Here is a 55,962-nt window from a genome sequence, read left to right as displayed (position 1 = left end):
CTAAGTGCGAAGCCCCCCTCAAGATGAGATTTCCCATGATTTTATATCAGTAAGAGCCCTGAGAGAAGATCAGGTAGATAGGTTAGGAGTGGAAGCGTGGTGACATGTGAAGCGGACTAATACTAATAGCTCGAGGACTTATCCTAGAGAGTCGATATTGACAGCGTTAGAAATTTTTGTTAGACTATAGGTATTCAATTTTGGGTGGACAAAACCCAGAGAGAAGTTAAGTGACGATAGCCTAGGAGATACACCTGTACCCATGCCGAACACAGTAGTTAAGCCCTAGAACGCCGGAAGTAGTTGGGGGTTTCCCCCTGTGAGATAAGGAAGTTGCTTAGCTTTAATCCGCCATAGCTCAGTTGGTAGAGCGCATGACTGTTAATCATGATGTCACAGGTTCGAGCCCTGTTGGCGGAGTGTTGTGACCTTGTTTATCAAGGTTTTTTTATTTTTCAATGAGACAGTTAAGAACATGACATTAATGTCATGTTCTTTTGGTAGGAATTTGCGTAGAATGTATGTATCCCCAAATAATATTACTAAGGAGGTACTACATTGGAAACTGTAGGGAAAGAATTTATAGATATTTATAGGACGGTTAGGCCGATTATATTGAAGCTTCGTCAAGAGTATTTTATCAAGATGTGGGATTTGGATGATTGGGAACAGGAGGGGAGGATAGTTTTGTTTGAGCTGTTGCGTAAGGACTCGGAGCTAGTTTATGATACTAATCGTCTATGTGTATACTTTAAGACGAAGTTTTCTAATCGGGTCAAAGATGCTTTGAGGAAGCAAGAGAGTATTAAGCGAGGATTTGATCGTATGGCCTATGAGGAAGTTGGTGAGGTCGCACATTCTGTTTCGGATAAGGGGCTGAATTTGGCAGATTTGGTGGCATATGGAGAGGCTATGGAAAGTTTAGATAAGGAGTTGAGTGCGCAGGAGCGGGAGTGGGTGACCTATTTGATTAGTGGGGAATGCTTTAGGGGGAAGCGAGCTTTTCAGCGTAAGCTACGTGCTAAGATGGAGTCCATGGGGTGGAGCCCTCAGGATAGGTGGAATAGGACTTAGTGTGTGGTTCAAGAGAATAGTGAAGTTTATTGGTTGGGGCTTGAGGCGATGATAAAGCAATTACTAAGATGGTTTAGAGATATAATAGTTGAATGATTAAGTTTTGGATAATTGTATAAAATCAAGGCAATGAGAAAACACTTCTGTTTAACTACAATATAAACAGAAGTGTTTTTATCATTGAAAAATAGAAACCTAATCTTTTCAAAATCTTTAAAAGAAATGTGATTAAAAGTAATAAAAACTAAATAGCCGGTCCTCTGTTTAGTGCAGACAACGGGCTACTTAGTTTTTATCTTGTTTTATCAGAAGCTAATCTTTTTAATAAGATTATGCTTGGTTAAGAAATGATTTTAGACAATCCCTTGCGCGGACATTGCTTCTGCGACTTTTAGGAAGCCAGCGATATTCGCACCAAGAACGAGGTTGCCTTCTTGGCCGAACTCTTTTGCAGCCGCGGCAGCATTTTCATAGATACCTTTCATGATATCATAGAGTTTGCCATCCACTTCTTCAAATGTCCAGGCAGTGCGTCCACTGTTTTGGGCCATTTCAAGTGCTGAGACGGCAACACCTCCGGCATTAGCAGCTTTAGCAGGACCAAATGAAACACCAGCTTCTAAGAAGACATCAATGGCTTCAAGAGTTGATGGCATGTTTGCGCCTTCTGAAACTGCGATAACACCATTAGCAACAAGTGTTTTTGCCTGCTCTTCGTTGATTTCATTTTGGGTAGCACATGGGAAAGCAAGGTCTGCTTTAATGTCCCAAATTGAACCTTCTCCAACAGGAACAAATTTGGCATTTGGACGAGCGTTAGCATATTCAACGATACGTGCACGTTTGACTTCTTTGAGGTCTTTTAGGAGTTCGACATCGATGCCATCTGGATCGTAAACATAACCAGATGAGTCAGAACATGCAACAGCTTTAGCGCCTAGCTGGTGAAGTTTTTGGATGGCATAGATAGCAACATTTCCTGAGCCAGATACAAGAGCAACTTTTCCAGCAAAGTCTTCGCCACGTGCTTTGAGCATTTGTTCAGCAAAGTAGACAGCACCATAACCAGTTGCTTCGGTACGTGCAAGAGAGCCACCATAGACTAGTCCTTTGCCGGTCAAGACACCAGTATACTCGTTGCGAAGGCGTTTGTATTGTCCATAGAGGTAGCCGATTTCTCGTCCACCCACACCGATATCTCCTGCCGGAACATCAGTATCTGCACCAATATGCTTGCTAAGCTCTGTCATAAAGCTTTGGCAGAAGCGCATGATTTCATTGTCTGATTTACCTTTAGGATCAAAGTTTGACCCACCTTTACCTCCACCGATAGGTTGACCAGTTAGGGAGTTTTTGAAAATTTGCTCAAATCCAAGGAATTTGATGATAGACTGGTTAACTGATGGGTGAAAACGAAGACCACCTTTGTAAGGTCCGATGGCAGAAGAGAACTGCACGCGGAAACCGCGGTTTACTTGAACCTGTCCTTTATCGTCAACCCATGGCACACGGAATGAAATGATGCGTTCTGGTTCAACCAAACGCTCAAGGATATTTTCTTCGATGTATTTTGGGTATTTATCAAAAACTGGAATTAGTGACGTGAAGACCTCTTCTACAGCTTGTAAGAACTCCGCTTCATGTCCGTTCTGAGCCTTTACTTTTTCAAAAACGCTCTCAACATATGCTTTACCTGTTGTCATGTATTGTCCTCCATGGGTTTAAAAATTGTGTACTCTCAATATTATAAATATTCAGAAAATTTTGTCAAGTGTTTTACTTATATTTTTATTAAGAAAACACCTCCATGACTATGGAGATGTTTAACAGGATTATTTTTTAAGAAGATCACGAATCTCTGTAAGAAGTTCTTCTTGAGTTGGACCAGCAGGAGCTGCTTCTTCAACAAGCTCTTCAGCTTTTTTAAGGTTTTGTGCTTTCTCAGCAGCTTTTACAATGAAGAAGAGAACGGTACCAATAATCAAGAATTGAATAATCGAGCTCAAGAAGCTACCATATTTAACACCGTTCCAAGATAACTCAGCAATATTTTCTGCACCAGCAGCTTTCAAAGCAGGTGTCAAGAACAATGGTGTGATAACATCAGCCACCAATGAATCGATGATAGCTTTGAAGGCAGCACCGATGATAACAGCAACAGCAAGGTCAACAACGTTGCCGCGGAACAAAAAGTTTTTTAAATCTTTAATCATTAGATTTTAGATTCCTTTCTAAATTTTTAATACTTCATAAGTATATATAAAAATGATGAGAATGGCAACGATAATGCTTGGCTTTTTTCATTTACAGTAGTTTGATTTATGGTATAATGAGTATAATGCTAAAATGGGGATTTTTGTGGAGGTGAGGGCTTGGCTATTAGCAAAGAACAAATTGCAGACATTAAAAGTTCTGTTAATATTGTCGATGTGATTGGCGAAGTGGTTTCGCTCACAAAAGCAGGGCGTCATTTTTTGGGGCTTTGCCCTTTTCATAAAGAAAAAACTCCTTCTTTTAATGTTATTGAAGACAAGCAGTTTTTTCACTGTTTTGGCTGTGGAAAATCGGGCGATGTTTTTAAATTTTTAGAAGAGTATCGTCAGATTACCTTTATGGAAAGTGTGCAAATTTTGGCTGAACGCTCAAATATTGCCTTGCCCATCAGTCAACCATTACAGAGTAATCAGCAAAATAATCCCTATCAGGAACTTTATGCCCTTAATTCAGATGCAGCAAAGTTCTATCATGCTGTGTTAACGACGACTCAACAAGGACAGGCGGCAAAGGCATATCTTTATAGTCGTGGGTTGACGGATGAGTTGATTGACTATTTCAATATCGGACTTGCACCTGATGAAGCTGACTTTCTTTATCAAGCAATGTCTAAGAAATATAGTGAAAACACACTGGTTCAGGTGGGACTTTTTAATTTATCAGAGTCAAATCAGGTTTTTGATGCCTTTCGTAATCGGATTATGTTTCCACTGACAGATGATAAGGGACGGATTTTGGGATTTTCTGGCCGTATTTGGACGGAATCGGATCAAAAAAGTCAGCAAGCTAAATACAAAAATACGCGTTCGACGCTCATATTTAATAAATCTTACGAATTATATCATTTGGATAGGGCAAAAGCAGTTGCTAAAAAAACACAAGAGCTTTATCTGATGGAAGGCTTTATGGACGTCATAGCTGCTTATCGGTCTGGAGTGACCAATGCAGTGGCATCTATGGGAACAGCTTTGACACCTGAACATGTCAGTCATCTCAAGCAATACACTAAAAAGCTTGTCTTGACATACGATGGCGACAAGGCTGGTCAAAATGCTATTGCCAAGTCTTTAGAACTTCTGAAAGGGATACCTGTTGATATTGTGCGTATGCCAAATCAAATGGACCCAGATGAGTTTTTACAGTCGCACTCAGAAGAAGAACTGTTCCAGCTGTTAACGCAATCTCGATTGTCAGCGACCGAGTTTTGGATATATTATCTGAAGCCTGAAAATACCGATAATCTACAGTCTCAGATTACCTATGTGGAAAAAATAGCACAATTGATTGCTCAAGTTCCATCCATCACGGCTCAAAACACTTATATCAATCTCGTTGCGGATTTTTTGCCTGATTTTGATTATAGACAGGTCGAACAGGCAGTGGATAATTACCGTGTCGCAAATCGTCAGAAACGTAGCGGTCAAAATCAGCAACCAATAGCCGTTTTACCAGTAAGTAAAGCCTTGTCAGCTCTTGCTAAGGCTGAGAGTCAGCTTTTTCATCGCCTGATGCACCATCCCTATTTGCTTAATGAGTTTCGAAATCGCGATTTTTCATTTAAGACACCAGAACTGCAAACTCTCTTTGAGATTTTAAAGAATTCAGGTGAGATTAGTAGTGCAGATTTGGCTCAGTTATCAGATATGGAAAATTTAGCCTATTATCAGGTTTTGGAAGAACAACTACCTCCCACCGTTGCAGATGGCGAAATCGCACAGATTGAAGCTCGCATTAACCGTATTTTACAAGAACAGCAACTAGTGCAGAAGGCAAAAGTTATCCGAGAGTCTAGCAGTCATGGTGATATGGATCATGCCCTCGAAGAGTTAGAAGCTCTCATTGCTCAAAAAAGAAAGTTGGAATAAGAAGATATGTCAACAAAAAACACAAATACTACTTTTAACGTCCAAGTCGCAGATTTCATCCGTCACCATAAGAAAGATGGAACCGCTATTGATGACCATGTGACAGAGAAACTCGTGATTCCATTTGCTTTAGATGCAGATCAGATTGACGATCTCTTGGAGCGCTTGACAGACGGCGGGATTTCAATCACGGATAAAGAGGGAAATCCATCAACCAAATATGTGGTGGAAGAGATTAAGCCAGAAGAACTGAGTGATGAGGAATTGCTCGGGTCGAATTCGGCTAAAGTTAATGACCCAGTTCGGATGTACCTCAAAGAGATTGGGGTCGTGCCTCTGCTCACTAATGACGAAGAAAAAGAGTTAGCCGTTGCAGCAGCAACAGGAGACCTTATGGCGAAACAACGTTTGGCTGAGGCAAACCTCCGTTTAGTGGTTTCTATTGCAAAGCGCTATGTAGGACGTGGCATGCAATTCCTTGACCTGATTCAAGAAGGTAATATGGGATTGATGAAAGCTGTCGATAAATTTGATTATGAAAAGGGATTTAAGTTTTCAACCTATGCGACGTGGTGGATTCGTCAAGCTATTACACGAGCTATCGCAGACCAGGCTCGGACCATCCGTATTCCGGTTCACATGGTTGAGACCATCAATAAATTAGTTCGTGAACAGCGTAACCTGCTACAAGAACTTGGTCAAGATCCTACACCAGAACAAATTGCTGAGCGTATGGACATGACACCTGATAAGGTTCGTGAAATTCTTAAAATTGCTCAAGAACCTGTTTCTCTTGAGACCCCAATCGGTGAAGAAGATGATAGCCACCTCGGTGATTTCATTGAAGATGAAGTTATTGAGAATCCTGTTGATTACACAACACGTATTGTACTTCGTGAACAACTAGATGAGGTTCTTGATACATTGACTGATCGTGAGGAGAATGTCTTACGGCTTCGTTTTGGTCTTGATGATGGGAAAATGCGAACCTTGGAAGATGTGGGCAAGGTATTCAACGTCACGCGTGAACGTATTCGTCAAATTGAAGCTAAGGCCTTGCGTAAATTACGCCACCCAAGCCGTAGCAAACAATTAAAAGATTTCATGGATGAATAATCTCCCTGAAAGACTTAAGTTTAGAGAAGAGGAAAGACAATGTCAAAAACAGCTTATACAGATGCTGAAATTTTAGCGATTAAAGATCGCATTCTTCAAGCTTTGGAAGAGGTCATTGATCCAGAATTAGGAATTGATATTGTTAATCTTGGATTGATTTACGAGATTCGTTTCGAGCAGGATGGTTCGACAGAGATTGATCTGACGTTGACAACCATAGGGTGCCCTTTGGCAGATTTAATCACCGACCAGATTCACGATGCTGTTAAGTTAATCAGTGAAGTCACAAAACTTGAGGTGAAATTGGTGTGGTATCCTGCATGGACCACTGAGCGCATGAGCCGTTATGCTCGTATTGCATTAGGTGTGCGATAAATTTAGCGATGATGTCGTCATCATACAGAAAGGAAAAAGAAATGATTTTAATAACAGGCGCTAATGGACAATTAGGGACAGAACTTCGCTATTTGCTTGATGAAAGACAAGAAGACTATGTCGCTGTTGATGTGGCAGAAATGGACATTACAGATAGTGCAAAGGTAGAGGCTATTTTTTCAGAAGTAAAACCGACTTTAGTTTATCATTGTGCAGCATATACAGCTGTTGATGCAGCTGAGGACGAAGGTCAAGAGCTTAATTATGCAATCAATGTTATAGGTTCAGAAAATGTAGCCAAGGCATGTGCTAAGTACGATGCGACTCTTGTTTACATTTCAACGGATTATGTTTTTGATGGGGAAAAACCAGTTGGTCAAGAATGGGAAGTGGACGATCAACCGGATCCGAAAACGGAATACGGTCGTACAAAACGTTTGGGTGAACTTGCTGTAGAGACTTATGCTCCTAAATTCTATACCATTCGTACGGCGTGGGTCTTTGGTCATTATGGCAAAAATTTTGTCTTTACTATGCAAAATTTAGCCAAACAGCATCCTCGTTTGACAGTCGTTAATGATCAACACGGTCGTCCGACTTGGACGCGTACCCTTGCTGAGTTTATGACTTATTTAGCGGAGAACCAGAAAGATTTTGGCTACTATCATTTGTCTAATGACGCTAAAGAAGATACGACTTGGTATGACTTTGCTAAGGAAATCTTGAAAGATACCGATGTTGAAGTAGTGCCAGTTGATTCGAGTCAATTTCCAGCTAAGGCTAAACGCCCTCTTAACTCAACGATGAGCCTTGCAAAAGCTAAGGCGACAGGTTTTGTGATCCCAACTTGGCAAGAGGCGCTTAAAGCGTTTTATCAACAAGAAGTGAAGAAATAAGCTATTGGAACGAGTCGTAGAGGCTCGTTTTTTTCTGTAAAGTCTAGTGAAAATATGGTATAATGTTTTGATTATAGTTTTGAAAGACGGAGATTATGACGGACGTTTTTATTATTGGTAGTCGGGGCTTACCAGCAAAATACGGTGGTTTTGAAACCTTCGTCGAAGAACTGGTTAAGCATCAAAAGGATTCACAGATCACCTATCATGTGGCATGTTTGAGTAATGAAGAACATGGCAGCTCTTTTGAATTTATGGGAGCAAAGTGTTTTACGATAAAACCACCTAAACTAGGACCCGCTAGAGTGATTGCCTACGACATGATGGCAATCAATTATGCCCTTGATCTTATCAAAACATCAGAAATCAAAAATCCTGTCTTTTATATTTTAGGGAATACGATAGGTTCTTTCATTGCCCCTTTTGCTAAAAAAATCAGAGCTGTTGGGGGAAAACTGTATGTTAACCCGGATGGTTTAGAGTGGAAACGATCTAAGTGGTCCAAGCCTGTTCAGATTTACCTCAAATATTCCGAAAAAGTCATGAGTAAACAGGCAGATTTGCTGATTTCTGATAATATGGGAATTGATTCTTACCTTAAAAGTTCCTATCCTTGGGTGAAGACGCGCCATATCGCTTATGGAACAGAGCTATCTCCGTCAGACCTTGATGCAGATCATCCTCTCGTTCGTGCTTTCTTTGACAAATGGCAGAGCAAGGAAAAGGATTATTTTCTAATCGTTGGTCGCTTTGTACCTGAAAATAATTACGAGCATATCATTCGTGAATTTATGGCGGCAGATACCAAACGTGATTTACTAATTATCTGTAATCATGAGGGAAATCCTTACTTTGATAAGCTTAAAGCCTTGACACATTTTGACAAAGATAAACGCATTAAGTTTGTTGGTACCGTCTATGATAGAGAACTGTTGGCATATCTTCGAGAGCAAGCTTTTGCTTATTTACATGGTCATGAGGTTGGTGGGACTAACCCAGGTCTCCTTGAAGCACTTGCTCATACAAATCTCAATATGATTTTGGATGTTACCTTTAATCGGGAGGTTGCGAAAGATACAGCTTATTACTGGTCAAAGGAAGAAGGGCTTCTTAAATCCTTACTTGAGCGAACGTGGTTGTCTGAAGAAATAGCATCTTTAGGCCAAGCAGCTAAAAATCACATGAGGGCAAATTACACCTGGGAGACGATTGTAGGACAATACGAGGAGTTGTTTTTAGATGAAAGTTAATATCTTGATGGCTACCTACAATGGGGAAGCCTATTTGGCAGAGCAGATTGAGAGCATCCAAAAACAATCTTTTACAGAGTGGGAGCTTTTGATTCGTGATGATTGTTCGAAAGATAGAACCATCGAAATCATCACAGATTTTGCCCAAAAAGATAGTCGGATTAAACTTATCAATCCAGGACAAGCAGAGAACTATGGGGTTATCAAATCTTTCTATACTTTGGTCAAACATAGCACAGCAGATTATTATTTTTTTAGCGACCAAGATGATATTTGGTTACCAGACAAGCTAGCTCTGACATTGGAAGAAGCCAAAAAACATGACCAGTCGCAACCTCTCATGGTTTATACGGATTTAAAGGTTGTGGATCAAAACCTTAACCTCATCACAGATAGTATGATTCGTAGCCAATCGCATCATGCCAATACTGAACTACGGCAGGAATTAACAGAAAATACCGTGACCGGTGGAACAAGCCTGATAAATCATGCCCTAGCTCAGCGGTGGACGGTCACAGAAGGGCTTCTGATGCATGATTGGTATTTAGCACTAATGGCATCAGCCTTGGGAAAACTAGTCTATATTGACCAGGCGACAGAACTCTACCGTCAGCACGATAATAATGTTCTAGGAGCTAGAACTTGGTCTAAGCTGATTAAAATGTTAATCCCCCCGACAAGTCTTGTAACAAAGTATTGGAGATTAATTTTAACGAGTCAGAATCAGGCGAAGTTTCTATTGAGGGAGACTTTGAAACCGGAGGATAGAGATTTGTTAGAATCGTTTGTTACAATTTTACAAGTTCCAATACTTGAACGAATCTCAAGGCTAAGAAAATATCGATTAGCCAAAAATCGCTGGTTTCACACTTTAGTATTTACCAGTTTGATTATTACAAAATTTGGCTATAGGAGTAAGTAAATGAAGTTATTAAGTAAGGAAAACCAGATTCTTCTGCGTGAGATGGTAAAAACGGATTTCAAACTGAGGTATCAGGGAAGTTTGATTGGGCACTTATGGTCAATTTTAAAGCCATTGTTGCTATTTACTATTATGTATCTAGTATTTGTGAAGTTTTTACGTTTTGATGATGGCACTCCGCATTATGCCGTAGGTTTATTGCTAGGGATGGTGACGTGGAACTTTTTCGCCGAAGCAACTAATATGGGGATGGCAGCTGTTGTTTCTCGTGGTGATTTATTGAGAAAGCTGAATTTTCCAAAAGAAATTGTGATTTATTCTTCTGTTTTAGGAGCATCAATTAACTATGCTATCAATCTATTAGTTGTTTTTCTTTTTGCTTTGGTTAACGGTATTGCATTTTCATGGAAATTTTTAATTATAATCCCGCTTTTTGCTGAAATTGTATTACTTTCAATGGGTATCGCATTTATTTTATCAACATTATTTGTAAGATACAGGGATATTGGACCTGTTTGGGAAGTTTTTTTACAAGCTGGGATGTATGCGACACCAATTATTTATTCTTTGAACTTTATTATTAAGAGTGGGCAGATTGGCATTGCAAAAATTATGATTTTGAGTCCATTAGCACAGATTATTCAAGATTTAAGGCATTTTATTGTCTATTCAGGGAATACGACCGTCCGTGACCTTATTTCCAATCCATTAATCGCAATAATTCCTTACTTCTTGCCTATTGTCATATTTTATATAGGCTATGTTTTCTTTAACAAGCATTCTAAAAGATTTGCGGAGATATTATAATGGCAGATAAAAAAACAGTTGTTAATGTTGAACATATTAGCAAATATTTCAAACTCCCTACAGAGAGTACGCAAAGTTTAAGAACTACATTAGTTAATCGTTTCAAAGGGATAAAAGGCTATAAGGAGCAACATGTTTTAAAAGATATTTCTTTTGAAGTTAAGGAAGGAGATTTTTTTGGAATACTTGGTCGTAACGGTTCAGGAAAATCAACTCTTCTCAAAATCATTTCACAGATTTATGTTCCAGAAAAAGGCTCAGTTACCGTCAATGGAAAACTGGTTTCCTTTATTGAACTTGGTGTGGGCTTTAACCCAGAATTGACAGGACGAGAAAATGTCTATCTTAATGGTGCCATGCTTGGGTTTACTACTCAAGAAATTGATGCTATGTATGATGATATTGTTGACTTTGCTGAGCTCCATGAGTTTATGAATCAAAAACTCAAAAATTACTCAAGCGGTATGCAGGTTCGCCTGGCCTTTTCGGTTGCTATAAAAGCCCAAGGAGATATTCTAGTCTTAGATGAGGTCTTAGCTGTCGGAGATGAGGCTTTTCAACGTAAGTGTAATGACTATTTTATCGAGCGTAAAAATTCTGGAAAAACCACTATTCTTGTGACTCATGACATGAATGCTGTAAAAAAATACTGTAATCGCGCGGTCTTGATTGAAAATGGCTTGGTAAAAGCCTATGGTGAGGCAGATGAGGTGGCTAATCTATATAGTTTTGATAATGCTAACCAAGTTAAAAGTTCAGATGGTTATATTATTGAACAAACACCGGTTAAAAACCTTAAGGTTGACTTACTGTCTCCTAATCAGATTGAGCCTGGGGACGAGATTCATTTTGAGATTTCTTATGATGTTGTGACAGATGTTGAAGCCTATGTGCTATTTTCGTTAACAGATATTGATCGAAATATTTGGGTGTATAGTGATAATAGTATTTTCCTTCCCCCTTCAGGAATTGGTAAGAAAAAATTGGCTTATCGTTTATCTCTAGAAAATTGCAACACGATGAAATTAAAATTAGAAGTGTCAGTTAGAGATAAACATGACAGAGTATTGGCATACAGTGATGTTAAGAATACCCATATGGTATTCCAACAACAGCGTTGCTATTCTGATAGGTCAGAAGAATTGTCTGCATTAGGACTCGTCAAACGATCAGGAACATGGAAAAGTAGAGAATGAATCGGCTATTAATTTACGTGCATTATAATTCAAAGGATAGTGTCTCTTCCTATGTGTTTTATCAGTTGAAGCAGATGAGGCCGTTTTTCTCAAGAGTCATTTTTTTAACAAATAGTTTTGTTGATCAGGAGACACAGGATAAGCTAACAAACGCTCAGCTGATTACTGATTTTATTCAGAGAAAAAATCAAGGATATGATTTTTTGGCTTGGAAGGAAGGGTTGTATTTTGTTTCAGAAGAGGAGTTGTTGGCGTTTGATTCTCTCGTTCTGATGAATGATACCTGCTTTGGTCCACTTTGGGATATGACAGCCTATTTTGAAAAATATGACTTGGCCCCATCTGTTGATTTTTGGGGGATAACGAATCATAGGAGAACAATATCTTTCCCTGAACATATTCAGAGCTATTTTCTATGTTTTAAGAAGAAGGTGTTTTTATCAGAGACATTCAGGGCTTTTTGGGAGAAGGTGGAAGCTCTTACGGATGTTTTAGAGGTAATTCTTAGCTATGAAACACAGCTGACTAAAGAGTTAGTTCAAGCAGGCTTTGATTATCAAGTGATTTTTAATAGTAAATGGAGATTCACAAAATACTGGCGATCCCCAGATTTTACCTATTATGAACCGCAAAAAATGTTAAATGCGAATGTGCCGTTTATTAAGGTTAAAGCCTTTAAGTCTGGGTTAGTCGACAAGAATATTTTATTAGATATGATTGAGAGGGATTCTGATTATCCGATTCAATTGATTAAAGATAATTTGGAATAAGATAGTGATAAGTAATGGATAATAAAGATTTACAAAAAGAATATGAAACTCTAACTCGCAAGTATCAGCTATTAGAGGAAGATTATCAGTGGCTTTTGGAGCAGCATAAGGCTGTAGAAAATTCTTTATCTTTTAAACTTGGAAATAGCATTGTGCATACGTTGAAATCTCCAATTTTTCTATTGAGAAATCCTGCGATTCTAAAAAGACGATTCAAATCGTTATTAAAAAGAATAAGCAGAATTTCCATTAATCCAAAGTATATATACCTAAAGGCTAAGCGGACTCTACAAAGACCTAGGCTTTCTGGAAAGAACATTAATAGGACGTTAATCTATGTGATTTACGGCTCTGATGAACAGATAGCACCCTATAAAATCCGTTTTTTAGAGTCCTTATTACCACTAATGTCTCACGTTATTACGGTTGTCAATGGTACACTCTCTCAAAAAGACATGGCAAATTTATCGATGCTAGGCGAAGTTATTCTAAGAGAGAATAAAGGGTACGATGTGGCGGCTTTTAGGGAAGGGATTCTTTCAATTAAGAAAGAAGATATTGAGCAGATTGATGAGTTAGTCTTAGTTAATGACACCAACATAGGTCCATTTGCTGACTGGTCAACCGTATTTTCAAAAATGGAGAAAAAACGACTTGACTTTTGGGGAATCTCATTTGGAGAATACCAAGAGGATCTAACAAAATATAATCCTTACGGTTACATTCCAAAACATTTGCAGTCCTACTTTATGGTAATCAATAAAGGACTCTTGAAGGAGCCATTATTTAGAGAGTATTGGGAAAATCTAACAGATACCAACTCTAGAGACAAAGCTATTGGAAAACATGAAACATATTTTACGAAGTATTTTCAAGATTTAGGCTATAGAGCAGGAGCCTTATTAACAGATACCAAAGATAGTGCGATGTATCTATATCCCCTTAAATTACTTAAACAAGGAAGTCCTCTTATCAAATATTCAGCATTAGCAAATTATGATGAAGAGCAACTACTTTGGCATGGCTTGGATAGAAAAAGTGAAATCCCTAAACTAATAAAATATATTGAAAGTAATACAGACTATCCAGTTGAGATTATCCATGCCATTATAGAGCAGTTTAAGGATATGGGCAAAGAGCAGTATATTTTGATTATTGATGGTGTCGAGGATCAAATTCCACAATGTACAAGATATCGTGTAACCAATAAGGCAGAACAGCTCAGAAGTTTTGGATTTGATGTCAGAATTATCAATCACTCGGATTTTCAGATTTCAGAAGCTAAATATGCTAGCCATGTTATCATATATAGGGCTCCTTATTCTGATCAGTTAAAACTTTTGAGAGATCTTTGTATAAAAAGTGGCAAGAAATTGCTCTTTGATATTGATGACTTGGTATTTGACACAGTCTACACTGATCAACTAACTTATACTAAAACACTTTCAGTAAGTCAAAAGTCTGCCTATGATGCAAGCGTTAATAACTATGGAAAAATGTTAGCGCTATGTGATGTGGGTATTGCATCCACTACCATGTTGAAGCAAGAAATGAAGCATTATCTTCCTAAAGTTTTGTTGAATCGCAATTTGGTATCGAAGGAATTGTTCGAAGTTAGTCGCTTACATGTTAAGGATTACACTGAAGCCTCTACAATCGTGAAAATAGGCTATTTTTCAGGCTCTATTGCTCATAATGAAAATTTTGAGTTGATAAAGCCTGCAATCGTAGATATCATGAAAAAATATCCTAATGTTGAGCTTCATATTGTGGGGCATCTAGATCTTCCATCAGAGTTATTGGTTTTCTCCAATCGCATTATCAATCATCCATATGTAGATTGGAAAAAGTTACCTGAATTGATTGCTAGTGTAGATATTAACTTGGCCCCGCTGGTTTCGTCCATATTTAATAATGCCAAGTCTAATATTAAATTCTTAGAAGCTTCTTTAGTGAAAGTGCCCACAATTGCGAGTCGAGTAGGCGATTTTGCTGAATATATCATTGATGGGGAAACAGGGGTACTAGTTTCTGATTCTGAATGGTTTGTGAAGTTGGAGATGCTTGTAGCAAGTAGTGACATGCGACAAAACTTAGCTAGTCAAGCATATGAAAATGTACTTGCCAACCACATGATAGATGGTAATGAAGATGAGTTAGTGAGGTATTTGTTAAATGATAAAATTTAGAAATATGAGAATTGAGACGGTATATTTATTACTGAGCTTCATTTTCATAGGCGCTTCAATCATCTTGATGCCAATAAATGCTGTTCCAGATGAGATGAACCATGCGCGAATGTCATGGGGATTATTATTTCATGAGGATTACGGAATGGATTGGTTTAATGCTGCTCCTAATACAACTTTTCACGATTTATCCTTATTTCAGACTAAAGTGGACTTGTCTAGGGAAGTCTTTTCACCACATATAAAACTAAGCATGCTAGGGCATTTACCGCAATTATTGGGAATGCTATTAGGAATGTTAGTATCGAACACGGTTGGAGTCATGGTTATCGGGGGACGCATCGTCAATGCTTTAGTGTATATTTTTGGCATGCATGCGATTATTAAACGCGTTAAGTCCGGTAAAGAGGTTATATTTTTCATTTCCCTGTTACCCATTATGGTTCAACAGGCGGGTTCGCTCTCCTATGATGTCATGAACTTTTTGACCATTATGGTGTTCTTTCACCATTTTATCAATTTGATACATGGACGTTATTTTGGTTGGAGGGAACTTTTTAAGACAGCGATGATTCTGTTATTTATCATCGCAGGGGGTAAGAAGAATAATTTACTGTTATTGGGATTGCTTCCTTTTATTGATTTTGATTTCATACTGACTGATGGACTCACCAAGTGGGCTAAAGCTTCTCGGACTTTCTTTAAAAAGCATCGTATGACGATTATTTTGACGAGTATTGCATTGGGGATTTTAGCTATGTTAGCAATAATTTTCGTGCTAAACGTCGATGTTGTAAAATATGCTCGCGTTTTAATCAATACCTTATTCCGAAATGGTAAAAATGGACATCTCAATACGATTTTAACTATCGGAATGTTTGGTTATATTGGAAATTTTGAAGAACAATTACCACTTTGGTTGATTTACATCGATATCGTCTTTTTAACATTGTTATTCATTGAAGACTCTAAGATGTTCTTTAGTAGAAAAATTGGTTTTATATCGGGCTTGGTATTCCCAGTACAAGTGTTAATTGTTGTCATGGGGATGTATCTTGCGTGGACGCCAATCGTCTTAGGAGATGGAGCCGATATTTCGGTTGGAGCGCAGGGACGTTATTTTACACCTTTTCTTATATTCTTTTATCCATTGATGCAATCTTTCAGGGATAAGCTAGGAACAGTTTATAATTCTGAGGTTTTAAGAAGGAGTATGTACTTGCTATTGACTATAAATTTTGTAATCAGTGGAATATTGACATATATTGCTTATATAGGGTAGTTTGTTTATGAAAAAAATACTATTTGTTTCCCCTACTGGGACCTTAGATAATGGTGCAGAAATATCAATTTTTTATTTCATGGAGTTTCTGATAGCAAAAGGATATCAGGTCTATAATGTTGTTCCACAGTACCATCATCCGGATCAGCACGTTTATTTAGAAAAACAAGTGGCAGCTGGTATTGACGTGAGATTTTTGCCATCAATTAAGTGGTGGTGGGAAGAAGCTCCAGGAGGTTTTGGCCTTTCCTCTGAGAATATTAGACAAGGTCATTTGGCTAATATCCGTGAAATACGGAAATTGATTAAAGAGGAAAAAATTGATATTCTCATTACTAATACTGTCAATATGCCTCAAGGTTTGATCGCTGCTTCATTTGAAAATATCCCTCATATTCAATTAATTCATGAATTTCCGAATAACGAATTCGCTTACTATGAAGATAAACTAGATTTTATTTTAACCCAATCTGATAGAGTGTTTAGTGTTGTCGGTTCACTCCATAACACATTATCAGAAAAGTGCCCAAATGTTGATATTGGTACATTCATCCCCTATACGCAATTGAAATCCAGTCAGTTGACAAAAGGAAATAGGATGAGATTAGTATCTGTTGGGAGATTGAACGAGAGAAAAAATCAATTAGAATTGCTAAGAGCCTTTAGACAGATACAGGATGATTCTTTAGAGTTGGTTTTTATTGGTGGTTGGGACGAATCTTACAAACGGAAATGCGATCGCTATATTTCTGAAAATCAAATTAAAAATGTTACTTTTACAGGACATGTAGACGATCCGTGGGAACAAGTTACAGATAGAGATATTTGTGTATTTTCTTCAGCAATGGAAACCTTCGGATTGGTTTATGTAGAGGCAATCCTAAATGGCGTTCCAACAATACTATCAGATAATCCCGGGCATTTGTCAGCTTACCATTTATTCGAAGAGGGGCAACTTTATAAGTGTGGAAATATTCCTGAGTTGATAAGAGCCATTGAGAATACTAGGGAAAATTTTGAAACCCATCAAACAAAAAGTATCGCCAAGAAAGACTTGGCTGCTACAATATATTCCCTAGAAAATGCCTATAAAGATGTGATAGAGGGTATCGAAAAAGGTGAGTTTACGCCTAAAAATACCCGTCACTTTGCAAATTTTATACCTAACGAAAAGGAAGCTTCTAGTTTGAATAAACAACACTACATTCTAACCACTATTTGGCATAAAATAAAAAATAAACTCAAAAAGGTATTTTAGCTAGTGTATTTTTTGTAACAAAAAGGTGATATTGGGTTACTAACCGCACATATTAAAGAGATGGATATCTCATCAAAAAAAGGAGAAATATAATAGTGGATACCAAAGTTTCAGTAATTGTTCCAGTATACAATTCGGAAGAGACTCTTGAGAAGTGTTTGAAGTCTTTGCTCAATCAGACTTTTAAAGAATTTGAAGTTATTGCCATCAACGATGGATCAAAAGATTTATCTTGGAACATTTTAAAAATATGGGCCGAGAAAGATGCTAGACTTCGAGTTGTTAATCAAGACAATCAAGGTGTTGCTAAAACCAGAAACTTGGGAATAACCTTAGCACGGTCAGAATATCTTATGTTTGTGGATAATGATGACTACGTTGATGAAAACTATATTGAGACATTTTACAATGAAGCTATATCTGACTATCACGATATTGTTATTGGTGGTTATCAGCGAGTGAACACTAAGGGAAAAATTCTTCATCGAGAGGTTTTGAGAGAAACAGAGTGGTCGAAATATATAGTTGTTGCCCCTTGGGCTAGAATTTATCGGAAAAAATTTCTCTTAGAAAATGATATTAATTTTTTTGATTATGGAATAGGCGAGGATGTGGTTTTCAATTTAATTGCTTACTCGAAGACTCAAAAAATAAAAACGATACCTTATGTTGGGTATTATTGGTATTATAATGAAGACAGTGTCTCTAATACCAATCAAAGAGGCCTATCAAAAGATTTAGATATCAAAATTGTATTGCAAGAAATTATGACGCACTGTGGTCAAATGGATCATGCTAGACTGAACTACTACCTCTATAGATACTTAGCATGGTATATGTTATTTTCTGGTCGTTATGCTAGCCCTAGGGTGTTTATGGCCGAATTTTTAAGAAGTAAGCATTTTTTAGATGAAACGAATACTTACAAGCCTGCTCTATTTTCTCCTCTTATCTTAGGAGAAAGTCTTAGAAATCGTATCATTGTTGCTCTTTTTTATTCTATATACCGCTTGCGATTATTACCTCTTTTTTCAAAAATATATTGTCGAGGATAGATTTGAAGATGGCATTGAAAAAAATAACCCTGTCGCGTGTTCAGAGTGGACAGTACGTTTGGAATCTTCTTGGGACATTAGCTTCTGCGATGGTTTCAATGTTCTTTTTGATTGTTTCTACGCGCTTAGGGACCGCACAACAGGGAGATGAGTTTAGTTTTGCTTATACTGTAGCTCAGCAGCTATACGTTATTGGTCTATTTGGTGTGCGTGCTTATCAATCGACAGATATGACGGAGAATACCTCATTTCAGTCTTATGTTATGGTGAGAATTATTACCATAACAATAATGTATATTTTGCTTGCCTGTTATTTATTACAAGGACACTACTCTATAGACAAGTTACTAGTTATTGTTTTTATGACACTTTATAGGTCATGCGATGCTTTTTCAGACGTTTTCCAAGGTTTTTTTCAGCAACACTGGAGATCAGATTTGGCTGGAAAAATATTATTTTTTAGAAATGTTCTCTCAGGGATTGTATTTTTTATGGTAATGAAATTTAGTCAATCCCTACTAATTGCAAGTTTAGCTTTATTTGTCAATAATTTTTTTCTTATTTTTACTTTAGACTTGACAATATTGAGGAGACATTTTGGAAGGTATAATTTTAAGCAGAATGTTCATTATGATGAAGTTCTTCGAATTATACAAGGATGTTTCGTTTTATGTGCTAATGTTTTCTTGCTTAATTATATTTTTTCAGAGCCCAAATTAGTTATTGATAGATTGTTGGAAAATGGTGGTGGCATAGAGGGAATGCAGAGGGATTTTAATGCCTTATTTATGCCTACGTTTGTTCTAAATCTTTTGATTCTTTTTCTTCGTCCACTTCTAACCCAACTCTCTCTTTATTGGAAAAACAAAGAGTCTGTTAAGTTTAGAAGACAAGTGAAACAAGTTTCTTTTGTTTTGTTTTGTTTAAGTTTAATTATTTTGTTGGCAGGATATTTTTTAGGAATCCCCATTTTAAGCTTTGTTTTTAACATTGATTTATATAACTATCAATTAGCGTTTATGATCTTGTTAGTAGGCGGAATATTTAATATTTTTGCAACTTTTATAGATAATGTGATGACCATCTATAGAAAGCAAAATTATCTATTGATAGCTAACGTGATAGCTTTTATTGTCTCCAAAGTGGTGACTGGATATTTAGTGAAAAGTCACAGTATTTTAGGGGCAGCTGTAAGCTTTTTGGGGACTATGGTAGTTTATTTTGTCACAAGTTTGATTATTTGTTATTTTATCGAGAGGGAATTTAAAAAGAGTAGATCATATGAAAGTACTAATGATTATTCCAGCCTATAATGAGGAAGAGAGTATTCTTCAAACGGTAAGGGGAATTATAGATTATAGAAATAGTGTGCCCTTTCAACTGGACTATGTTGTGATTAATGATGGTTCGACAGATAGGACCAAAGCTATTTTACAAGAGAATGGGTTAAATGCCATTCATCTTGTTATGAATCTTGGTATTGGTGGTGCTGTGCAGACGGGCTATAAGTATGCTTTGGACAATGACTATGATGTGGCTGTTCAATTTGATGGTGATGGTCAGCATGATATTCGTTCTTTAGAGAGTTTGCTACAACCGATTGTGATGGATCGGGCTGATTTGGTCATAGGGTCTCGATTTGTTGGTGACAAGCTGTCAGAGTTTCAGACCAGTTTTATGCGCCGTTTCGGTATTAGTCTGATTTCTGCAATGATTAAGCTGACCACAGGGAAGCGAATTTGGGATACGACATCGGGTTACCGATTGGGCAACAAAAAAGTTATTGCACAGTTTGCTCGTCGCTATCCGAGGAAATACCCAGAGCCAGAGTCTACGGTTCATCTGATCAAGCAATCTTATCGAGTAGAAGAAGCGCCGGCCAACATGTTTGAAAGGGCAGGAGGAGTATCGTCAATCACACCTCTAAAGTCCATTCGATACATGGTTGAGGTCTGCTCCTCTATCTTGATTGCCGCACTAATGAAGGAGGGAGAATAATGTCATTTCAAACGCTGGCCATGTTATTGGCCTCAATAGGATTTCTCTACTTTATTTTCCGCAATATTAACAAGAATAAGATTCTTTTTGAGCATGCTTTCATGTGGATTTTAATCGGTTTTGGATTGATTATAATTGCTTTATGTGATGCTATTCCTGTTTGGTTAGCGGGATTCTTTGGCTTTGGTTTGACGTCGAATTTTCTTTTGACAATATCAATCTTTACCTTGCTTGTCATCAGCTTTTTACACAGTATTGCCTTATCACAGCAGAAAGAGCAAATTAAACATTTGGTTCAAGAAGTATCTATGCTTAAGAAGCGACTAGTGGATATGGAGGCAAAAGATGAGCAATAATCATACTTTTGTTATTTGTGCTTATGGTGACAGTCACTATTTGGAAGATTGTATTAAATCCTTGAAAAATCAGGTGATTTCTTCTGAGATTATTCTCTATACGAGCACACCAAGTTCGTATATTGAGCAAATTTGTCACGATTATAATCTTCCAATGTTTACAGCCAAAGGTGGTGGTATCGGTAAAGACTGGAATTTAGCGCTGTCCTTTGTCAAGACCCCTTATGCGACGATCGCCCACCAAGATGATCTTTATTCACCTGACTATAGCCAAAAAATCTTATCCGCCTTAAAGGTTGATACCTTGATTGCTTATTCAGACTATCAAGAGTTGAAGGAGGGAGAGGTTATTCCTTTAACGACGAATTTAAAGATTAAGCAGGTGATGTTACGAACCATGGCGCTTTTTCCACGTTGGAAATGGTGGCGCCAACGTATCTTAGCATTTGGGAATCCCATTTCTTGTCCGGCGGTCACTTATGATTTAAGAAAACTTAAGGATTTTCGTTTTGATGAAGACATGAAAGTGTCGTTGGATTGGTTTGCCTGGTATCAGATTGCACAGAAAACGGGTAGGTTTCAATTTGTTGATGAAAGTCTCATGTATCACCGTATTCATGAAGAATCAGAAACAACGAATAGCATTGCTAACAACCTTAGAACCCAAGAGGATATGGCCATGTACAGTCTCTTTTGGCCAAAAATGATTGCAAGATTGCTAATGAGGTTTTACGTTAAGAGTCAAGACACCAATTAACTATCTCTTCGTAGCAGATTTTTGTCTGCTACTTTTTTTTGTGCTATGCTTGGATTATCAGATCTATCTAAAGGAGAAAATGATGAGCGAAGTAAAGATGTATGACTACATTGTTATTGGAGGTGGCTCTGGAGGGATTGCCAGTGCCAATCGAGCGGCAATGTATGGGGCCAAGGTGATCTTGTTTGAAGGTAAGGCAGTTGGTGGCACCTGTGTTAATGTGGGCTGTGTTCCTAAAAAAGTCATGTGGTATGGCGCTCAGGTTGCGGAGACTTTGAGAGATTATGTCAGTGAATATGGTTTTGATGTGGAGACCAAGGGATTTGATTTTCAGACTTTAAAAGCTAATCGAGAGGCTTATATTGATCGTATACAGGCTTCTTACGAGCGTGGTTTTGATAGTAACGGTGTGGAGCGGGTCTATAGCTATGCTAGATTTGTAGATGCCCATACGGTTGAGGCAGATGGCCAGCTATATACAGCTCCCCATATCTTGGTAGCAACAGGAGGACATGCCCTTTGGCCAAATATTAAAGGTGCAGAGCATGGTATGACATCAGATGGCTTTTTTGCCTTGGATACAGTGCCTAAGCGCACAGCTGTTGTTGGTGCAGGTTACATAGCGGTTGAAATTGCTGGGGTTTTACATGCCCTTGGTTCGGAAACGCATCTTTTTGTTCGTAAGGATAGACCGCTACGTCGTTTTGACAAAGAAATTGTTGAGACTTTGGTTGAACAGATGGCAGAAACAGGTCCAACTCTACATACTTTTGCCCTTCCCAAGGAAGTCATCAAAAATGCTGATGAGACTTTAACGCTAGTGCTTGAAAGTGGTGAAAGGTTTATTGTTGATGCGCTTATCTGGGCGATTGGTCGTCGTCCAAATGTCACTGGGTTTGATTTAGAAAAAACAGGTGTTGCCTTAACGGATAAGGGCTATATTCAATCAGATGATTTTGAAAGAACCACAGTTGAAGGCATTTATGCCTTAGGAGATGTAACAGGTAAGCTTGAGTTGACTCCCGTTGCGGTTAAAGCTGGCCGTTTGTTGTCTGAGCGTCTTTTCAACAAGAAACCAAATGCTAAAATGGATTATAAGGATGTGGCAACGGTTATTTTTAGCCATCCTGCAATTGGTTCTATCGGATTATCGGAAGAAGCTGCTGTCGCTGCATTTGGGCAAGAAAAGATTAAGGTTTACCGGTCAAACTTTACACCGATGTATACAGCATTAGGTAACCATCGTCAACCGAGTAAGATGAAGCTGATTTGCTTAGGTGATGATGAAAAGGTCATTGGTCTTCATGGTATTGGTTACGGTGTGGATGAAATGATTCAAGGCTTTTCAGTAGCCATTAAAATGGGGGCAACAAAAGCTGATTTTGACAATACAGTAGCCATTCATCCAACAGGCTCAGAAGAATTTGTGACCATGCGTTAGTTTGGTCGTGATTTAGAAATAAGGGTTTTGAGCTGATCACCTTAAATGTCTGAGGTCAAAGGTGGAACCTTCTTGATTGATGGTTAAGTCCAATGGCTTAATGCCTTATCATCCCTGAAACCTTTGGTTTTAGGGATTTTTGTTCTTTTGGTTGAGCTTTTGGAAGATAAATTTCAGTCAATTCTGAAACTATTTGATATAATAGACTGTAAGAGTCTTGTGGAGGTTAGATATGACGATTAAACTAGGTTTATTAGGATTTGGTACGGTAGCAAGTGGGATTCCTTTTCTTTTGACAGAAAACGGTGCTAAGATTTTTGCAGGTGCTCAATCAGAAATTGAAATTGCTAAGGTTTTGGTGAAAGATGAGGCTGAAAAGGAGCGTCTGTTAGCTGCAGGGCATAACTATCTTTTTGTCACCAATGTTGAGGACATTATTGGGGATTCAGAGATTGATATTGTGGTTGAGTTGATGGGGCGTATTGAGCCTGCAAAGACCTTTATCACAACTGCTCTAAAGGCAGGCAAACACGTGGTTTCGGCTAATAAGGATTTGATTGCTAGTCATGGTAAGGAACTGATTGAACTGGCACGTGAGCATCATGTGGCCTTTTATTACGAAGCTGCTGTTGCAGGTGGTATTCCGATTTTGCGCACGTTGGCTAATTCGTTGACTTCTGATAAGGTCACACGTATCCTAGGAGTGCTTAACGGAACATCTAACTTTATGCTGACTAAGATGGTTGATGAAGGCTGGTCTTATGAAGCGGCATTAAAGCGTGCCCAAGAGCTTGGCTACGCAGAAAGTGACCCAACCAATGACGTTGAGGGGATAGATGCGGCTTATAAGGCGGTGATTCTCAGTCAATTCGGTTTTGGGATGACAATTGGTTTGGAAAACGTCGCGCACAAAGGGATTTCGACCATTAGCACAGAGGATGTGGCTGTCGCCCAACAGCTGGGTTATGTGATTAAGCTCATCGGTTCGGTTGAAGAAACCCCGTCAGGCTTGTATGCAGAAGTCACACCGACCTTTGTGCCTGTGTCACACCCACTAGCAAGTGTCAAAGATGTCATGAATGCTGTCTTTGTAGAGTCTATCGGCATTGGCCAGTCAATGTATTACGGACCTGGTGCTGGGCAAAAACCAACAGCCACAAGTGTTGTTGCAGATATTGTCCGTATTGGTCGTCGCTTAAAAGACCACACAGCAGGTAAGTCCTTTAATGAATTTAGCCGTGAAACGAAGCTATCTGCTTTGGAAGATGTCAAGAGTCGCTATTATTTTGCCATTGAAACGCCAGATATGGCAGGTCAGTTGTTGCGTCTCTCTGAAATTTTCAATAGTGAGGCTATTTCTTTTGAGCAAGTGATTCAAAGAAAAGCAACCAGTACCTCAGCACGTGTGGTTATCATTACTCACGAGATGAGTAAGACCTCTTTAACAAATGTGACGGAGAAACTGGCAAGCGTTTCAGATTTTACCGTCCTCAACACCTTTAAAGTCTTGGGAGAATAAGATGAAAATTATTGTACCAGCAACTTCAGCTAACATCGGACCAGGCTTTGACTCGGTAGGGGTTGCTTTGTCAAAGTATTTAACCATTGATGTCAAATCAGCAACTCATCAATGGCAGGTAGAGCATGATTTAGGTGATATTCCACGAGATGAACGGAATCTATTGGTTGCGACAGCCCTGAAGGTGAAGCCGGATTTAACTCCGCACCATCTAGTTATGACTTCAGATATCCCTTTGGCAAGAGGATTGGGTTCTTCTTCATCGGTTATCGTTGCAGGCATTGAGTTGGCTAATCAACTTGGAAGAATGGGTTTATCTGATGCGGAAAAGTTACGGTTAGCTACCGAAATCGAAGGTCATCCTGATAATGTTGCGCCAGCGCTTTTTGGCAATCTAGTCATAGCTTCTTATGTCGATCAGGAGGTGAGCTACTTAGTATCTGATTTTCCAGAGTGCGCCTTTCTTGCCTTTATTCCGAATTATGAGTTGAAAACTTCGGAGTCTCGTGGGGTGCTTCCGCAGGAATTGACCTATAAAGAAGCTGTGGCAGCATCTTCAATTGCCAATATGGCTATTGCAGGCTTGTTGGCAGGACATTTAGAGGTAGCTGGAAAAGCGATCCAAGAAGACCTTTTTCATGAGAAATACCGTCAAAGCTTAGTGAAAGAATTTGCTCCAATCAAAGAGTTAGCCAAGGCAGAAGGTGCTTATGCAACTTATCTATCTGGAGCAGGTCCAACGGTTATGGTCTTGATTCGTCAAGAAAAGGCTAGCAACCTACAGTCAGCAATTGAGCGCTTAAACCTTGATGGCGAAGTCCATATCCTTAGTGTGGATACCAAAGGAGTCAGGGTAGAATAGAGAAAGGTTTCCATGGCTAATACCATGGAAATTCTTGTAGAGGAGATGGGAGTAAAGGAGGAATGTATGATTCATTATCAAAAAAACGGTGCGATTCGTGTTGAGGCATTTAAGGCAGTACTTGAAGCATCAGGGATCAACAGGCCAGTAGATGATGTCCCGAGACTGAAAAGCATGATAGAAGGAGCTAATGTCACCTGGACAGCATGGGAGTCCGAAAAACTGGTCGGGATTGCAAGGTGTTTGACAGATTTTTCCTATGTTTGCTATGTGTCGGATTTAGCAGTTGATAAGGCTTATCAACATCAGGGAATCGGAAAAAGCTCCTTGAGAAGCTAAGAGAGGATCTTGGCGATCAGGTCAATATTGTCCTTTTAGCAGCGCCGTCGGCTGTTGATTACTATCCAAAGGTTGGTTTTGAAAAACACCCAGCTGCTTATATAATTCCAAGAAAACCATATTAGGAGAAGATGATGGCAAAATATGGCGAGCTACAAGCAAAATATCCAGACCTTGAGGTCTGGGGACATCCTGCAGAATATGCTGACCTCTATGACTTGACGGTGTCTGGTCACAAAAGAGCAACCTCGTCTTGGTTTGCAGAATACGTGGACTTAGAGGATTTGGATAAACCAGGTAACCGTTCTATCATGTTGGACAATCCCGAGCACCCCACTCAAGAAGTGTTGCTGGTGACGGATAAGGTGGTACTTGAGCGGTTCAAGGATATTTCCCCTGAAACGGCTCGAGCTAATGGCGAGGGTGATGGGTCGGTTGCGGACTGGCAGCGCATTTTTGGTGATTTTTGGAAACGTCATCTGCCGACTGTTGGTTTGACATTTTCAGAAGATGGCGTTGTTGTAACGGAATTTTTCCATGTGGAGGAGGTCTAGGAGATTATGCAACATTCGACATGGCACGATAAGATAAAAGCAGTTTTACCAGAGCATTATTACGCGAAAATTAATGCTTTTTTGGACAGGGTCTATCATGAGGGGGTTATTTATCCGCCGCGGGACAAGGTTTTTGCGGCTTTACAACATACTGCTTATGAGGAAACAAAAGTAGTCATCTTGGGACAGGATCCCTATCACGGTCCAGGTCAAGCCCAAGGCCTATCTTTTTCAGTTCCAGAGACTATAGTCGCTCCGCCATCTCTCCAAAATATTTTAAAGGAGTTGGCTGAGGATATTGGGGAAAAGACAAGTCATGACTTGACGGCTTGGGCTGATCAAGGGGTGCTTTTGCTCAATGCCTGCTTGACAGTACCAGCAGGTCAGGCCAATGCACATGCCAATCTCATTTGGGAGCCTTTTACGGATGCGATTATCAAAGTGCTTAATGACAAAGAGACACCTGTTATTTTTATTTTGTGGGGAAGCTATGCGAGAAAGAAAAAAGCTCTCATTACGAATCCCCTCCATCGCATCATCGAGTCTGCCCATCCTAGTCCTCTTTCAAGCTACCGTGGCTTTTTTGGAAGTCGGCCTTTTTCAACCACCAATCACTTTTTGCAGGCCAGCGGTCAAGAGCCTATTGATTGGCTTAAGTAAGGGAAGAATAGGCAGGGTGATCCGTCTCAGATTTATTGATCAGGCTATCCAGATGCTCAGAAATAGGATTTTAGAATGCAAAAAGGAGCCTTATCGCGCTTGAAACGGTTAAGGTAATATGCTTAGCAAAAAACTCTCAAAAGCCTCTTTTGGTTAATGCTTTTGAGAGTTTTTTTGATAGTGAGAGCAAAGAAAAAAGATTGAAGCAACCTAGCAAAAGGGATTTGCCTTCAATCTATCCCAGAAGGGGTTATTTTTTTCTTTGTTTGCTGAGATTCAATCCCCAAGGAACAAGATTTTCAGATTTATTTTGTATGCGCTGGATATTTTCCTTGTGACGAATTAAAATGACAGTGGAAATCAGGAAAATAATCAGGGTAAATAGCCAATTGTAACTTGTTAAGATAAAGTTGAAGCTTGGGAAAATCAGCACGCCAAGAAGGGCTACGATAGCAACCGTGATGCTTGATAGGGAAATCATGCTATAAAGGTAGAGGGTAATCAGAAAGATAGCCAGTAAAAATAGCAGAAACACTGGAGAAAATCCAAGAAGCACTCCTGCGCTAGTTGCGACAGCTTTCCCCCCTTTAAAGTGGGCAAAAATCGGGAAAGTATGCCCCAAAATGGCAAAGAAGCTAATAGCAAGAGGGGAGAGAGCTGATCCGCCAAACCAAATCGGTAGCAGGACAGATAAGGTCCCCTTTAAAATATCGATAAGCAGCACAGCCAATCCAGCTTTAACCCCTAAAATACGAAAGGTATTGGTGGTACCTGTATTGCCGGAGCCATGTTGACGTAAGTTAATATTGAAAAAGTATTGTCCAATCCAAAGACCGGTTGGAATAGAACCCAGTAAGTAGGCAGTCAGAAGATAAAGTAATGTTGTCATGTTTCCATTATAGCATAAAGACCGATCATTTTCGAAAAATTCTGATCATTATCCCCTTTGTGCTATAATGTTAAAAGTAAAAAATAAAAGGAGTAAGTAATGATTAGAAGAGCCACAGAAGCAGATATTCCTGCCCTACAAAGGCTATTAGGGCAGATTTTAGAGGTGCACCATCAAGCAAGGCCTGATCTTTTCAAGAAAGAAGGATCAAAATTTAGTGATGATGAATTGCGACAATTATTGGCTGATGACCATAAGCCTGTCTTTGTTTATGAAGATAAGGGAGCTATCATAGGTCATCTTTTCTTGGAAATAAAAGTGACCACCTCCCCCGTTCTAGAGCCGATTAAAAGCTTATTCATTGATGATTTGTGTGTCGATGAAGCTGGGAGGGGAAAAGGTATCGGTCAACAGTTTTATGACTTTTCCTTGGCCTATGCCAAAGAAGAAGGATGCTATAACCTAACACTCAACGTCTGGAATGACAATCTAGGAGCTCTGCGATTTTACCAAAATCAAGGCATGAAGCCCCTCCATACCCAGATGGAAGTGATTCTCTAATACCTTTTAGAGTAGACAAATATTAAGTGAGTTGAAAAGCTCTGCAAATGAAAGGCAGCCCATCAACCACCACACCACCTAAGAAAAGTATCAAAAGGATTCTCTAAGATTTTAGAGAATTTTTTTGATTTTCGAATAGTTAGATACAGGCCTGCAAGTTTTTAATCAAAGGAGAAATGAATGCAAAAAACGATGCCAGGTGTTTTGATTGGCAAATCGACGTTTAAAATAGCTTCGCTAATGTTAGGTATGTGTCTGATAGGTGGAGTGGTAGCAACCCATGATAATGGTATATTTTCACCTACAACCGTCAGTGCAGATACTCTTTCTTATGCTCGTGGAGATGATTACCCTGATTATCTGAAGTATGCAAGAGCAGATTCGGTCGTAGATCCTTGGAGATTGTGGAATAGAGAATGTACCTCTTTTGTCGCCCATCGTTTATCCAGTGTGAATGGATTTGAGCTCCCACCTGCTTATGGCAATGCAGAAGAATGGGGAAATAGAGCAAAAAATGAAGGGTATGTGGTCAATCATATTCCAGCTGTTGGGGCGGTTGCTTGGTGGAGCAACAACCATGTGGCATGGGTATCTGCTGTTCTTGGAGATTCAGTAGAGATTGAAGAGTATAACTTTCACAATCCCTACCCCCATCTCTACAACAAACGGGTCATTAAGTCCAATCAGGTCAGTGGATTTATTCATTTTAAGGATTTAGGGGATGTCACGTCCTTTAGTCAGTCTAACCATCTGTCCACTAATTTAGCCAGCCGTGGACATTATACCTTTACCCAACCAGGTATTGTTCGAAATGAGCCGAAGCCGTCGAGCCCGGAAATGGCTCGCTATAGTATCGGTCAGTCGGTCTATTACGATCAAGTGGTTGAAGAAAATGGCTATAGGTGGCTTTCCTATCTTTCTTATTCCGGACATCGGCGTTATGTAGCCGTGGAAGCTTTGCCAGCAACTCACTCTCCTAATATGACGGGAAATCTAGCGATTACCAATCAGAATGATGCTCAGGGAACATTTGATGTTGTGATATCAGGGGTTAGGTACTCAGATTTGAATACGGTGCAGGTTCCGATTTGGTCAGACCACAATGGTCAAGATGATTTGACTTGGTATCTGGCTAGGAAAGAAAGTGACGGTAGCTACAAGGTTACCGTAAGTATTGCAAATCATCAGAATAACCGCGGTCTCTATCATATTCATCTCTATTACCAATCGCTATCAGGGCACTTAAACTTTGTTGAAGGAGGAGCTAAGACGATTAAGATCTCTGAGACCTCAAAACAGACTTTACCAGCTAGCGGGCGTTTTACCTTTACTCAGGCGTCTGCAGTGCGAAATGCTCCTAGCATGAGTAGCCAAAGTATAGCAGTGTATGGTGCAGGGCAGTCGGTTTATTACGATAGCATCTTTGTCGCAGAAGGGAAACAATGGCTCTCCTATATTTCTTATTCAGGCATTAGGCGCTATGTTGCAGTGAATTAAAATAAGCCAGTAGCAGCATCTCGTTGGGCAACGAGGTGTTTTTTAGCATTAGCTTACAAATTTGTAAGGTTTGGAGGAGAAACTGTAAGATTAGCACTTCGTTTTTTTCGGTACAATAATACTATCAAAAGAAAGCGAGGGGTTTAGATGCGTAAACTGGGCATTTTAGGTTATGGAATCATGATTTTGAGTCTGATAGGGATATCGCTTTGTGCGGCAGGTTTTAAGAGAAAAATTGACTAGGCAATAGTTGGTCATGCGATGCCGTCTATTTTTAGTGATAAAATAGGAGACGGGCAGATGCTTCTGCTTCGGGTAGAACTAAGCCCCTATTTATTTTGGGGAATCAAAAGTGGTAAATATCTGCTATAGTAGTAAAAGTAGCTTGAGAAAATAAGAGGTTAGCTGTTTGGCAAGTCATGTCACTGATGAAACTTATGCCATTGCGATAAGAATTTTACTGCCATTGAATCAGCTATCGTTAAACACATTTATCAAAAATCAAAACAAAAAGAGGAATAATGACATGTTTTTACAAATTAAACACTTAGAGAAAGTTTACCGTACGCGCTTTTCAAAAGAAGAAACAAAGGCTCTTCAGGATGTGGATTTTAAAGTTGAAAAGGGAGAATTTATCGCGATTATGGGAGAGTCAGGCTCGGGGAAAACGACCCTCTTGAATATTCTTGCGACTCTTGATAAACCGACAAAAGGAGAAGTCATCCTTAATGGAGAAGCGATCACTCAAATTAAAGAGAGTAAGTTGGCAGAGTATCGTTTGAAAAACCTAGGCTTTGTTTTTCAAGACTTTAACCTTCTAGATACCTTGTCGATAAAAGATAATATCTTCTTACCTTTGGTCTTGGAGCGCCAATCTCATTCAGAGATGGAAAATCGTCTCAAGGGATTAGCTAAGCGTTTAAAAATAGATAATCTCCTTAACAAGCGTCCTTTTGAGTTATCAGGGGGGCAAAAGCAACGTGTAGCCATTGCTCGTGCTTTAATCACGCATCCTCAGCTTTTATTAGCTGATGAGCCGACAGCAGCTCTAGATTATAAAAATTCAGAAGAGTTATTGCGACTTTTTGAAGATATCAATCAGACCGGACAGACCCTTCTGATGGTTACGCATTCTGCAAATGCAGCGAGTCATGCTAAGCGCGTGCTGTTTATTAAGGATGGGCGCATTTTCCACCAACTCTATCGCGGGGAGAAGTCTGTAGCGGACTTTAATCGTGAAATTTCCATTGCCATGTCGACGCTTTTAGGAGGTGAGTAAGGATGTTTTACCTCAAATTAGCTTGGAATAATATCCGAGCTTCAAAGAAGGCCTATGCCCCATTTTTATTGGCTAGCTTTGTCCTTTACTGTTTAAGCAATGCCATCATGCTGATTATGTTTAGCCCTATGACAGAAGACATGAAAAAGGCGGTTTATATTTTACCGCTAGGGATTGTGGTGTTAGCCATCATGTCTATTGTTATGGAGATTTATAGTTATAATGTTCTGCTCAAACAACGGACAAAAGAATTTGGTCTTTACAATATTTTAGGGATGAATAAAGCTCAGATTGGTTGGATTTCCACTTTGGAGCTTGGTATGGTTTATCTGCTTTTAATCGTACTAGGGACAGTCTTTTCAGGAATTTTTGCCAATTTTCTTTATCTAGTTTTTGTTAATATCGTGAATTACGATCAGTTACTTTTGACCTTATCGCCACTAGCTTTTATCCTTAATGCCTTACTTTTTGGAGTGATTTTTCTGATCTTGGAAGTGTATGGATTACGCTTCATTAGAAAAACCTCGCCTTTAGATCTTTTCAGAAGTAGCGAGAAGGGGGAAAAAGAGCCTCGCGGAAACCTTATTTTGGCTCTGCTTAGTTTGCTTTGCTTAGGGACAGGTTACGGCATTTCCCTTATTTCAGGAAAATTAAAGGCTATAGAATTGATTCTCTATTTCTTTGGTGCTGTTGTTTTAGTCATCATAGGAACTTATCTGTTTTACATTAGTTTTATGGCTTGGTATTTAAAGAAAAAACGGAGCAACACCGCATATTATTACCAGCCGAAACATTTTATCACCATTAGTCAGATGATCTTTCGGATGAAGGCTCACGCTGCTGGGCTTGCTAGCATCACACTCTTATCTGTCATGGCTTTTGTCTCAATTGGAACGACAACCGCCTTATATGTCAATACGCACGCGCAAGCGGAACGTAATTTCTTGATGAATACCCGCATTGCTACGGATGTGACAGCCTTTAAAGAGGCAGCCAGTCAAGCAGAAACTTATCTTCATCACAAGCTGGGTGATGATAAGCAGCTGATTGCCTACACCACCTTTATCCTTCCGATGTCTCTGACAGATGATTCGCATCTGGTTGGAACAGCTGAAGATCTCTTACAGCCGGATGTGGATACGGGTTACGTGTATCTGATTAGCCAAGAAGATTTTAGGGCCTTAGGCAATGATATTCCAAATCTTGTAGAAAACCAAGTCCTTTTCTATAACCAAACAGGTGACAGCAACTACAAGACCGTTACCCTAAACTCAACTTACTTTCAAGTGATTGAAAACCTTACTGAGGCAAAGATGCCAGATGTCCAAGAGACTTATAACGGTGCGGTCATGGTTGTTGCGAGCGAGCAAATAGCAGACACTATTGTTTCTGAGTTTCAGGAACTCGTCAAAGAGCAAATCACATTTGCTCCAACCAAACACACCATTTACCTTGATTTAACGGACAAAGAGATGAAGGCACTAGGTCTTGATAATAATGTGGCACTCCATGATGCCGATGGCAACTACCTCGGATGGGTATCGACCAAGCAGGCTTATTTTGATGATAGTTATAAAATCTTTGGAGGAATGCTCTTTACAGGTGTCTTGTTAGGGATCAGTTTTCTTCTAGGTGCTGCTCTTATCATTTATTACAAACAGTATTCAGAAGGTCAGGAAGATAAAAAATCTTACAAGATTCTTCAAGAGGTAGGTATGGCCAAAGAAGCGGTTAAAAAGACCATTGCCTCACAGACTCTCCTTGTTTTCTTTATGCCACTAGCTGTTGCAGTGCTCCACTATACGGTGGCTATTCCGATGCTGAAAAAAATGCTCTTTCTCTTTGGGGTACAAGACAATTATTTGATTTATATAGTGGCAGCAGGGACAACTTTAGCGGTTGCTCTCATCTACTTTGCTATCTATAAATTGACCAGCCGCACCTACTACAAAATTGTGGAAAGGTAAGGAAAGTAGCGCTCGTCGCTACTTTTTTGTGTTACAATACTCTTATGGAAAAACATAGCATTTTTATCGTGGAAGATGACGAAACCATTGTCAGCCTTCTGAAGAATCACTTAAAAGAGCATTATGATGTTTATCAGGTGACCAATTTTCGTGCGGTGAAGCAAGAGTTAGAAGCGGTCAATCCTGATTTGATTTTGATGGACATCACCCTCCCGTACTTTAATGGTTTTTATTGGACGACAGAAATCAGAAAGCAATCGACCGTGCCTATCATTTTTATCTCTTCCAGTGATGATGAGATGAACATGGTCATGGCTCTAGATATGGGAGGTGATGATTATCTGGCAAAACCTTTCTCTTTAGGGTTGCTAGAAGCTAAAATTTCAGCACTCTTACGACGTTCCAAGCATTTTTCATCAGATGAATTGAGCTTTATGGGATTTGAATTGAGCAGGGAAGGTGTATTACTCAAAGGACAGGAGCAAATTCATCTTTCGCCAACGGAAAGTAAAATGTTAGCTTTGCTATTGTCCCACAGTGGCCAAGTGGTCAGCAAGGAAGCTATTCTAGAAAAGCTCTGGGAATCAGAGGACTTTATCAACCAAAATACGCTCAACGTTAACATGACCAGGCTTCGCAAAAAAGTTCAGGAGATTGGCTTTGACTACATTCATACCATTCGAGGAGTGGGGTACGTGATCAAATGATTGTTCTTTATTTTAGACAATATAAAATGTGGTACCTGATTTATATCTTATTGATGTTGGGATTTTTCCTACCGTTTTGGCTCTACCATCTTCCTCTGTCTTACTTTACGATGACCTTGCTCTTCAACCTTAGTTTTCTATTTGGGGCTGGGAGTGTTCATTTCTATTTTTTCCGTAAGCAGATGCTTCTCCTTAGGACCTTTAGGGAATTAGATGAAATAGCAGAGCTAACGAGTCCTTTGGATAAAGCGTATCAACAGGCGTTGTCAGAGCGAGAGCGCTTGTCTGCGCAAGCCATTTTTCAGAGTCAAAAACAAGTGAAAAATCAAAAGGCGATGATTCAGATGTGGGCGCATCAGATGAAAGTTCCGCTGTCTGCCATCTCGCTTATGGCTCAGACCAATCAGCTCAATCCGGCAGATGTGAACCAACAAGTCCTACATGTAGAACGCTACTTAGAAAATCTTTTGACCTATTTAAAATTTGCTCATAACAATGATGATTTTCGTTTTGAAGAAGTCGCTGTTAGTCAATTGGTTCGGCAACTGGTCAAGAAAAATCGTCTGCTTTTTATCCATAAAAACCTCTCTTTTGATTGCCAAGGTGATTGGCAACTTAAGTCAGACAAAAAATGGCTCTCTTTTGCCCTATCTCAAGTGCTTGACAATGCGATTAAATACACGCCAACCGGTGGACACATCATGGTGCGATTAAGGGATTCTTGCCTTGAGATTTCGGATACAGGGATTGGCATATTACCAGAAGATCTTCCAAGACTTTTTGAAGAAGGCTTTACAGGGTATAACGGGCACGAACATCAAAAAGCCTCGGGGTTTGGGCTTTATATGACCAAGCAGGTCTTAGATCAGCTCGGGCTTTCTATTTCTGTAGCGAGTCAGCTGGACCAAGGGACGGTTGTCACCATTTTTAAAAGCGTCGATTGATGAAAAAAATTGGGCATTTCTCTTAAAAATATGGTACAATATCTAAGATATTATTTTTAAGGAGACTATCATGCTACAAGCTTATAAAAAGTATTGGACTAAATACGCTGCCTTTGAAGGCAAATCAACACGTGCCGATTTTTGGTGGGTTGTTCTTTGTAATTTCCTCGTTAGTTTGCCGTTTACCATTATCTTTTTTGGGATTTATATCACAAAAATTGTGGGACTAGTTGCGAGCCATCCGGAACTTTTTGAAACACCTGAGGCTATAGACTATATGTCATCTCAGGAAATTATGACCTTGTTTTTGGATGTTTTTAGTGGGTTAGTTCCCCTTCTCATCATCGGTCTTATTTGGTGGTTGGCAACTCTGCTTCCAAACTTGGCTTTGGAAGTACGTCGTTACCGTGATGCAGGCTTTAGCTGGGCACTCATTTTCTTGAACTTAGGTGCCTTCCTTAGTTTATTAGTACCTGGTTTGGGTGCCTTCATTTCATTGGGCTTCCACATTGCTCGTTTGGTACTTTTGGTTCAGCCAAGCAAGAGTGAAGCAGAAGTCAATTCAGAAATCGTCTAAGACGATAAAGCACAGCTCATTCCCCGTGGGAGTGAGTTTTTTCTTTGCCCTAGATGAAAATATGATAAAATAAAGATATGGAAAAACGCATAAGAGAACTGGTTGATTTACTCAACCGCTACGCTAAAGAATACTATACCAACGATGCCCCTTCGGTATCAGATAGTGATTATGATAAGCTCTATCGTGAATTGGTCGACCTTGAAACCAAATACCCAGAACGAATCCTGCCAGATAGCCCGACGCACCGCGTAGGAGGCCGTGTTCTGGATGGTTTTGAAAAGTACCAACACGAGTACCCGCTTTACTCCCTTCAGGATGCCTTTTCACGTGAGGAGTTGGAGGATTTTGACCGTCGCATCAAGGCAGAATTTCCAGAAGCTACTTATTTAGCGGAACTCAAGATTGATGGGCTATCTCTTTCATTAACCTATGTCGAAGGGCAATTGACTGTCGCTGCCACGCGTGGAGATGGTTCGATTGGTGAAAATATTACAGAAAATGTCAAGCGCATCAAGGATGTGCCTTTGACACTACCTGGAGCTCACAGCCTGACTGTTCGTGGTGAGGCTTATTTGCCACGCGCTGCTTTTGCTCAGATTAACCAAGAGCGTCAGGAAAATGGCGAAGCTGAATTTGCAAATCCGAGAAATGCTGCGGCAGGTACCTTACGACAGTTGGACACAGCGGTAGTGGCTAAACGTCAATTAGCCACCTTCATCTATCAGGAGGCAAGTCCTACAACTCGTCAGACACAAGCAGATGTCTTATCTGAATTGTCTGATTATGGCTTTGTGGTCAATCCCCGTCATCTCGTTAGTGACTCTATGGCTGAGATCTGGGACTTTATTCAAGACATTGAAAAAGAGCGGGATCAGCTGGCTTATGATATTGACGGCATTGTTATCAAAGTCAATAGCCTTGCCATGCAGGAGGAGTTAGGCTACACAGCTAAGGCACCGCGGTGGGCCGTAGCTTATAAGTTTCCAGCAGAGGAAAAAGAGGCAGAGATTTTATCGGTTGACTGGACGGTAGGACGGACTGGTGTGGTGACCCCGACGGCCAATCTGACCCCAGTTCAGTTAGCAGGAACGACAGTCTCTAGAGCTACCCTGCATAATGTGGACTACATCGCTGAAAAGGATATTCGTATCGGTGATACTGTAGTTGTTTATAAGGCGGGTGACATTATTCCAGCCGTCTTGCGTGTGGTGGAAAGCAAACGCGATCAGCAGGAGCCTATGGTCATTCCTAAAATCTGCCCATCTTGTCAATCTGATGTGATTCACTACGAAGATGAGGTGGCTCTGCGTTGTATCAACCCCCTCTGTCCTAGTCAGGTGCAACGAAAACTAGAACATTTTGCCAGCCGAGATGCTATGAATATCGCAGGGCTTGGTACGTCTATCGTTGAAAAACTCTTCCAAGCAGGCCTGATTCATGATGTGGCTGATATTTATAAGCTTACAAAAGAAGATTTGGTGACCCTTGAAGGATTTAAGGACAAGTCGGCAGACAAGCTTTATGCTGCTATCCAGGTTTCAAAAACAAACTCAGCGGAGAAGTTGCTTTTTGGCTTAGGTATTCGCCATGTTGGGGCCAAGGCTTCTCGTCTGCTTCTAGAGGTTTTTGATAGTGTGCCTGCACTAGCTGAAGCAACAGAAGAAGAGATATCTGCCATTGAAGGCTTAGGTGATGTCATTGCAAAGAGCCTGCGCAGCTATTTTGCTAAAGAAGAAGTTAAGGAACTCTTGGTAGAATTAGAAAGCTATGGGGTCAATCTCAGCTATCTAGGTAAAAAAGTAGCAGCAGATGCTACCTTGTCTGGCTTAACAGTCGTTTTAACTGGCAAGCTTGAGCAGTTAGGGCGCAAGGAAGCCAAGGAGAAATTGGAAAGTCTAGGTGCTAAAGTGACTGGATCTGTTTCTAAAAAGACAGACTTAGTGGTGGCTGGTAGTGAAGCTGGTAGCAAACTGACCAAGGCTCAAGAACTCGGTATCCGAGTGGTTGATGAAGCTTGGTTACTTAATTTAGAGTGAGAAGTAAAAATGGTAGAAAGACGACAACGTGCCCGTCTGATTTACAATCCGACATCGGGGCAAGAAATCATGAAAAAACATGTGGCCGAAGTCTTAGATATCCTAGAAGGTTTTGGTTATGAAACATCCGCTTTTCAAACAACAGCAGAAGAACATTCTGCTAGAGACGAGGCCAGACGTGCTGGCTTAGCAGGGTTTGATTTGGTCATTGCTGCTGGCGGCGATGGCACCATCAATGAAGTGGTTAATGGAATCGCCCCTTTAGAAAAAAGACCTGCTGTCGCCATTATTCCGACGGGGACCACAAATGATTTTGCACGTGCTTTAAAGATTCCTCGTGGGAATCCTATTGAAGCAGCGAAAATGATTGGAAAAGAGCAGACACTAGCTATGGATGTTGGTCTGGCTTATGAGAATCGCTATTTTATCAATATTGCTGCAGCAGGAAGTTTGACTGAATTGACTTACAGCGTGCCGAGCCAGCTAAAAACAATCTTTGGCTATCTTGCCTACTTGGCAAAGGGGGTGGAACTTTTACCACGTCTTAGCAAGGTTCCTGTCACCATTCGTCATGATGAAGGTGTTTTTGAGGGAGAGGTGTCTTTAATCTTTGCCGCCATAACCAATTCTGTTGGCGGTTTTGAACGGATTGCGCCAGATGCTAAGTTGGACGATGGAAAGTTTACTTTGATTTTGGTCAAAACTGCTAATTTACTGGAACTGATTCATCTGGTGCACCTTATGGTGAATGGTGGCAAACACATCAGTGACCCTCGTGTAGAGTATCTCAAGACGAGTCAGATTGTCATTGAACCGCAAAGTGATCAACAGATGATGATTAATCTGGATGGTGAGTATGGAGGAGATGCTCCGATTCACCTGCGAAATCTAAAAAACCACATTACATTCTTTGCAAATACAGATGACATTTCAGACAGTGCCCTCGTTTCTGAAGAAGAGCGTGAGCTTGAAGAGATTGCACAAAAATTTGCTCACGAAGTAGAAGATTATGCAAAGGGGCACGGAGAAGGATAAATGAAAACTAATACAACGATTGTTCATTTTCATAGTAAACAAGGGAATTATTTTGAACTTAGTCTCTGGTGTTGGCAAAAGGATCAGATGGGACAAGATGCCTATTTTACCTTATTTGACAGCTTTGGTGTCAAGGCCACATTGAGCTTTCCATCAGACACTTACTTAGGCGAGCTTTCCCTGTTAGTTAAGAAAAATGATTGGTCTTCAAAAACAAGCGATTATAACATTTCGCGGTATCATAACCTTGAGAAGACAGAAGTCTGGTTGGTTGATGGTGATGAACAGGTGTATTATTCGCGTCAAGCGGCGGTGGCTAGCCCTCATTATGGGCGCCGCCAACCACGAGCTTTTGATATGGCAGTCAATAGCAGAGCCTTTGATCGAGAATGGGGCTTTGATGGTTGGTTAGGCATTCAGTACCATCATGAAGCGACAGATTTCCGTTTATGGGCACCCACAGCCCAATTGGTTGAAGTGGTCTTATATAGTTCAACCAATACAGAAGCGAGTGTGGCTTCTGTTCATCCTATGACACGTGGGCAACACCGCAACCCAGATAGACACAAAGAAAATAATCACGGTGTCTGGTACCTGAGCTTGCCAGGTGATTATAATTTTACAGCCTATAGCTACCGTATTCATTATCGTAAACGCACCTTTAAGGACAGTCGAGATCCTTATGCTATCGCAGCAACAGCAGATGGCAAGCGTTCGGTAATCATTTCCAGTCAAGATTTAGTCCCAGAAGGATTTGCGGTTAAGCATGGCAAGGAAGCCCCTTGGCGGGTGTCCAATCCAAACCGTGCAGTGATTTGTGAAATGCACATCCGAGATTTTAGCATGTCAGCGACTTCTGGAGTTGATGAGGATAAACGCGGCAAGTTCCTTGGAGCTTGTCAAGAAGGAACCAAAAATCAATACGGTCAGGCTACGGGCTTTGACTATATTAAGGAAATGGGGTATTCTTATGTTCAGCTCCAGCCCGTTTTTGACCATCACAAAACCCTTTTAGAAGATGGGTCCTATGCTTATAACTGGGGTTACGATCCTGAGAATTATAACCTGCCAGAATCGAGTTTTTCATCTAATCCAGATGAACCTGCAACAAGCATTTTAGAATTAAAAAAAGTGATTCAGGCCTATCATGACGCAGGAATTGGCGTCATTTTGGATGTTGTTTACAATCATACTTACTCTACGGGTGATTCGGCATTTCAGTTGACGGTCCCAGACTATTACTATCGTATGAACCCAGATGGTACCTTCCAAAATGGGTCGGGCTGTGGGAACGAAACGGCTTCTGAAAAGGAAATGTTCCGCAAATACATGATTGACTCCTTGCTTTATTGGGTCACTGAATACGGGGTGGATGGTTTTCGTTTTGATTTGATGGGACTTCATGACGTTGAGACTATGAATGCTATCCGCTCTGCACTGGATCAAATAGACCCTAATCTTCTCATGTATGGAGAGGGATGGGATATGGGGACAGGGCTGTCTCCAGATAAGAAAGCTAAAAAAGGAAATGCACAACAGCTGCCAGGAATTGGATTTTTCAATGATGATACCCGAAATGCCATCAAAGGTGCGGAAGTGTATGGAGATTTTAAACGGGGCTTTGTTTCAGGCGAAGCAACAGAAGATATCCTTGCCAAGGGATTTCTAGGCTCAGATGAGCTTAATCCTTACCTTAGTCCTAGTCAGGTCATCAACTATGTAGAGGCTCATGATAACTACAATCTCCACGATCTCATGTGGGCCTTACACCCAGAAGATGATGAGAAAATTCGAAAGAAACGTGTGGCTTTAGCTACGGCTATGAATCTCACCATGCAAGGCGTCTGCTTTATGCAGCTAGGACAGGAATTTATGAGAACAAAACTTTATCCAACTGGTCACGATGGTCAGCTAACAGAGGCGGATAAAGAACGTGCTATGAATTCTTACAATGCTCCGGATCAGGTCAACCAAGTTGATTGGAATCTTGTCACGAGACACTCCGATTTAGTGGCAGAAATCAAAGAACTGATTAAGTTGAAACAGACCCTGGCGCTACTGTCTCTTCAAACCTATTCGGATATTCGAGATAAGGTTTTTGTTGAGTCTGCAGACAGTAACAGTGGTCAATTAGTGGTTCAGATGGAAGATAGGGAAAAATGTTCGGTAATTTTCAATAATCATGAAAAAATTTTCAATATTTCGTTGATAAAATGAGCAAACTATGATAAAATTTCATTAATAAGCGTTTTCATAAATTGAAAATGAGAACTTTGACAATGAGATAGGCTTTTATTAAAAGCCTATCTCTGTTTTTTTATCCGAATATTTGATTAGTCAAAGGAATAAACAGATAGGGTTCTTTGCTTATGATCATTGAGATGAGGGAGGTTTCATGCAAGATAACGATAGACTTTACCAATTTGGCATAGGAGAAAATTTTCACGCCCATCTCTATTTTGGAGCACAGGCAAAGGAGGAAGGTTACCTTTTTCGTGTCTGGGCACCGCATGCCCAATCTATAGCAGTTATTGGTGATTTTAGCCAATGGCGGGATGCTCCGATTTTTTTGACTAAAAATGATGCTGGTGTTTGGGAGGGCTATGTTTCTCAAGCACAGACCGGGCAATTATATAAATACCTCGTGACGCGACAAGATGGGCAAGTGATCGAGAAGATTGATCCCTTTGCTAGAGCCTTTGAGGCACGACCAGGAACAGCGGCTATTTTAAGTCCCTTACCTCAGTATCAATGGCATGATGGTCTCTGGCTAGGACGTCGGAAACGCTTTGGGTTTAGAAAACGCCCGCTGAATATCTATGAGCTTCATCCAGGATCTTGGAAAAAGGACATTCAAGGAAATCCATATACCTTTAAGCAGTTAACGGCAGAATTGATTCCTTATCTGGTAGAAATGAACTACACACACGTGGAGTTAATGCCTGTTATGGCACACCCTCTTGACATGTCTTGGGGTTACCAGCTTATGGGCTATTTTGCTCTAGAACATAGCTATGGCAGTCCAAAAGATTTTCAAGCATTTGTTGATACCTGTCATCAACACAATATTGGTGTTATTTTAGATTGGGTGCCAGGTCACTTCACCCAAAATGACGATGCCTTAGCTTACTTCGATGGCACACCGACCTTTGAATACCAGGATCCTGATAGGGCCAAGAATGTTCGTTGGGGAGCCTTAAATTTTGATTTAGGGAAAAATCAGGTGCAATCGTTTTTGATTTCATCAGCTCTTTTCTGGATAGAGCACTATCACATTGATGGTATCAGGGTTGACGCAGTATCTAATATGCTTTACCGAGACTATGACGATGGTCCGTGGACCCCAAATCAATTTGGTGGCAATCGAAATATTGAAGGCTATGATTTCTTACGTCGCTTAAATGGCATTATCAAAGACAGGCATCCAGATGTGATGATGATTGCAGAAGAATCAACAGCGGACACCCCTATAACGGCTTCTCTATCAGAAGAGGGATTGGGTTTTGATTATAAGTGGAATATGGGATGGATGAACGACATTCTTCGTTTTTACGAGACCGATCCTATTTATCGTCAATACGAGTTTAATTTGGTTACTTTTAGCTTCATGTACGCCTTTAACGAACGCTTTATCTTGCCCTTTTCCCATGATGAAGTGGTTCATGGCAAGAAATCAATGATGCACAAGATGTGGGGCGATCGCTACAATCAATTTGCAGCTCTGCGTTGTCTTTACACTTATCAAATCTGTCATCCAGGAAAAAAATTATTGTTCATGGGGTCTGAATTTGGCCAATTTTTAGAATGGAAATACAATCATGAGTTGGAATGGGGAGACTTATCCTCAGAGGATCAACTCAACTTAAAAATGAAAGAGTTTACCAGTCAGCTGAATGCTTTCTATAAAAATCAAAGAGCCTTGTGGCAAAATGACGAAACTTACAGCGGTATTGATATCATTGATGCAGACAACCGAGCAGAATCGGTTTTATCCTTTATTCGAAAAGACGATAAAGGAGACTTCTTAGTTTGCGTCTTCAATATGACCCCTGTTGAACGCCCAAACTTTACGATAGGTGTTCCAATAGCTGGTATTTATGAAGAAGTTTTGAATACCGAGTTGGAGGATTTCGGAGGGGTTTGGAAAGAGACTAATCCAGACACTACGACTTCCCCTGAACAGTGGAAGGATTATCAACAAACCCTTAGCTTTACCCTACCTGCAATGGGAGCAAGTGTTTGGCGACTGAAAGGTCGGTTAAAAAAATAAAGGTTATCAACTTGAAAAGCAAGAACACTTTTCACCGCATTTCATGAGTTGAGAAAGGAAGAAATATGAAAAATGACATGTTAGCGCTTATCCTTGCCGGTGGGCAAGGGACACGTCTAGGCAAGCTCACCCATAATATTGCTAAACCAGCGGTTCAGTTTGGAGGCCGCTATCGAATTATAGACTTTGCCCTATCTAACTGTGCCAATTCTGGTATCAATCATGTTGGTGTCATTACCCAATACCAACCCCTTGCTCTTAATAGCCATATTGGAAATGGTTCTTCTTGGGGCTTGGATGGTATCGATAGTGGAGCAACGATTCTACAACCCTATTCTGCGACTGAGGGGAATAGATGGTTTCTAGGGACTAGCCATGCGATTTATCAAAACATTGATTATATCGATAGCATCAATCCAGAATACGTTCTTATTCTATCTGGAGATCACATCTATAAGATGGATTATGCTGATATGCTTCAAACTCACAAGGATAACCATGCGAGTCTGACCGTAGCAGTTATTGATGTGCCAATTAAAGAAGCTAGCCGTTTTGGTATTATGAATACCGACTCAAATGATCGTATTGTTGAATTTGAGGAGAAGCCTGCCAATCCAAAATCCACCAAGGCTTCAATGGGGATTTACATTTTTGATTGGGCTAAACTCCGCAAAATGCTAGTGGATGCTGAGAAAAATGGGGTTGATATGTCTGACTTTGGGCAACATGTTATCCCTGCCTACCTTGAGTCTGGTGAAAATGTGTATACTTACAATTTTTCGGGTTACTGGAAAGATGTGGGTACCATTGAATCGCTCTGGGAAGCAAATATGGAGTATATTGCTGTAGATAATGCCTTGGACAGTCGCGATCGGTCTTGGAAGATTTATTCCAAAAATCATATTGCACCACCAAACTTTATCACAGATACCGCTTCAGTGAAAGATTCGCTAGTTGTCGATGGCTGCTTTGTGGCAGGTCAAGTGGAGCACTCGATTCTTTCTGCTAATGTCAAGGTAGAAGAGGGAGCGGTTATTAAAGATAGCTTTATCATGAGTGGCGTGACCATTAAGGCAGGTGCTAAGATTACACGTGCCATTATTGGAGAAGGTGCTGTGATTGGCGAAGCTGTCGAATTGGATGGTACAGAAGACGTACAAGTTATTGGATACAATGAAGTTGTGGGGGTAGCAAATGAAGATTGATAAGTACACAGCCATTCTCGGGAATGCGATTGGATATCCGGATATGGGAAGTTTGACAGCCAATCGCCCTTTAGCAAGTTTGCCATTTGACGGGAAATATCGCCTCATTGATTTTCAGCTTTCAAGCCTTGCAAATGCAGGTATTCGTAGCATTTATGGGGTTTTCCGCGGGCAAAATATTCGTTCTATTTTTGACCATATTCGCTCAGGTCGCGAGTGGGGGCTTAACACTCTCCTCAGTCACTATTTCTTAGGGTTTTATAATTCTGATGAAGAGAGCATTTATGCAGATGAGGATTACTACGGTCAGATCCTTAATTACCTTCGTCGCTCAGGTTCTGATCAGACCGTTTACATGTCTTGTGATATCTTAGCAAATATCAACCTGAAACAGGTCATTCACTTGCATAATGCCAATCATCGCCAATTGACAGTTGTCTATAAAAAGCTGATGAAAGATTATGTCTCACCAGCCAATGAATTGCTAAATATAGACCAGTACGATACTGTTATTGGCAAGCTTGATGCGGATCAATCTGATGAACCTGTTCCAATGTCAGCGGATATTTACGTGGTGAATACGCCATATCTCATTGAAAAACTAGAGGAAGAGGCTCAAAAAGAAAAACCTCGTAAAATTCGCTACCTGCTTCGTGATTTAATCGTAACTGATGGCGCTTTGGCTTACGAACACACAGGTTATTTGTCTAATATTACTTCTGTTAAATCTTATTATGATGCGAATATGGACATGCTCGATCCTCAGAAATTCTATGCCCTCTTCTACGGTAATCAAAAGGTTTACACAAAAGTCAAGAACGAAGAGTCTACGTATTTTGATGACCAGTCACAGGTGAAAAATTCACAGTTTGCCTCAGGTTCTATCATCACGGGGCATGTGGAACACTCAATTATTTCACGTAACTGTCGTGTGGCAGAAGGTGCTAGAGTAGCAGATTCAGTCATTTTTCCAAAGGTTACAATCGGAGAAGGTGCAACGATTGAGTATGCTATCATTGATAAAAACGTGACTGTCCCAGCAGGTGTGACGCTTCGAGGCAGTGCGGACAAACCATTAGTCATTACGAAAGGTCTTGAAATCACAGGAGATATTATTCAATGAAACTTTTGTTCGTAGCAGCAGAAGGTGCGCCTTTTGCTAAGACTGGAGGGCTGGGAGATGTTATCGGAGCCTTGCCCAAGTCTCTTGCTCAAAAGGGGCATGAGGTAGCAGTTGTTCTTCCTTATTACGATGTTGTTGATGCTAAATTTGGCCATCAGGTTGAAGACCTTCTCTCTTTTTACACGGCTGTTGGTTGGCGTCGCGCTTATGTCGGTATTAAGAAACTTGTTCGTGATAAGGTCACTTTCTATTTCATTGATAATCAGCAATATTTCTTTAGAGGGAAAGTTTATGGCGACTGGGATGATGGTGAGCGTTTTGCCTTCTTCCAACTAGCAGCTCTTGAAATGATGGAAAGAGTGTCTTTTATCCCAGATATTCTCCATGTTCACGATTACCACACAGCAATGATGCCTTTTCTCCTTAAAGAAAAGTATCATTGGATAGAGGCTTATCGTCGCATTAAATCAATCTTTACAATCCATAATATCGAGTTTCAGGGGCAGTTTGATCCTATTATCTTAGGAGACCTTTTTGGCGTCGGACATGAGCGCTATGCCGATGGTACCTTGCGGTGGAATAATTGCCTTAACTGGATGAAAGCAGCAATCCTTTATGCAGACCGTGTAACGACCGTCTCACCAAGTTATGCTAGTGAAATTCAGACGCCAGCTTTTGGTAAGGGACTCGATCAGATGATGCGCATGGAGTCTGGAAAATTATCGGGAATCGTCAACGGTATTGATACGGCTCTCTTTGACCCAGAGACAGATGCAATGCTTCCACATCATTTCTCCAGTAAGGATTTATCAGGAAAAGCCAAGAATAAAAGTGCTCTTCAAGAGCGTTTAGGCTTGCCAGTTCGAGATGATGTGCCTTTGATTGGGATTGTCTCACGCTTGACGGATCAAAAAGGCTTTGATCTTGTGGTCAATGAACTGCACAATATCTTGCAGTACGATGTACAGATTGCTCTGTTAGGGACAGGATATGACGCCTATGAACAAAGTTTTGCTTGGTTTGGACAGACTTATCCCCACAAACTTTCTGCAAATCTGACATTCGATTTGACCTTGGCTCAGCAGATTTACGCAGGAGCAGATCTCTTCTTAATGCCGTCTGCATTTGAGCCGTGCGGTCTCTCTCAGATGATGGCAATGCGCTATGGGACACTCCCCTTGGTCTCTGAGGTGGGAGGCTTGCGTGACACAGTAACGCCTTATAATGCCTTTGATCAGACAGGAACAGGGTTTACATTTGGTGAGTTTTCGGGCTATTGGATGACAAAGACCCTTGAGCTTGCTTTAGAGGTTTATCACAATCGACCAGATGACTGGAAAATGCTACAGCAAAATGCCATGACCAGAGATTTTTCATGGGATACGGCAAGCCAAGCTTATATGGAGTTGTATCAAGAACTTGCCTAAGGCAATCCTTGCAGAGCTTTTTAGCTTATCATAGCTAGAAAATAAGCTTTATCTAAGTTCAAAACGTGCTTCCATTTGGGGCACGTTTTTTGAAATCAATCGGCCAAAGGTCAGTATTAGTCAGTCAAACTGGTCACTTCCCTCGTGAAAGCCTTAAAAATAGAAGTGTTTCATTGACAATTAAAAAAAATAGGACTAAAATGACTGGGTAAAAAAATTTTTAAGGAGAATTCTTAATGAATTTGGGTATTTTAGGACTTGGCCTTGCAGGACTTGGTTGTGCGATTGGAAATGGTTTAATTGTGAGCAATGTTTTAAAAGCATCTGCACGTCAGCCAGAGCTCTATGGAAAATTTATGGGGACCATGTTCATGGGTATTGCCTTTGTAGAAGCAATCTTCTTTATCACTCTGGGTATGGCATTTATCATGTAAGTCGATAGGTAGAATAGAGAGATAAGGAGGGACTCCCTTGGAAGAATCGAATCCAATACTGCATCTGGGTCCAATTGACTTAGATGTGACGATTTTAGCCATGTCGCTATTGACGGTTTTAATTGTCTTTACCTTAGTTTATTGGGCTAGTCGGAATATGGCATTGAAACCTTCAGGAAAGCAAAACCTACTAGAATTTGCTTATGAATTTGTGTTTAACTTTAGTAAGGGCAATTTAGGTGAGACCTATGCAAGAAAATACTCACTTTTTTTATTTAGTCTTTTCATGTTCTTATTAGTGGGCAATAATCTCGGTTTGATGACCAAGTTGCAAACGCCAGAAGGTGAAAATGTTTGGATGTCACCAACAGCAAATATGCTTTTTGATTTTGGCCTTTCTCTAATTGTCACGGTGGTTTGTCATGTCGAAGGCATTCGTCAACGTGGATTTAAAGCTTATTTAAAAGGATTTGTGACGCCCCCAGCAATGACTCCCATGAACATTATAGAGGAGTTTACAAATTTTCTGTCTTTGGCGCTTCGCCTTTATGGAAATATTTATGCTGGTGAGGTTTTAATTGGTTTATTGGTTAATTTAAGCCATGTGCATACCCTTTGGCAGCCTGTTGCCTTTCTATTAACCATGTTATGGATAGGCTTCTCAGTCTTTATTTCATGTCTGCAGGCTTATATTTTCACCATGTTAACCTCAATGTATTTGAGCAATAAGGTTAACGGTCATAGTCATTAAGTATTAGGAAGGAAACGAGATGCTTATGGTATTACATAGCATTACGACAGGAGCTATTCTTGGCAACTTTATCATCGTGACAGGATCCTTTGTCCTTTTGATGGTATTATTACGAATCTTTGCCTGGAAACATATCGTCGGTATTTTTGATGCGCGTGCAGATAAGATTTCAAAGGATTTAGAGAAAGCAGAGACAGCGCGTACACAAGCAGAAAACTATATCAAAGAGCAAGAAGAAGCACTAAAAGCAAGTCGCTTAGAGGCTAGTCGTATCGTTGGACAAGCCAATGCTAGAGCCTCACACGATCGGGAAGCTATTCTGAGTCAGGCAAAAGAAGAAGCACAGGCTATTAAAGATAAGGCCAAAGTAGATGCAGAACAAATTAAGGCTGATGCCATAGAAGCCGCTAAAGAGGAAGTGGCAAAACTGGCTATTGATTTGGCGGAGCGGATTCTCTTGGAAAAATTAGACGCTAGTGAAAAAACCGCTCTGGTTGATCGCTATTTGGATCGCTTGGGAGAAAACTAATGGATTTGAAAAAAGATGCTTTGGTGCATAAATACGCTTTAGAGGTCGTGCAAAAAGCTAAGGATTCAGATCAATTAGCGGTCGTCTATGAGGATGTCTCCCAAATTCTAGACATTTTTGAAGAGACAAAATTAGATGCTGTCTTGACCTCAGAACGTTTTGAAAAAGTCGAGAAGATGGGCTTGATTCGTCAGTTGCCTCATTCAGGGCATCGCTACCTCAATCAGCTGTTAGAATCATTAGCAACAGAAGACGAATTTGGGATGATTCTACCGATCTTGCAAGAAGTTATTGTCAAAATTGGTGAGGAGACACAAATTTTTGACATGGAAGTGGTGGTAGCACAGCCATTGACTCAACTTCAAAAAGAGCGTTTGCGTCATATTGTTGAAACGAAATTCCTGATTAAAACGCATCGGTTGATTGAAACGCTTGATGAAAAATTATTGGGTGGTTTTGTGATTAAGGTGAATAACCAAATTATCGATGCCAGTGTGCAAACGCAGATTCAAGACATTAAACAAAAATTGTAAAAATAGAAAGTGGTGTATGGCTTGGCTATAAATGCACAAGAAATCAGTGCTTTGATTAAGGCACAAATTGATGACTTTCAACCAAACTTTGAAATCACAGAAACGGGTATTGTTACCTATGTTGGTGATGGTATTGCTCGTGCCAGTGGCCTAAATGCGGCCATGAGTGGAGAATTATTAGAGTTTTCAAATGGCTCATACGGAATGGCACAGAACCTTGAAACCAGTGATGTTGGGATTATCATTCTAGGTGATTATTTGGACATTCGAGAGGGAGACATTGTCAAGCGCACTGGAAAAATTATGGAGGTGCCCGTTGGCGACGCTTTGATTGGTCGTGTGGTCAATCCTCTAGGACAGCCAGTGGATGGTCTAGGCGATATTGCGACAACTGGGTTTAGACCTGTAGAAACACCTGCTCCTGGAGTCATGCAACGCAAGTCTGTTTCAGAACCTATGCAAACTGGCCTAAAAGCTATCGATGCCCTCGTGCCAATTGGTCGTGGTCAGCGTGAGCTTATTATTGGGGATCGTCAGACGGGTAAAACGTCCATTGCCATTGACGCCATTCTCAATCAAAAGGGAAATGATGTGATTTGTATCTATGTGGCTATTGGGCAAAAAGAATCAACCGTACGGACGCAAGTAGAAACGCTACGTCAATACGGGGCTTTGGACTACACCATTGTTGTGACAGCTTCAGCTTCACAACCATCCCCTTTACTTTTTATCGCTCCTTATGCAGGTGTGGCCATGGCTGAGGAATTCATGTATCAAGGCAAGCATGTTCTCATTGTCTATGATGATTTGTCAAAACAGGCGGTAGCCTATCGTGAATTGTCCTTGCTGCTTCGTCGTCCGCCAGGACGAGAAGCCTATCCAGGTGATGTTTTCTACCTTCATAGCCGTCTTCTTGAACGTTCAGCAAAGGTTTCAGATGAATTGGGTGGAGGTTCAATAACCGCTCTGCCATTTATCGAAACACAGGCAGGGGATATCTCAGCCTACATTGCGACTAATGTGATTTCAATTACAGATGGTCAAATTTTCTTAAAGGAAAATCTTTTTAATTCGGGTATTCGTCCTGCTATTGATGCCGGTTCTTCGGTGTCGCGTGTGGGAGGAGCTGCACAAATTAAGGCCATGAAAAAGGTAGCAGGTACCCTTCGTCTAGATTTAGCTTCTTATCGTGAGCTTGAGGCCTTTACGCAATTTGGATCAGATCTTGATGCGGCGACTCAGGCCAAACTGAATCGTGGTCGCCGTACGGTGGAAGTTCTGAAACAGCCCCTACACAAGCCTTTGCCAGTTGAGAAACAAGTCGTTATCCTATATGCTTTGACCCATGGTTTCTTGGATGATATTCCAGTAAATGATATTCTCACCTTTGAGTCGGAATTATATGACTATTTTGACAGGCATTACAGCTACATTTTTGATCTGATTCGCACGACAAAAGACTTACCTGAGGATGGTGTCTTAGATGCGGCTATTCAAGATTTTAAAGATCAATCATTTTTAAATGCTTAAGGAGGACTGATTATGGCAGGATCCCTAAGTGAAATTAAATCTAAAATCCTCTCTACGGAAAAAACCAGTAAGATTACCAGTGCCATGAAGATGGTCTCTTCTGCAAAGCTGGTCAAAGCCGAACAAGCTGCAAGAGACTATCAAATCTATGCTTCAAAGATTCGTCAAATTACAACCGATTTTTTAAAGTCAGAATTAATTTCAGGGTCTGATAATCCTATGTTAGCCGCTAGGCCGATTAAAAAGACAGGCTACATTGTGATCACCTCAGATAAAGGGCTGGTCGGTGGCTATAATGCGAAGCTTCTCAAAGCTATTTTGGAATTAATCGCAGACTATCATGAAGATGGTGCTGACGATTATGCCATTATCTCTATTGGGTCTATTGGGGCTGATTTTTTCAAGAATAGGGGATTGCCCGTCTCTTTCGAGATGCGTGGCTTGGAAGATCAGCCCTCCTTTGAGCAGGTGAGTCAAATCATCTCTCAATCTGTAGAAATGTATAGACAAGGTTTCTTTGATGAGCTTTATGTGTGTTATAACCATCATGTGAACAGTATTACCAGTCAGGTACGTGTTCAAAAAATGCTGCCTCTTTCTGATTTGGTAGCAGAAGAGGCAACAGAAGAAGGTGTAGCAGGATTTGAATTAGAGCCTAGTCGGACGGAAATTTTAGAGCAACTCTTGCCGCAATATACGGAGAGTCTGATTTATGGAGCCATTGTTGATGCTAAGACAGCAGAACATGCTGCAGGTATGACAGCCATGCAAACCGCAACCGATAATGCGAAGCATGTGATTGATGACTTGACGATTCAGTATAATCGTGCACGGCAATCGGCCATTACACAAGAAATTACAGAAATCGTAGCTGGTGCTAACGCACTCGAATGATGTTGCATTTGCCGTCATTGTCTTTGAGTGCCTATCGCTGGTGATGGGATTTGTGCAAAATATACAGAAAGGATAGTTTGATTTAGTAATCTTACTATATCAAACATGGGACAAAGAGCCTGTAAAACGCTTTATTTTCACCAGACAGCCGTATGCTTGGTAGGTTAATAGAGTTCAGGTGCTTGTAGCCAAGCTGGGTGTTCCATTGTATCTTAATTTATGAGTTCAGGAAAAGTTGTTCAGGTTGTTGGACCTGTTGTAGATGTCAAGTTTGCTGCAGGAGATAAACTACCAGAAATTAATAATGCCCTAATCGTCTATAAGAATGGGGATAAGAAACAAAAAATTGTCCTAGAAGTCGCGCTGGAGCTTGGTGATGGAGTGGTTCGTACCATCGCTATGGAGTCAACAGATGGCTTAACCAGAGGGGTTGAAGTTCTTGACACAGGCCGTCCAATCTCTGTTCCTGTCGGTAAGGAAACGCTGGGGCGGGTTTTCAACGTGTTGGGTGATACCATTGACCTAGAAGCGCCCTTTCCAGAAACTGCAGAGCGTCAACCAATTCATAAGAAGGCACCAGCTTTTGATGAATTATCGACGTCTAATGACATCTTGGAGACTGGTATCAAGGTCATTGACCTACTAGCCCCTTACTTGAAGGGTGGTAAGGTTGGTCTTTTCGGTGGTGCCGGAGTTGGTAAGACTGTCTTGATTCAGGAATTGATTCACAATATTGCTCAGGAGCACGGAGGGATCTCTGTCTTTACCGGTGTTGGTGAGCGGACCCGTGAGGGAAATGATCTTTACTGGGAAATGAAAGAATCAGGCGTTATTGAGAAAACTGCCATGGTATTCGGTCAGATGAATGAGCCACCAGGTGCTCGTATGCGGGTTGCTCTGACTGGTTTGACCATTGCGGAATACTTCCGTGATGTTGAAGGTCAGGATGTTCTGCTCTTCATCGATAACATTTTCCGTTTCACGCAGGCAGGGTCAGAAGTATCAGCCCTTTTGGGGCGGATGCCTTCTGCCGTTGGTTATCAGCCAACCCTTGCGACAGAAATGGGACAGTTGCAGGAGCGGATTACCTCAACGAAGAAGGGCTCTGTCACATCGATTCAGGCCATTTACGTGCCTGCTGATGACTATACAGACCCAGCCCCAGCAACAGCCTTTGCTCACCTGGACTCCACAACTAACTTGGAGCGGAAATTAACCCAGATGGGCATTTATCCTGCGGTTGATCCTCTGGCTTCTAGCTCGCGCGCCCTTTCTCCAGAAATTGTTGGAGAAGAGCATTATCAGGTAGCTACAGAAGTTCAACGCGTTCTGCAACGTTATCGTGAATTGCAGGATATCATTGCTATCTTAGGTATGGATGAATTGTCTGATGAGGAAAAAATCCTTGTTGGTCGTGCGCGTCGGATTCAGTTTTTCTTATCTCAGAACTTTAATGTGGCAGAACAATTTACAGGTCAGCCAGGTTCTTATGTGCCAGTTGCTGAAACGGTACGTGGTTTTAAAGAAATTCTAGAAGGCAAACATGACCTGCTACCAGAAGATGCTTTCCGAAATGTCGGCCCTATCTCTGATGTTATTGAAAAAGCTAAAAAAATGGGCTACTAGGAGGTCTCTATGGCACATATGACAGTTCAGGTCGTTACGCCTGATGGGATTAAATACGATCATCATGCGAACTATATTTCGGTTCGGACAAAAAATGGAGAGATGGGAATTCTACCTCATCACATCAATTTTATTGCGTCACTAGATGTTCATGAGATGAAGATTCGTCGCATTGATGACGATAGCCATGTGGACTGGGTCGCCGTCAATGGCGGAATCATTGAAGTTAAGAATAATCTTGTTACGATTGTGGCAAATTCAGCAGAGAGGGAACGAGACATCGATGTTAGCCGTGCAGAGCGTGCCAGACTTCGTGCAGAGCGTGCTCTTGATCAAGCGCAAGCTATTCATGATATTGACCAAGTTCGCCGTGCTAAAGTAGCGCTTCAACGCGCCTTAAATCGAATACATGTCGGCAGTCATAAATGATTGCCTTTGATTTGAGGATTTAGATGATAACATGCCTGAAGCAGCAGAGTTTCAGGCATTTTTTATCAGGAGAAATGGTTTGGCTTTTATGTCACTGTGCCAACCAATAACAGTCTGTTTTTTTTTTCAAGCAGAGTGGGTGAGCTAATGTTCTAGACAAAAGTCGATTGTCGAAGCAAGTTTCAGGGACTTCTGACAGGCAGACTAGACATAGGGACTTGTCAATTTTCTTGTTAGAAGCTATACTACTTAGTAAAGAGAGGCAAGTATTATGATTGTTGAACAGGTCATTTCAATTCAAGGGACCAATCAATCAAATGAAGATATGATTGGCTATTCTGGGCATTATTTTTGGTTAATGGACGGTGTGACGGATCTTTATGGTATTCGACTCTTTGAGGAAGATACAGATTCAGCGGTTTTAGTGAGACGTCTTGACCAAGCCCTAAGGCAGCACTTAGATGACCAGAAGTCTTTGCTATCCATTGTTCAAGAGAGTGTCCAGATGGTTCGGGAAAATCTCTTGAAGGAGGAGAAAATAAGGACAGACTGTCCTCACTATATGTTGCCAACCTTTACGTTGGTTTTTGCGAGAATAATTGACGGGCATTTAGACTATTATATTTTAGGAGATTCTTACCTCATTATTGAAGGGAAGCAGGTGCTAACAGATGATCGCATTTGGCCCCTTGCAGCTCAAGACAAGCAACTGCTTGCTAAGGTTGAAGACCCACAGAAGCGAAAGGCTATCCTGCAAAAGACACGTCAAAAGTTAAATCAAGCAGATGGCTATTGGATTGGCTCTATTGATGGTCAGGGATTGGCTTATGCCCTTTTAGGGAGTTTGGAGCTGACCAATCATGATCGTATTATGCTATGTTCGGATGGCTTTGTGGACTATTGTTTGCCCAACCAGAAACTAGAAGCATTGACCTATTCGCCACAACAGGTGATCGATGCTTTGCAATCCTGTTTTGCCAATAACCATGTAGATTTAAGCCAGTTTAAGAAGAGAGATGATATCAGCCTGATTGGAATACGTTATGAAACATCGTAAAATCTTAATTAACAAATATTTTTATGCTATTACAGGTAGAATCGACTTGTTTTACACAGCAGTAAAGCAATACTTTGGGTGAACGCTCCTTATTTTAAGCGTTCTTCTCAATAATTTATTCTCCTTTAGGGACTCCTTGAGTTTTTTCTTTAACCTAAACCTTGAGAAATACCTCACGTCTTTTTGGTTACTTCTTTTGGTACTGGTCTCTGCTCTTGTGATGAGTTTTAGACGTTATCACAAGTTGATTGAGAATATTATGATTGAGACACTTGATGAGAGTGACAAAACAGCTCTAAAAGAGACATTAAGCTTACCGCATGACTATCAGAAATCTGGCTATCAGGTTAGTGTTTTTGAAAAAGGGACTTACGGTAAGGAATATTATGTGATGAGTCCGGTAATCAATCAACTATTGCAGGAGGGGAAAAATATCCCGTTACTGTTCAAAGCTCCTAATTATAATCTGCCAGCGGTTCTTCTGGAACTTCTGCCTAAAATTATGAAGGTTAATTTATCAAAAAACCGTTTTATGAATAATGGGAAATTGGTGAGGCAACATCAGAGTCTGCTGGTAGAGCATTTTAAGGATGGTGGGCATATAGGCATTGGTAAAGTTGGGTATTATGACGGCCAGTGTTCCCATGAAATTGTTTATAAAAACTTCTATCATCAGCAAGAGATTGGCCTTTATTTTTCAGGCAAAACGTTACTGTCCAATGAAGATAATGAACTTTATAGTTTGACCAATAGTAGAAGTGCTAACTTCTTAGGCGCTTCTACCTTAGTCATTACAGCGGATCGTCATCTGCTGATTGCTAGACAAGGTGCCAATTCTAAAGCCAATCGTAACCGCTATGCCCCATCAGGTTCTGGATCCGTAGAATGGCAAAAGGATTATAGACAGTTAAATCCTTCCAACTTGGATGCCTTGATCATTTCTGCTATGGAACGAGAATTTTGCGAGGAATGGGGATTGTCTGATAAGGATCGTGCCCTGATGGCAACGGGTCTGATTGGTTACGCTAGGTTACTTGAACGTGGCGGAAAGCCTGACTACTTTGGGATAACTTATATTGACAAAGGCTACGAGGAATTAGTTGCTAGTCAGGATAAGATGTCTTATCGGGAAATTGGTTTACAGCAAAAATCAGATATTAAGCTGACTTTCACGAGGATTGATGATATCTATCAGCAATTAGAGCGGTTTTGTCAGCAAAGTGTAACAGATGACTTACTATCTATTCAGGTTTATTTGATCACAGAAATCATTAAAGAGATGACTGTAGAAGGAAGATTTACAGCATTTATGAACGGTTTGGGTCTGTTTGACTGAGGAAGTCCTTGCTCTTTATTCAACCTGCAAATCATCACTGTTTTAGACAGCAAATGGCATTCAACTATAGGCTAGTAGCTGTCACAGAAAGAGAAGTATAAAACCCCTTCTGAAATTCAGCTTCAGAAGGGGTTCGTTCTTACAATTGATTTTCAGGGATGGAAAAGGTGTCGCCGTGTTGGAGGTCACCATAATCATACCCTTTTTGGAACCAGCGTTTGCGTTGCTCAGAGGTCCCGTGAGTGAAGCTATCTGGCATTGTTCGACCATAAGCTTCTTGTTGCAAATGGTCATCTCCAACAGCATGCGCAGCCGTTAGGGCCTCATCAATATCACCAATGTCCAGCAATCCTTGATCCGCGACAGCATTTGCCCAAGCCCCTGCGTAATAGTCGGCTTGAAGTTCGAGCCGCACATTTAGTTTATTGCCTTCAACCTCTGAAAGCCTACTATGCTTTTTGGCATAATCTGAAAGTGTTCCCAGCTCGTTTTGGACATGGTGGCCAAC

The 55,962-nt window shown here is 40.5% G+C and carries 52 protein-coding genes, 1 tRNA gene and 2 rRNA genes (1 of these 55 cut by a window edge); 51 read left to right on the top strand and 4 right to left on the bottom strand.

From position 1 onward, the window contains the following. The 4 genes from G575_RS0101955 to G575_RS10950 form a co-directional block, all read left to right on the top strand. Positions 1 to 146 (top strand): 23S ribosomal RNA (locus G575_RS0101955); the annotation flags it as partial. Positions 147 to 226: 80 nt separating this feature from the next. Continuing rightward, positions 227 to 342, top strand: a 5S ribosomal RNA gene (gene rrf, locus G575_RS0101950). 5 nt (positions 343 to 347) lie between these two features. Beyond that, positions 348 to 420: transfer RNA gene (locus tag G575_RS0101945), tRNA-Asn, on the top strand. A gap of 138 nt (positions 421 to 558) precedes the next feature. After that, positions 559 to 1,074 (top strand): sigma-70 RNA polymerase sigma factor region 4 domain-containing protein, encoded by a 516-nt coding sequence (locus tag G575_RS10950; RefSeq protein WP_051176875.1) that lies wholly within the window; start codon positions 559 to 561, stop codon positions 1,072 to 1,074. 353 nt (positions 1,075 to 1,427) lie between these two features. On the opposite strand, the gene gdhA is transcribed toward G575_RS10950, so the two are convergent. Together gdhA and mscL are read right to left on the bottom strand one after the other, a co-directional pair. Then, positions 1,428 to 2,777: an NADP-specific glutamate dehydrogenase gene (gene gdhA, locus G575_RS0101935; RefSeq protein ID WP_027971243.1), complete on the bottom strand. Its 1,350-nt coding sequence runs from the start codon at positions 2,775 to 2,777 to the stop codon at positions 1,428 to 1,430. Positions 2,778 to 2,906: 129 nt separating this feature from the next. After that, entirely contained in the window at positions 2,907 to 3,287 is a 381-nt protein-coding gene (gene mscL / locus G575_RS0101930) for a large conductance mechanosensitive channel protein MscL (protein ID WP_027971242.1), read from the bottom strand. Positions 3,288 to 3,446: 159 nt separating this feature from the next. On the opposite strand from mscL, the gene dnaG reads away from it, so the two are divergent. The 23 genes from dnaG (at position 3,447) to G575_RS12345 (ending at position 26,815) form a co-directional block, all read left to right on the top strand. After that, on the top strand, positions 3,447 to 5,213 hold the full coding sequence (gene dnaG / locus G575_RS0101925) for a DNA primase (protein ID WP_027971241.1): 1,767 nt from the start codon (positions 3,447 to 3,449) through the stop codon (positions 5,211 to 5,213). A 6-nt stretch (positions 5,214 to 5,219) separates the two neighbouring features. After that, complete coding sequence (gene rpoD / locus G575_RS0101920) at positions 5,220 to 6,329, top strand: RNA polymerase sigma factor RpoD (protein ID WP_027971240.1); 1,110 nt, start codon at positions 5,220 to 5,222, stop codon at positions 6,327 to 6,329. Between the two features lie 39 nt (positions 6,330 to 6,368). Further along, entirely contained in the window at positions 6,369 to 6,704 is a 336-nt protein-coding gene (locus G575_RS0101915; RefSeq protein WP_027971239.1) for a metal-sulfur cluster assembly factor, read from the top strand. A gap of 41 nt (positions 6,705 to 6,745) precedes the next feature. Continuing rightward, the gene (gene rfbD / locus G575_RS0101910; RefSeq protein WP_027971238.1) at positions 6,746 to 7,600 is read left to right on the top strand and encodes a dTDP-4-dehydrorhamnose reductase; all 855 of its coding nucleotides are present in this window, start codon (positions 6,746 to 6,748) and stop codon (positions 7,598 to 7,600) included. Positions 7,601 to 7,695: 95 nt separating this feature from the next. Next, entirely contained in the window at positions 7,696 to 8,850 is a 1,155-nt protein-coding gene (cps2T, locus tag G575_RS0101905; RefSeq protein ID WP_027971237.1) for a beta 1-4 rhamnosyltransferase Cps2T, read from the top strand. Continuing rightward, positions 8,840 to 9,772, top strand: coding sequence for a glycosyltransferase family 2 protein (locus G575_RS0101900; protein ID WP_027971236.1), 933 nt, complete (start codon positions 8,840 to 8,842; stop codon positions 9,770 to 9,772). The genes cps2T and G575_RS0101900 overlap by 11 nt, the downstream gene beginning before the upstream one ends. After that, a complete protein-coding gene (locus G575_RS0101895) occupies positions 9,773 to 10,579 on the top strand; it encodes an ABC transporter permease (protein ID WP_027971235.1) in 807 nt (268 codons plus the stop codon). It abuts the gene before it with no gap. Next, positions 10,579 to 11,775 carry an ABC transporter ATP-binding protein gene (locus G575_RS0101890; RefSeq protein ID WP_027971234.1) on the top strand — a complete coding sequence of 399 codons (1,197 nt, stop codon included), beginning with the start codon at positions 10,579 to 10,581 and terminating at the stop codon, positions 11,773 to 11,775. Before G575_RS0101895 ends, G575_RS0101890 begins: the two co-directional genes overlap by 1 nt. A gap of 53 nt (positions 11,776 to 11,828) precedes the next feature. After that, complete coding sequence (locus G575_RS10945; RefSeq protein ID WP_169365886.1) at positions 11,829 to 12,545, top strand: rhamnan synthesis F family protein; 717 nt, start codon at positions 11,829 to 11,831, stop codon at positions 12,543 to 12,545. 14 nt (positions 12,546 to 12,559) lie between these two features. Continuing rightward, a complete protein-coding gene (locus tag G575_RS10940) occupies positions 12,560 to 14,734 on the top strand; it encodes a rhamnan synthesis F family protein (RefSeq protein ID WP_051176871.1) in 2,175 nt (724 codons plus the stop codon). Next, positions 14,721 to 16,016 (top strand): DUF2142 domain-containing protein, encoded by a 1,296-nt coding sequence (locus tag G575_RS0101875; protein WP_027971233.1) that lies wholly within the window; start codon positions 14,721 to 14,723, stop codon positions 16,014 to 16,016. The genes G575_RS10940 and G575_RS0101875 overlap by 14 nt, the downstream gene beginning before the upstream one ends. A gap of 7 nt (positions 16,017 to 16,023) precedes the next feature. Further along, positions 16,024 to 17,274: a glycosyltransferase family 4 protein gene (locus tag G575_RS0101870; RefSeq protein ID WP_027971232.1), complete on the top strand. Its 1,251-nt coding sequence runs from the start codon at positions 16,024 to 16,026 to the stop codon at positions 17,272 to 17,274. A 95-nt stretch (positions 17,275 to 17,369) separates the two neighbouring features. After that, positions 17,370 to 18,329, top strand: coding sequence for a glycosyltransferase family 2 protein (locus tag G575_RS0101865; RefSeq protein WP_245562358.1), 960 nt, complete (start codon positions 17,370 to 17,372; stop codon positions 18,327 to 18,329). An 8-nt stretch (positions 18,330 to 18,337) separates the two neighbouring features. Next, positions 18,338 to 19,642, top strand: coding sequence for a lipopolysaccharide biosynthesis protein (locus tag G575_RS0101860; RefSeq protein WP_037622452.1), 1,305 nt, complete (start codon positions 18,338 to 18,340; stop codon positions 19,640 to 19,642). Further along, complete coding sequence (locus G575_RS0101855; RefSeq protein WP_027971229.1) at positions 19,611 to 20,327, top strand: glycosyltransferase family 2 protein; 717 nt, start codon at positions 19,611 to 19,613, stop codon at positions 20,325 to 20,327. The genes G575_RS0101860 and G575_RS0101855 overlap by 32 nt, the downstream gene beginning before the upstream one ends. Next, complete coding sequence (locus tag G575_RS0101850; protein ID WP_027971228.1) at positions 20,327 to 20,683, top strand: DUF2304 domain-containing protein; 357 nt, start codon at positions 20,327 to 20,329, stop codon at positions 20,681 to 20,683. The genes G575_RS0101855 and G575_RS0101850 overlap by 1 nt, the downstream gene beginning before the upstream one ends. Beyond that, positions 20,673 to 21,440: a glycosyltransferase family A protein gene (locus G575_RS0101845; protein ID WP_027971227.1), complete on the top strand. Its 768-nt coding sequence runs from the start codon at positions 20,673 to 20,675 to the stop codon at positions 21,438 to 21,440. Before G575_RS0101850 ends, G575_RS0101845 begins: the two co-directional genes overlap by 11 nt. Before the next feature lie 82 nt (positions 21,441 to 21,522). Next, on the top strand, positions 21,523 to 22,881 hold the full coding sequence (gene gorA / locus G575_RS0101840) for a glutathione-disulfide reductase (protein WP_037622448.1): 1,359 nt from the start codon (positions 21,523 to 21,525) through the stop codon (positions 22,879 to 22,881). Between the two features lie 232 nt (positions 22,882 to 23,113). After that, positions 23,114 to 24,400, top strand: coding sequence for a homoserine dehydrogenase (locus G575_RS0101835; protein ID WP_027971225.1), 1,287 nt, complete (start codon positions 23,114 to 23,116; stop codon positions 24,398 to 24,400). 1 nt (position 24,401) lies between these two features. Next, positions 24,402 to 25,262 (top strand): homoserine kinase, encoded by an 861-nt coding sequence (gene thrB, locus G575_RS0101830; RefSeq protein WP_027971224.1) that lies wholly within the window; start codon positions 24,402 to 24,404, stop codon positions 25,260 to 25,262. 66 nt (positions 25,263 to 25,328) lie between these two features. Then, complete coding sequence (locus G575_RS10935) at positions 25,329 to 25,601, top strand: GNAT family N-acetyltransferase (RefSeq protein WP_342664492.1); 273 nt, start codon at positions 25,329 to 25,331, stop codon at positions 25,599 to 25,601. Positions 25,602 to 25,735: 134 nt separating this feature from the next. Further along, entirely contained in the window at positions 25,736 to 26,155 is a 420-nt protein-coding gene (locus G575_RS12350) for an ASCH domain-containing protein (protein ID WP_027971223.1), read from the top strand. A 6-nt stretch (positions 26,156 to 26,161) separates the two neighbouring features. After that, a complete protein-coding gene (locus G575_RS12345; protein WP_027971222.1) occupies positions 26,162 to 26,815 on the top strand; it encodes a uracil-DNA glycosylase in 654 nt (217 codons plus the stop codon). Between the two features lie 250 nt (positions 26,816 to 27,065). On the opposite strand, the gene plsY is transcribed toward G575_RS12345, so the two are convergent. Further along, complete coding sequence (gene plsY, locus G575_RS0101810) at positions 27,066 to 27,704, bottom strand: glycerol-3-phosphate 1-O-acyltransferase PlsY (protein ID WP_027971221.1); 639 nt, start codon at positions 27,702 to 27,704, stop codon at positions 27,066 to 27,068. A 99-nt stretch (positions 27,705 to 27,803) separates the two neighbouring features. Here plsY and G575_RS0101805 point away from each other — a divergent pair, with 99 nt between their 5' ends. The 24 genes from G575_RS0101805 (at position 27,804) to G575_RS0101690 (ending at position 55,454) form a co-directional block, all read left to right on the top strand. Continuing rightward, positions 27,804 to 28,265, top strand: a complete 462-nt coding sequence (locus G575_RS0101805; protein ID WP_027971220.1) for a GNAT family N-acetyltransferase — start codon at positions 27,804 to 27,806, stop codon at positions 28,263 to 28,265. A 180-nt stretch (positions 28,266 to 28,445) separates the two neighbouring features. Next, positions 28,446 to 29,762, top strand: coding sequence for an SH3 domain-containing protein (locus tag G575_RS10930; protein WP_051176869.1), 1,317 nt, complete (start codon positions 28,446 to 28,448; stop codon positions 29,760 to 29,762). A gap of 526 nt (positions 29,763 to 30,288) precedes the next feature. After that, positions 30,289 to 31,041 carry an ABC transporter ATP-binding protein gene (locus tag G575_RS0101795; protein ID WP_027971219.1) on the top strand — a complete coding sequence of 251 codons (753 nt, stop codon included), beginning with the start codon at positions 30,289 to 30,291 and terminating at the stop codon, positions 31,039 to 31,041. A gap of 2 nt (positions 31,042 to 31,043) precedes the next feature. Further along, positions 31,044 to 33,008 carry an FtsX-like permease family protein gene (locus G575_RS0101790; RefSeq protein ID WP_027971218.1) on the top strand — a complete coding sequence of 655 codons (1,965 nt, stop codon included), beginning with the start codon at positions 31,044 to 31,046 and terminating at the stop codon, positions 33,006 to 33,008. Between the two features lie 44 nt (positions 33,009 to 33,052). Continuing rightward, entirely contained in the window at positions 33,053 to 33,715 is a 663-nt protein-coding gene (locus G575_RS0101785; RefSeq protein WP_027971217.1) for a response regulator transcription factor, read from the top strand. Next, complete coding sequence (locus G575_RS0101780; protein WP_027971216.1) at positions 33,712 to 34,659, top strand: sensor histidine kinase; 948 nt, start codon at positions 33,712 to 33,714, stop codon at positions 34,657 to 34,659. The genes G575_RS0101785 and G575_RS0101780 overlap by 4 nt, the downstream gene beginning before the upstream one ends. A 70-nt stretch (positions 34,660 to 34,729) precedes the next feature. Continuing rightward, positions 34,730 to 35,236 carry a DUF805 domain-containing protein gene (locus tag G575_RS10925; RefSeq protein WP_051176867.1) on the top strand — a complete coding sequence of 169 codons (507 nt, stop codon included), beginning with the start codon at positions 34,730 to 34,732 and terminating at the stop codon, positions 35,234 to 35,236. A gap of 77 nt (positions 35,237 to 35,313) precedes the next feature. Further along, positions 35,314 to 37,275 carry an NAD-dependent DNA ligase LigA gene (ligA, locus tag G575_RS0101770; RefSeq protein ID WP_027971215.1) on the top strand — a complete coding sequence of 654 codons (1,962 nt, stop codon included), beginning with the start codon at positions 35,314 to 35,316 and terminating at the stop codon, positions 37,273 to 37,275. 9 nt (positions 37,276 to 37,284) lie between these two features. Beyond that, the gene (locus G575_RS0101765; RefSeq protein WP_027971214.1) at positions 37,285 to 38,310 is read left to right on the top strand and encodes a diacylglycerol kinase family lipid kinase; all 1,026 of its coding nucleotides are present in this window, start codon (positions 37,285 to 37,287) and stop codon (positions 38,308 to 38,310) included. Beyond that, entirely contained in the window at positions 38,311 to 40,527 is a 2,217-nt protein-coding gene (pulA, locus tag G575_RS0101760; protein ID WP_027971213.1) for a type I pullulanase, read from the top strand. Between the two features lie 178 nt (positions 40,528 to 40,705). After that, entirely contained in the window at positions 40,706 to 42,580 is a 1,875-nt protein-coding gene (gene glgB / locus G575_RS0101755) for a 1,4-alpha-glucan branching protein GlgB (RefSeq protein WP_027971212.1), read from the top strand. A 65-nt stretch (positions 42,581 to 42,645) separates the two neighbouring features. Further along, positions 42,646 to 43,785: a glucose-1-phosphate adenylyltransferase gene (locus tag G575_RS0101750; protein ID WP_027971211.1), complete on the top strand. Its 1,140-nt coding sequence runs from the start codon at positions 42,646 to 42,648 to the stop codon at positions 43,783 to 43,785. Beyond that, positions 43,775 to 44,908: a glucose-1-phosphate adenylyltransferase subunit GlgD gene (glgD, locus tag G575_RS0101745; RefSeq protein WP_027971210.1), complete on the top strand. Its 1,134-nt coding sequence runs from the start codon at positions 43,775 to 43,777 to the stop codon at positions 44,906 to 44,908. Before G575_RS0101750 ends, glgD begins: the two co-directional genes overlap by 11 nt. Then, on the top strand, positions 44,905 to 46,335 hold the full coding sequence (gene glgA, locus G575_RS0101740; RefSeq protein WP_027971209.1) for a glycogen synthase GlgA: 1,431 nt from the start codon (positions 44,905 to 44,907) through the stop codon (positions 46,333 to 46,335). Before glgD ends, glgA begins: the two co-directional genes overlap by 4 nt. A 236-nt stretch (positions 46,336 to 46,571) precedes the next feature. After that, positions 46,572 to 46,769, top strand: a complete 198-nt coding sequence (gene atpE / locus G575_RS0101735; protein ID WP_027971208.1) for an ATP synthase F0 subunit C — start codon at positions 46,572 to 46,574, stop codon at positions 46,767 to 46,769. A 37-nt stretch (positions 46,770 to 46,806) separates the two neighbouring features. Beyond that, positions 46,807 to 47,520, top strand: coding sequence for a F0F1 ATP synthase subunit A (atpB, locus tag G575_RS0101730; RefSeq protein WP_027971207.1), 714 nt, complete (start codon positions 46,807 to 46,809; stop codon positions 47,518 to 47,520). Between the two features lie 19 nt (positions 47,521 to 47,539). Beyond that, the gene (gene atpF, locus G575_RS0101725; RefSeq protein ID WP_051176865.1) at positions 47,540 to 48,049 is read left to right on the top strand and encodes a F0F1 ATP synthase subunit B; all 510 of its coding nucleotides are present in this window, start codon (positions 47,540 to 47,542) and stop codon (positions 48,047 to 48,049) included. Then, positions 48,049 to 48,582 (top strand): F0F1 ATP synthase subunit delta, encoded by a 534-nt coding sequence (locus G575_RS0101720; RefSeq protein ID WP_027971205.1) that lies wholly within the window; start codon positions 48,049 to 48,051, stop codon positions 48,580 to 48,582. The genes atpF and G575_RS0101720 overlap by 1 nt, the downstream gene beginning before the upstream one ends. A gap of 21 nt (positions 48,583 to 48,603) precedes the next feature. Further along, positions 48,604 to 50,112 (top strand): F0F1 ATP synthase subunit alpha, encoded by a 1,509-nt coding sequence (atpA, locus tag G575_RS0101715; protein WP_027971204.1) that lies wholly within the window; start codon positions 48,604 to 48,606, stop codon positions 50,110 to 50,112. Positions 50,113 to 50,124: 12 nt separating this feature from the next. Next, a complete protein-coding gene (locus tag G575_RS0101710) occupies positions 50,125 to 51,006 on the top strand; it encodes a F0F1 ATP synthase subunit gamma (RefSeq protein WP_027971203.1) in 882 nt (293 codons plus the stop codon). A gap of 219 nt (positions 51,007 to 51,225) precedes the next feature. Continuing rightward, positions 51,226 to 52,632, top strand: a complete 1,407-nt coding sequence (gene atpD, locus G575_RS0101705) for a F0F1 ATP synthase subunit beta (RefSeq protein ID WP_027971202.1) — start codon at positions 51,226 to 51,228, stop codon at positions 52,630 to 52,632. 9 nt (positions 52,633 to 52,641) lie between these two features. After that, positions 52,642 to 53,061: a F0F1 ATP synthase subunit epsilon gene (locus G575_RS0101700; RefSeq protein ID WP_027971201.1), complete on the top strand. Its 420-nt coding sequence runs from the start codon at positions 52,642 to 52,644 to the stop codon at positions 53,059 to 53,061. Between the two features lie 271 nt (positions 53,062 to 53,332). Further along, on the top strand, positions 53,333 to 54,118 hold the full coding sequence (locus G575_RS0101695) for a SpoIIE family protein phosphatase (protein WP_027971200.1): 786 nt from the start codon (positions 53,333 to 53,335) through the stop codon (positions 54,116 to 54,118). Positions 54,119 to 54,377: 259 nt separating this feature from the next. Further along, complete coding sequence (locus tag G575_RS0101690) at positions 54,378 to 55,454, top strand: hypothetical protein (RefSeq protein WP_027971199.1); 1,077 nt, start codon at positions 54,378 to 54,380, stop codon at positions 55,452 to 55,454. A gap of 139 nt (positions 55,455 to 55,593) precedes the next feature. Here the strand turns inward: G575_RS0101690 and ypfJ are convergent, their stop codons facing one another. Next, positions 55,594 to 55,962 carry the 3' end of a KPN_02809 family neutral zinc metallopeptidase gene (ypfJ, locus tag G575_RS0101685; RefSeq protein WP_027971198.1) on the bottom strand. Its footprint extends 552 nt past the window's final position, so only the last 369 of its 921 coding nucleotides appear in the window; the start codon falls outside the window, past its right edge; it ends in the stop codon at positions 55,594 to 55,596.

Origin of the sequence: Streptococcus plurextorum DSM 22810 (assembly GCF_000423745.1) — a bacterium.
Classification (GTDB): Bacteria; Bacillota; Bacilli; order Lactobacillales; family Streptococcaceae; genus Streptococcus; species Streptococcus plurextorum.
Note: the sequence above shows the minus strand (reverse complement) of the source record. Positions and strands in the feature narration are given on the sequence as shown.

Coding starts and splice junctions, on each gene's coding strand:
- rfbD (WP_027971238.1), top strand. CDS start 6,746: ATGATTTTAATAACAGGCGCTAATGGACAATTAGGGACAGAACTTCGC.
- cps2T (WP_027971237.1), top strand. CDS start 7,696: ATGACGGACGTTTTTATTATTGGTAGTCGGGGCTTACCAGCAAAATAC.
- G575_RS0101750 (WP_027971211.1), top strand. CDS start 42,646: ATGAAAAATGACATGTTAGCGCTTATCCTTGCCGGTGGGCAAGGGACA.
- G575_RS0101915 (WP_027971239.1), top strand. CDS start 6,369: ATGTCAAAAACAGCTTATACAGATGCTGAAATTTTAGCGATTAAAGAT.
- gdhA (WP_027971243.1), bottom strand. CDS start 2,777: ATGACAACAGGTAAAGCATATGTTGAGAGCGTTTTTGAAAAAGTAAAG.
- G575_RS12350 (WP_027971223.1), top strand. CDS start 25,736: ATGGCAAAATATGGCGAGCTACAAGCAAAATATCCAGACCTTGAGGTC.
- plsY (WP_027971221.1), bottom strand. CDS start 27,704: ATGACAACATTACTTTATCTTCTGACTGCCTACTTACTGGGTTCTATT.
- G575_RS0101765 (WP_027971214.1), top strand. CDS start 37,285: ATGGTAGAAAGACGACAACGTGCCCGTCTGATTTACAATCCGACATCG.
- G575_RS10940 (WP_051176871.1), top strand. CDS start 12,560: ATGGATAATAAAGATTTACAAAAAGAATATGAAACTCTAACTCGCAAG.
- gorA (WP_037622448.1), top strand. CDS start 21,523: ATGAGCGAAGTAAAGATGTATGACTACATTGTTATTGGAGGTGGCTCT.
- ligA (WP_027971215.1), top strand. CDS start 35,314: ATGGAAAAACGCATAAGAGAACTGGTTGATTTACTCAACCGCTACGCT.
- G575_RS0101875 (WP_027971233.1), top strand. CDS start 14,721: ATGATAAAATTTAGAAATATGAGAATTGAGACGGTATATTTATTACTG.
- G575_RS10935 (WP_342664492.1), top strand. CDS start 25,329: ATGATTCATTATCAAAAAAACGGTGCGATTCGTGTTGAGGCATTTAAG.
- G575_RS0101850 (WP_027971228.1), top strand. CDS start 20,327: ATGTCATTTCAAACGCTGGCCATGTTATTGGCCTCAATAGGATTTCTC.
- G575_RS0101700 (WP_027971201.1), top strand. CDS start 52,642: ATGGCACATATGACAGTTCAGGTCGTTACGCCTGATGGGATTAAATAC.
- pulA (WP_027971213.1), top strand. CDS start 38,311: ATGAAAACTAATACAACGATTGTTCATTTTCATAGTAAACAAGGGAAT.
- G575_RS0101805 (WP_027971220.1), top strand. CDS start 27,804: ATGATTAGAAGAGCCACAGAAGCAGATATTCCTGCCCTACAAAGGCTA.
- G575_RS0101890 (WP_027971234.1), top strand. CDS start 10,579: ATGGCAGATAAAAAAACAGTTGTTAATGTTGAACATATTAGCAAATAT.
- G575_RS0101785 (WP_027971217.1), top strand. CDS start 33,053: ATGGAAAAACATAGCATTTTTATCGTGGAAGATGACGAAACCATTGTC.
- G575_RS0101900 (WP_027971236.1), top strand. CDS start 8,840: ATGAAAGTTAATATCTTGATGGCTACCTACAATGGGGAAGCCTATTTG.
- glgB (WP_027971212.1), top strand. CDS start 40,706: ATGCAAGATAACGATAGACTTTACCAATTTGGCATAGGAGAAAATTTT.
- G575_RS0101860 (WP_037622452.1), top strand. CDS start 18,338: ATGGCATTGAAAAAAATAACCCTGTCGCGTGTTCAGAGTGGACAGTAC.
- G575_RS0101790 (WP_027971218.1), top strand. CDS start 31,044: ATGTTTTACCTCAAATTAGCTTGGAATAATATCCGAGCTTCAAAGAAG.
- G575_RS0101835 (WP_027971225.1), top strand. CDS start 23,114: ATGACGATTAAACTAGGTTTATTAGGATTTGGTACGGTAGCAAGTGGG.
- G575_RS0101690 (WP_027971199.1), top strand. CDS start 54,378: ATGATTGAGACACTTGATGAGAGTGACAAAACAGCTCTAAAAGAGACA.
- rpoD (WP_027971240.1), top strand. CDS start 5,220: ATGTCAACAAAAAACACAAATACTACTTTTAACGTCCAAGTCGCAGAT.
- thrB (WP_027971224.1), top strand. CDS start 24,402: ATGAAAATTATTGTACCAGCAACTTCAGCTAACATCGGACCAGGCTTT.
- G575_RS12345 (WP_027971222.1), top strand. CDS start 26,162: ATGCAACATTCGACATGGCACGATAAGATAAAAGCAGTTTTACCAGAG.
- G575_RS0101870 (WP_027971232.1), top strand. CDS start 16,024: ATGAAAAAAATACTATTTGTTTCCCCTACTGGGACCTTAGATAATGGT.
- G575_RS0101780 (WP_027971216.1), top strand. CDS start 33,712: ATGATTGTTCTTTATTTTAGACAATATAAAATGTGGTACCTGATTTAT.
- atpD (WP_027971202.1), top strand. CDS start 51,226: ATGAGTTCAGGAAAAGTTGTTCAGGTTGTTGGACCTGTTGTAGATGTC.
- G575_RS0101710 (WP_027971203.1), top strand. CDS start 50,125: ATGGCAGGATCCCTAAGTGAAATTAAATCTAAAATCCTCTCTACGGAA.
- G575_RS0101795 (WP_027971219.1), top strand. CDS start 30,289: ATGTTTTTACAAATTAAACACTTAGAGAAAGTTTACCGTACGCGCTTT.
- G575_RS0101855 (WP_027971229.1), top strand. CDS start 19,611: ATGAAAGTACTAATGATTATTCCAGCCTATAATGAGGAAGAGAGTATT.
- G575_RS0101845 (WP_027971227.1), top strand. CDS start 20,673: ATGAGCAATAATCATACTTTTGTTATTTGTGCTTATGGTGACAGTCAC.
- glgD (WP_027971210.1), top strand. CDS start 43,775: ATGAAGATTGATAAGTACACAGCCATTCTCGGGAATGCGATTGGATAT.
- G575_RS0101720 (WP_027971205.1), top strand. CDS start 48,049: ATGGATTTGAAAAAAGATGCTTTGGTGCATAAATACGCTTTAGAGGTC.
- G575_RS10930 (WP_051176869.1), top strand. CDS start 28,446: ATGCAAAAAACGATGCCAGGTGTTTTGATTGGCAAATCGACGTTTAAA.
- mscL (WP_027971242.1), bottom strand. CDS start 3,287: ATGATTAAAGATTTAAAAAACTTTTTGTTCCGCGGCAACGTTGTTGAC.
- G575_RS0101895 (WP_027971235.1), top strand. CDS start 9,773: ATGAAGTTATTAAGTAAGGAAAACCAGATTCTTCTGCGTGAGATGGTA.
- atpE (WP_027971208.1), top strand. CDS start 46,572: ATGAATTTGGGTATTTTAGGACTTGGCCTTGCAGGACTTGGTTGTGCG.
- G575_RS10925 (WP_051176867.1), top strand. CDS start 34,730: ATGCTACAAGCTTATAAAAAGTATTGGACTAAATACGCTGCCTTTGAA.
- atpF (WP_051176865.1), top strand. CDS start 47,540: ATGCTTATGGTATTACATAGCATTACGACAGGAGCTATTCTTGGCAAC.
- G575_RS0101695 (WP_027971200.1), top strand. CDS start 53,333: ATGATTGTTGAACAGGTCATTTCAATTCAAGGGACCAATCAATCAAAT.
- glgA (WP_027971209.1), top strand. CDS start 44,905: ATGAAACTTTTGTTCGTAGCAGCAGAAGGTGCGCCTTTTGCTAAGACT.